This is a genomic window from Aquimarina macrocephali JAMB N27 (assembly GCF_000520995.1).
Taxonomy (GTDB): domain Bacteria; phylum Bacteroidota; class Bacteroidia; order Flavobacteriales; family Flavobacteriaceae; genus Aquimarina; species Aquimarina macrocephali.
The window spans coordinates 1-57,671 of record NZ_JACA01000035.1; the positions used below are offsets into that span (position 1 = coordinate 1).

50 protein-coding genes and 1 pseudogene (1 of these 51 running past the window's edge) are annotated in these 57,671 nt (G+C 33.2%); 33 read left to right on the plus strand and 18 right to left on the minus strand.

Annotation, left to right across the window (positions count from 1 at the left end; translation table 11 throughout):
- From Z054_RS28830 to Z054_RS0118570, 3 genes are all read left to right on the plus strand, one after another.
- The coding region (locus Z054_RS28830; protein WP_035092638.1) for a T9SS type A sorting domain-containing protein at window positions 1-341 on the plus strand (341 nt) is incomplete at its 5' end.
- 252 nt (window positions 342-593) lie between these two features.
- Complete coding sequence (locus Z054_RS0118565) at window positions 594-2,789, plus strand: T9SS-dependent choice-of-anchor J family protein (RefSeq protein WP_024771543.1); 2,196 nt, start codon at window positions 594-596, stop codon at window positions 2,787-2,789.
- A gap of 136 nt (window positions 2,790-2,925) precedes the next feature.
- Complete coding sequence (locus Z054_RS0118570) at window positions 2,926-4,254, plus strand: dipeptidase (RefSeq protein ID WP_024771544.1); 1,329 nt, start codon at window positions 2,926-2,928, stop codon at window positions 4,252-4,254.
- A 2-nt stretch (window positions 4,255-4,256) separates the two neighbouring features.
- Here Z054_RS0118570 and folK read toward each other — a convergent pair whose 3' ends face one another.
- A complete protein-coding gene (folK, locus tag Z054_RS0118575) occupies window positions 4,257-5,384 on the minus strand; it encodes a 2-amino-4-hydroxy-6-hydroxymethyldihydropteridine diphosphokinase (protein WP_024771545.1) in 1,128 nt (375 codons plus the stop codon).
- 111 nt (window positions 5,385-5,495) lie between these two features.
- Between folK and Z054_RS0118580 the strand changes: the two genes are divergently transcribed.
- Both Z054_RS0118580 and Z054_RS0118585 read left to right on the plus strand, forming a co-directional pair.
- On the plus strand, window positions 5,496-6,203 hold the full coding sequence (locus Z054_RS0118580) for a queuosine precursor transporter (RefSeq protein ID WP_024771546.1): 708 nt from the start codon (window positions 5,496-5,498) through the stop codon (window positions 6,201-6,203).
- 79 nt (window positions 6,204-6,282) lie between these two features.
- On the plus strand, window positions 6,283-8,916 hold the full coding sequence (locus Z054_RS0118585; RefSeq protein ID WP_024771547.1) for an AsmA family protein: 2,634 nt from the start codon (window positions 6,283-6,285) through the stop codon (window positions 8,914-8,916).
- A 98-nt stretch (window positions 8,917-9,014) separates the two neighbouring features.
- Here Z054_RS0118585 and Z054_RS32745 read toward each other — a convergent pair.
- Window positions 9,015-9,080: pseudogene (locus tag Z054_RS32745) on the minus strand (class I lanthipeptide); the annotation flags it as partial.
- A 279-nt stretch (window positions 9,081-9,359) separates the two neighbouring features.
- Complete coding sequence (locus Z054_RS28835; RefSeq protein WP_024771548.1) at window positions 9,360-10,205, minus strand: M12 family metallopeptidase; 846 nt, start codon at window positions 10,203-10,205, stop codon at window positions 9,360-9,362.
- A 733-nt stretch (window positions 10,206-10,938) separates the two neighbouring features.
- Here Z054_RS28835 and Z054_RS28840 point away from each other — a divergent pair.
- The 6 genes from Z054_RS28840 to Z054_RS0118620 all read left to right on the plus strand — a co-directional run bounded on the left by Z054_RS28840 (window position 10,939) and on the right by Z054_RS0118620 (window position 17,262).
- Window positions 10,939-12,207, plus strand: a complete 1,269-nt coding sequence (locus tag Z054_RS28840; RefSeq protein WP_024771549.1) for a hypothetical protein — start codon at window positions 10,939-10,941, stop codon at window positions 12,205-12,207.
- A gap of 33 nt (window positions 12,208-12,240) precedes the next feature.
- Complete coding sequence (locus Z054_RS28845; RefSeq protein WP_024771550.1) at window positions 12,241-12,678, plus strand: hypothetical protein; 438 nt, start codon at window positions 12,241-12,243, stop codon at window positions 12,676-12,678.
- 494 nt (window positions 12,679-13,172) lie between these two features.
- Complete coding sequence (locus Z054_RS30435) at window positions 13,173-14,432, plus strand: hypothetical protein (RefSeq protein WP_024771551.1); 1,260 nt, start codon at window positions 13,173-13,175, stop codon at window positions 14,430-14,432.
- A 66-nt stretch (window positions 14,433-14,498) separates the two neighbouring features.
- Window positions 14,499-14,939 (plus strand): hypothetical protein, encoded by a 441-nt coding sequence (locus Z054_RS0118610; RefSeq protein WP_152538606.1) that lies wholly within the window; start codon window positions 14,499-14,501, stop codon window positions 14,937-14,939.
- A 116-nt stretch (window positions 14,940-15,055) separates the two neighbouring features.
- The gene (locus tag Z054_RS0118615; RefSeq protein ID WP_024771553.1) at window positions 15,056-15,694 is read left to right on the plus strand and encodes a LysE family transporter; all 639 of its coding nucleotides are present in this window, start codon (window positions 15,056-15,058) and stop codon (window positions 15,692-15,694) included.
- Between the two features lie 137 nt (window positions 15,695-15,831).
- On the plus strand, window positions 15,832-17,262 hold the full coding sequence (locus Z054_RS0118620; RefSeq protein ID WP_035092644.1) for a pyridoxal phosphate-dependent decarboxylase family protein: 1,431 nt from the start codon (window positions 15,832-15,834) through the stop codon (window positions 17,260-17,262).
- Here the strand turns inward: Z054_RS0118620 and Z054_RS0118625 are convergent.
- Window positions 17,259-18,053, minus strand: a complete 795-nt coding sequence (locus Z054_RS0118625; protein ID WP_024771555.1) for a DUF2797 domain-containing protein — start codon at window positions 18,051-18,053, stop codon at window positions 17,259-17,261. The genes Z054_RS0118620 and Z054_RS0118625 overlap by 4 nt on opposite strands.
- Window positions 18,054-18,197: 144 nt before the next feature.
- On the opposite strand from Z054_RS0118625, the gene Z054_RS0118630 reads away from it, so the two are divergent.
- On the plus strand, window positions 18,198-19,730 hold the full coding sequence (locus Z054_RS0118630; protein WP_024771556.1) for a GH3 auxin-responsive promoter family protein: 1,533 nt from the start codon (window positions 18,198-18,200) through the stop codon (window positions 19,728-19,730).
- 244 nt (window positions 19,731-19,974) lie between these two features.
- Window positions 19,975-20,313 carry a hypothetical protein gene (locus tag Z054_RS0118635; RefSeq protein ID WP_024771557.1) on the plus strand — a complete coding sequence of 113 codons (339 nt, stop codon included), beginning with the start codon at window positions 19,975-19,977 and terminating at the stop codon, window positions 20,311-20,313.
- A gap of 95 nt (window positions 20,314-20,408) precedes the next feature.
- Here Z054_RS0118635 and clpX read toward each other — a convergent pair whose 3' ends face one another.
- From clpX to Z054_RS0118675, 8 genes are all read right to left on the minus strand, one after another.
- Complete coding sequence (gene clpX / locus Z054_RS0118640; protein ID WP_024771558.1) at window positions 20,409-21,641, minus strand: ATP-dependent Clp protease ATP-binding subunit ClpX; 1,233 nt, start codon at window positions 21,639-21,641, stop codon at window positions 20,409-20,411.
- 95 nt (window positions 21,642-21,736) lie between these two features.
- Window positions 21,737-22,411 (minus strand): ATP-dependent Clp endopeptidase proteolytic subunit ClpP, encoded by a 675-nt coding sequence (gene clpP / locus Z054_RS0118645; protein WP_024771559.1) that lies wholly within the window; start codon window positions 22,409-22,411, stop codon window positions 21,737-21,739.
- A 101-nt stretch (window positions 22,412-22,512) separates the two neighbouring features.
- Entirely contained in the window at window positions 22,513-23,835 is a 1,323-nt protein-coding gene (gene tig, locus Z054_RS0118650) for a trigger factor (RefSeq protein ID WP_024771560.1), read from the minus strand.
- 96 nt (window positions 23,836-23,931) lie between these two features.
- On the minus strand, window positions 23,932-24,279 hold the full coding sequence (locus tag Z054_RS0118655) for a phage holin family protein (protein WP_024771561.1): 348 nt from the start codon (window positions 24,277-24,279) through the stop codon (window positions 23,932-23,934).
- A gap of 89 nt (window positions 24,280-24,368) precedes the next feature.
- The gene (locus Z054_RS0118660) at window positions 24,369-25,961 is read right to left on the minus strand and encodes a G-D-S-L family lipolytic protein (RefSeq protein WP_316929935.1); all 1,593 of its coding nucleotides are present in this window, start codon (window positions 25,959-25,961) and stop codon (window positions 24,369-24,371) included.
- 5 nt (window positions 25,962-25,966) lie between these two features.
- Complete coding sequence (locus tag Z054_RS0118665; protein WP_024771563.1) at window positions 25,967-27,214, minus strand: OmpP1/FadL family transporter; 1,248 nt, start codon at window positions 27,212-27,214, stop codon at window positions 25,967-25,969.
- Window positions 27,215-27,495: 281 nt separating this feature from the next.
- The gene (locus Z054_RS0118670) at window positions 27,496-28,263 is read right to left on the minus strand and encodes an alpha/beta fold hydrolase (RefSeq protein ID WP_024771564.1); all 768 of its coding nucleotides are present in this window, start codon (window positions 28,261-28,263) and stop codon (window positions 27,496-27,498) included.
- A gap of 9 nt (window positions 28,264-28,272) precedes the next feature.
- Window positions 28,273-28,986 carry a pyridoxine 5'-phosphate synthase gene (locus Z054_RS0118675; RefSeq protein ID WP_024771565.1) on the minus strand — a complete coding sequence of 238 codons (714 nt, stop codon included), beginning with the start codon at window positions 28,984-28,986 and terminating at the stop codon, window positions 28,273-28,275.
- A 100-nt stretch (window positions 28,987-29,086) separates the two neighbouring features.
- Between Z054_RS0118675 and Z054_RS0118680 the strand changes: the two genes are divergently transcribed.
- From Z054_RS0118680 to murI, 8 genes are all read left to right on the plus strand, one after another.
- Window positions 29,087-29,743, plus strand: a complete 657-nt coding sequence (locus Z054_RS0118680) for a CBS domain-containing protein (RefSeq protein ID WP_024771566.1) — start codon at window positions 29,087-29,089, stop codon at window positions 29,741-29,743.
- A 41-nt stretch (window positions 29,744-29,784) separates the two neighbouring features.
- A complete protein-coding gene (locus Z054_RS0118685) occupies window positions 29,785-30,669 on the plus strand; it encodes an NAD kinase (protein ID WP_024771567.1) in 885 nt (294 codons plus the stop codon).
- A gap of 99 nt (window positions 30,670-30,768) precedes the next feature.
- Entirely contained in the window at window positions 30,769-31,446 is a 678-nt protein-coding gene (gene porG / locus Z054_RS0118690) for a type IX secretion system protein PorG (RefSeq protein ID WP_024771568.1), read from the plus strand.
- Between the two features lie 2 nt (window positions 31,447-31,448).
- A complete protein-coding gene (locus tag Z054_RS31075; RefSeq protein ID WP_024771569.1) occupies window positions 31,449-32,186 on the plus strand; it encodes an isoprenyl transferase in 738 nt (245 codons plus the stop codon).
- A gap of 4 nt (window positions 32,187-32,190) precedes the next feature.
- Window positions 32,191-34,821 carry a BamA/OMP85 family outer membrane protein gene (locus tag Z054_RS0118700; RefSeq protein WP_084050467.1) on the plus strand — a complete coding sequence of 877 codons (2,631 nt, stop codon included), beginning with the start codon at window positions 32,191-32,193 and terminating at the stop codon, window positions 34,819-34,821.
- A gap of 35 nt (window positions 34,822-34,856) precedes the next feature.
- Entirely contained in the window at window positions 34,857-35,702 is an 846-nt protein-coding gene (locus Z054_RS0118705; RefSeq protein WP_024771571.1) for an OmpH family outer membrane protein, read from the plus strand.
- 47 nt (window positions 35,703-35,749) lie between these two features.
- Window positions 35,750-36,259 (plus strand): OmpH family outer membrane protein, encoded by a 510-nt coding sequence (locus Z054_RS0118710; protein WP_024771572.1) that lies wholly within the window; start codon window positions 35,750-35,752, stop codon window positions 36,257-36,259.
- 90 nt (window positions 36,260-36,349) lie between these two features.
- Window positions 36,350-37,141: a glutamate racemase gene (gene murI, locus Z054_RS0118715; RefSeq protein ID WP_024771573.1), complete on the plus strand. Its 792-nt coding sequence runs from the start codon at window positions 36,350-36,352 to the stop codon at window positions 37,139-37,141.
- 145 nt (window positions 37,142-37,286) lie between these two features.
- Here murI and Z054_RS0118720 read toward each other — a convergent pair whose 3' ends face one another.
- The 3 genes from Z054_RS0118720 to Z054_RS0118730 form a co-directional block, all read right to left on the minus strand.
- Complete coding sequence (locus Z054_RS0118720) at window positions 37,287-37,505, minus strand: hypothetical protein (protein ID WP_024771574.1); 219 nt, start codon at window positions 37,503-37,505, stop codon at window positions 37,287-37,289.
- 115 nt (window positions 37,506-37,620) lie between these two features.
- The gene (locus Z054_RS0118725; RefSeq protein ID WP_024771575.1) at window positions 37,621-38,352 is read right to left on the minus strand and encodes a LytR/AlgR family response regulator transcription factor; all 732 of its coding nucleotides are present in this window, start codon (window positions 38,350-38,352) and stop codon (window positions 37,621-37,623) included.
- Window positions 38,353-40,560 (minus strand): histidine kinase, encoded by a 2,208-nt coding sequence (locus tag Z054_RS0118730; RefSeq protein WP_024771576.1) that lies wholly within the window; start codon window positions 40,558-40,560, stop codon window positions 38,353-38,355.
- 218 nt (window positions 40,561-40,778) lie between these two features.
- Between Z054_RS0118730 and Z054_RS0118735 the strand changes: the two genes are divergently transcribed.
- Both Z054_RS0118735 and Z054_RS0118740 read left to right on the plus strand, forming a co-directional pair.
- Window positions 40,779-41,951 carry a vWA domain-containing protein gene (locus Z054_RS0118735; protein WP_024771577.1) on the plus strand — a complete coding sequence of 391 codons (1,173 nt, stop codon included), beginning with the start codon at window positions 40,779-40,781 and terminating at the stop codon, window positions 41,949-41,951.
- Window positions 41,952-41,994: 43 nt separating this feature from the next.
- Entirely contained in the window at window positions 41,995-42,507 is a 513-nt protein-coding gene (locus Z054_RS0118740) for a rhodanese-like domain-containing protein (RefSeq protein WP_035092652.1), read from the plus strand.
- Between the two features lie 62 nt (window positions 42,508-42,569).
- Here the strand turns inward: Z054_RS0118740 and Z054_RS0118750 are convergent, their stop codons facing one another.
- Complete coding sequence (locus tag Z054_RS0118750; protein WP_024771579.1) at window positions 42,570-43,592, minus strand: PorP/SprF family type IX secretion system membrane protein; 1,023 nt, start codon at window positions 43,590-43,592, stop codon at window positions 42,570-42,572.
- A gap of 503 nt (window positions 43,593-44,095) precedes the next feature.
- Here Z054_RS0118750 and Z054_RS0118755 point away from each other — a divergent pair.
- From Z054_RS0118755 to Z054_RS0118800, 10 genes are all read left to right on the plus strand, one after another.
- On the plus strand, window positions 44,096-45,007 hold the full coding sequence (locus Z054_RS0118755) for a NifU family protein (protein WP_024771580.1): 912 nt from the start codon (window positions 44,096-44,098) through the stop codon (window positions 45,005-45,007).
- A gap of 266 nt (window positions 45,008-45,273) precedes the next feature.
- Window positions 45,274-46,107, plus strand: coding sequence for an AraC family transcriptional regulator (locus Z054_RS0118760; protein ID WP_024771581.1), 834 nt, complete (start codon window positions 45,274-45,276; stop codon window positions 46,105-46,107).
- 200 nt (window positions 46,108-46,307) lie between these two features.
- Entirely contained in the window at window positions 46,308-47,606 is a 1,299-nt protein-coding gene (locus Z054_RS0118765) for a serine hydroxymethyltransferase (RefSeq protein WP_167549789.1), read from the plus strand.
- 25 nt (window positions 47,607-47,631) lie between these two features.
- Window positions 47,632-50,535 carry an aminomethyl-transferring glycine dehydrogenase gene (gene gcvP, locus Z054_RS0118770; protein WP_024771583.1) on the plus strand — a complete coding sequence of 968 codons (2,904 nt, stop codon included), beginning with the start codon at window positions 47,632-47,634 and terminating at the stop codon, window positions 50,533-50,535.
- 1 nt (window position 50,536) lies between these two features.
- Entirely contained in the window at window positions 50,537-51,631 is a 1,095-nt protein-coding gene (gcvT, locus tag Z054_RS0118775; RefSeq protein ID WP_024771584.1) for a glycine cleavage system aminomethyltransferase GcvT, read from the plus strand.
- Between the two features lie 4 nt (window positions 51,632-51,635).
- Window positions 51,636-52,019 (plus strand): glycine cleavage system protein GcvH, encoded by a 384-nt coding sequence (gene gcvH, locus Z054_RS0118780; RefSeq protein ID WP_024771585.1) that lies wholly within the window; start codon window positions 51,636-51,638, stop codon window positions 52,017-52,019.
- A 159-nt stretch (window positions 52,020-52,178) separates the two neighbouring features.
- Window positions 52,179-52,379, plus strand: coding sequence for a dodecin family protein (locus tag Z054_RS0118785; RefSeq protein ID WP_024771586.1), 201 nt, complete (start codon window positions 52,179-52,181; stop codon window positions 52,377-52,379).
- Window positions 52,380-52,532: 153 nt separating this feature from the next.
- A complete protein-coding gene (locus Z054_RS0118790) occupies window positions 52,533-54,569 on the plus strand; it encodes a thioredoxin domain-containing protein (protein ID WP_024771587.1) in 2,037 nt (678 codons plus the stop codon).
- A 129-nt stretch (window positions 54,570-54,698) separates the two neighbouring features.
- Window positions 54,699-55,406, plus strand: coding sequence for a hypothetical protein (locus Z054_RS0118795; protein ID WP_024771588.1), 708 nt, complete (start codon window positions 54,699-54,701; stop codon window positions 55,404-55,406).
- A gap of 330 nt (window positions 55,407-55,736) precedes the next feature.
- A complete protein-coding gene (locus Z054_RS0118800) occupies window positions 55,737-56,444 on the plus strand; it encodes a hypothetical protein (protein ID WP_024771589.1) in 708 nt (235 codons plus the stop codon).
- Here Z054_RS0118800 and tsaB read toward each other — a convergent pair.
- Entirely contained in the window at window positions 56,398-57,060 is a 663-nt protein-coding gene (gene tsaB / locus Z054_RS0118805; RefSeq protein ID WP_024771590.1) for a tRNA (adenosine(37)-N6)-threonylcarbamoyltransferase complex dimerization subunit type 1 TsaB, read from the minus strand. The two genes, Z054_RS0118800 and tsaB, sit on opposite strands and share 47 nt — an antisense overlap.
- Before the next feature lie 134 nt (window positions 57,061-57,194).
- On the minus strand, window positions 57,195-57,671 hold the 3' portion of the coding sequence (locus Z054_RS0118810; RefSeq protein ID WP_024771591.1) for an efflux RND transporter periplasmic adaptor subunit. Its footprint extends 801 nt past the window's final position; the window shows 477 of its 1,278 coding nt (coding positions 802-1,278); its start codon lies beyond the right edge, outside the window; its stop codon occupies window positions 57,195-57,197.

The following is a 57,671-nucleotide window of genomic DNA, read 5'->3' on the forward strand; positions in this document are numbered from 1 at the left end:
CAGGAGGTAGTCTTGTGACTATTGATAACCCACATACTATCGCAGCTGTTGCACAAAGAAATGATACTTCATTGGCAGACGAGAACAGTGTTGTAGAGAAAGAACTGGAAATTCATCCAAATCCGATAGAATCTGGTGTATTACACATCAAATATCCTAATTATACTAAGGCCAATAGGTCTGAAGCTATCATTAGAGATATGTTCGGAAGGGTGGTTGATAAAGTATACTTTAAATCAGAAACAACAACCTATGCTATTGATAAATTAAATGCAGGGGTATATTTCATTGTTATTAAAACAAGAGAAGGAGAGGAAAGTAAGAAGTTTATTAAGAAATAGAACATCTTTCTTACTAGTAGTAAACTGCCTGAACATATGTTCAGGCAGTTTTTTTATGAAGTATAATGATGAATCATAAACCTAATAGTTAAGTGTTTTTTCTCAAACAATAGCTCTTTTTAGACACCTATCTCAAATTGTTTTATTATCATTTTTTTAACACAAAAAAATAACTCTATAAGGGTAATCTGGTTTTTTTACGTCTATATTAATAAGAACTATTAAAAAACACTAACAAACAAACTCAAATTTATGAAATCAAGAAAACAAGTAGTTGTTCTTCTTACACTTATGATGTTAACAACTATACAATTTGGATTCGCTCAAGAACCAGAATGTGGTGCAACTCCTCCAAAAAACTACAAAACTTTTATGCTTAAGCGGCTTAAGTCTATTACCGAAAATGGCAATAAAGCTTTAGCAGCTCCTGTATCACTACCAATACAACATCATGTTTCGCGTAACTCGAGCGGAGGTTCCCCTGCAGTATCCAGTGCGCAAATTCAAAATGTAATGGATGAACTAAATGCAACTTATGCTCCAATGAATATTTCATTTCACGAATATGCTCCTACAAAATTTATAGATAACAGCAGTTGGAATCCTTCCTTCAACAAAAGTAATGATAGCCAACTAGCGCAATATGAAGTCGCAGAAGCTATTAATATTTTTTACTTTTCTAAAGTAACTTCAGGGAGTTCTTCTATCTGCGGATTTGCCAAATTTCCTGGTACTGGAAATCGAGCAATATTAGCTACTTCTTGTTCACAAAATGGCTCTACTTCTTCTCACGAATTGGGGCATTATTTTTCTGTCTTACATACACATTCTACATCTGGTGGAAGAGAGCTTGTAAAACGAACAAATTGTTCTTCTGCCGGAGATTTTTTCTGTGATACCCCAGCAGATCCAAGACTTAGTAGTCTTGTTAATTCTAGTTGTAATTATACAGGAACAGCAACAGACGCTAATGGAGATCAATATCAACCTGATGTAAACAATGTAATGTCTTACACCCGTAAAAGCTGTCGTACCGGAGGTTTCTCTAGTCAACAACAAGATGCTATTGTGGCATCATTAGAATCAGACAGAGCCTATCTAATCGGTCCAACAACCCCACCTGTATGTACTACCATTAGTAATTTTCCGTATAGTGAAAGTTTTGAATCAGGATTAGGAGATTGGACCAATGCTACAGGAGATGATATTGAATGGACAAGAGATTCTAATGGAACTCCTTCAACGGGAACCGGGCCTTCTACAGCACAAAATGGTTCTTTCTACCTTTATACAGAGGCATCTACAAATGTAACTCCTGCGGGGAGTCCTAACAAAACAGCAATATTAAACAGCCCATGTATAGATCTAAACCAAGCTAACAATATGTCTCTAGAATTTGGATATCATATGCTAGGTAGTGACATAGGAACTATAGAAGTTTTGGTAAGCACCAATGATGGAACATCTTATACTTCTATATGGTCTCAAAATGGAGCTAAAGGAGATACCTGGAATCAGGCAATTGTTAATCTTTCGGGATACTCTGGCTCTGTAATTAGATTACAGTTTAAAGGAACTACGGGAGCTAGCTGGAGAAGTGATTTGGCAATTGATAATATCAAAATCAAAGCAACCACAACCAATCCTCCTTCTTGTAATGGGATTACCAGTTTTCCTTATAATGAAAGTTTTGAATCCGGAGTTGGCGAATGGACACAAGAAACCAGTGATAATATAAACTGGACAGTTGATAGCAATGGTACGCCATCATCTAGCACAGGACCATCTTCTGCCACTAACGGTAGTAATTATATCTTTACTGAAGCTTCTGGTAACGGAAATGGGTTTCCTAATAAAGTAGCTTTATTAACAAGCCCTTGTATAGATTTAACCAATGAATCAAATGCACAACTTAGCTTTGACTATCATATGTATGGATCAAATATGGGTACTTTAGAAGTACGTGTATCGACCAATGATGGTGCAAACTGGACTACTGCCTGGAGCAAAAATGGAAATCAGGGAAATAGTTGGAATTCTCAAACCGTAAGCTTATCTACTTATAGTGGGTCTACCATAAAATTGCAGCTTAAAGGAACTACAGGATCCAGTTACAGAAGTGATATGGCTATCGATAACTTGAAAATCACCTCTGGTTCTGCAGATAGTGATGTCGCTGATAATGACACTCATTCGATAAACCAAAAGATAAGTATCTATCCTAATCCTATCACATCAGGTTCTTTATCGATCAAATACCCAGGATTTTCTAAAAGTGAAGGGAAAACACAAATCACCATCACAGACTTTCTAGGAAAAGCAATTGATGTGGTCGATTCTAATAACGAAACCACTTCTTACGATGTTAGCAATCTAAGTAACGGTGTTTATTTTATAATCATTAAGAATATAGAAGGACAAGTAACTCGAAAATTTATCAAAAGATAAGATTTGTTTAGTTTTTTTTTGAATGTACCCCAGCTGCCCGAGAACTTGTTTTCGGGCAGTTCTTTTTACACAAAACATCATATGGAATTTGTTTTGTAAGTTTAAGGCTCTATAAAACACATAATCATATTTAATTATGAAAAACTTTTCAATTTTTGCTGCTATTGCTCTCCTACTTATTTCATGCAAACAAGAAAATATGAAAAAAGATACTTCTACAGAAGATCAATCAACCACTACAGAGGATCAACTTATTGCTAAAGCAAAAGAGATTCATAATAAAGTCATTACTCTCGACACCCACTGTGATATCAATATAAAAAACTTTACCGATTCTATTAACTACACTCAGGATCTTAGTTCACAAATCACTTTACCTAAAATGAAAAAGGGTGGATTAGATGTTGCCTGGTTTATTGTTTATACCGGGCAAGATTCACTAACAACCAAAGGGTATGAAAAAGCCTATGAAATTGCAATGTCAAAATTTAAAGCTATCCATAAACTAGCAGAAGAAATTGCACCGGATCAAATTGAATTGGCCTTAACATCGGATGATGTTCGTCGTATCCATAAAAAAGGAAAGAAAGTAGCTATGATTGGTATCGAAAATGGATACCCTGTAGGAACCGACATCAATAACATAAAGAAATTTCATGATCTTGGTGCCAGATATATGTCACTTTCTCATAATGGGCATAGCCAGCTTTGTGATTCTAATACTGGTGAAGCAGATGACATTTGGTTACACAATGGATTAAGTGATCTGGGAAAAGAAGTGATTGCAGAAATGAATAAAACAGGGATCATGATAGATGTTTCCCATCCTTCTAAAGAATCTATGCGACAAATGATCAAACTTACCAAAGCTCCGATCATTGCTTCTCACTCTTCTGCAAGAGCATTATGTGATCATAGTAGAAATCTGGATGACGAGCAATTGCAATGGTTAAAAGAAAATGGTGGTGTGGTTCAAACCGTAGCTTTTACTTCTTACCTGAATACAGAGAAATTTGAAAAACGAAATAAGAAAGAAGTAGAAATAGCCAAGCAAATCGCTGATTCTATGGGAGTAACTTGGATAGAACGAAAAGAAATAGCTAAACTAGGTGCCGAAGAAAAAGAAAAGTACTATGATTTTTATATGAAAATGCTAACGATTCGAAGAAAAAAAGTAAAGGAAATGGATGATCTTCCTCCTGCTGTCGATGTCGTGGATTTTGTAAATCATATTGATTATATGGTTAATAAAATTGGCATTGATCATGTAGGGATTAGTTCTGATTTTGACGGAGGCGGTGGAATTGAAGGATGGAGTGATGCTTCTGAAACTTTTAATGTAACTCTGGAATTGGTAAAACGCGGATATACAGAAGAACAAATCGGAAAGCTCTGGAGTGGAAACCTGTTACGTGTTCTTGATGAAGTACAAAAGGTAGCTAAAGAGTTAGGTCATGCTGGATAGCATTATTTTGAAATCTCTTCGATAATTGAAATGTAATCTGATCGGTTTGCTATAAAATCCCGTTCAGATACATCGATTATCTTTATATTAAATTGCGGTTGTGATTTCATGAATTGCAAATACCCCTTATTGATCTTATCCAGATATTCTGCAGGGATTTTTTGCTCATAGTCTCTACCTCTTTTTTTGATATTTTCTAAAAGACGTTCTGTATTTTGATATAAATAAACGTATAGCCCGGGTTTAGCCAAATTTCTATACATCAGGTCAAATACTTTTTTATACAGCATAAACTCTTCTGATTGTAAGGTGACCTTAGCAAAAATCAATGATTTAAACACATCATAATCACTCACTACAAAATCTTTAAACAAATCAAATTGTGCAATATCATCTTGTAAACGTTGATAACGATCCGCCAGAAAAGACATCTCGAGAGGAAAAGCATAACGCTCCATATCCTCATAAAACTTTGGCAAAAAAGGATTATCGGCAAACCGTTCCAGAATGAGTTTTGCATTAAACTCTTTAGCAATCAATTGTGCCAAACTTGTTTTACCAGCCCCAATATTTCCCTCAACAGTAAGGTATTGAAACCGTGACAAAGTATATTTCTCTTTTGGGTTTATTATTTTTTCACCAAGTAGAGTCACTTTCGAATCATCAGAAGTACTCTCTAACAATTGTTTTACGGTTAACTTCAATATTGGATGTACAATATCTCCTGCAATCTCTGCTAGTGGTTCTAGCACAAATTTTCGATCCTGCATTGCAGGATGAGGAACTATCAATTCTTTGGTTTCTATATTTCCTTCCGAAGAAAAAATAATATCCAGATCAATTGTTCTTGCCTCATACCCTTTACCATCTGTTCTATTTCTACCCAGAGAATTTTCGATTCCTAACAAGATCGTCAATACTTCAGTTTCAGAAAGAAAAGTACGTACTGTAATACAAGCATTATAAAAATCATCACTATTAAATCCCCAGGCCGGAGTTTGATATACGCCAGAAATTGAGACTAGGTCTCCTACCGTTTCATATATCTCATTAACAGCGTTCTGTAGAAAATCCATGCGATTTCCTATATTACTTCCTAATGAAATATGTAACAAACGGGATGTTTTCAATATTGGATTTTTTATATTCTGATCAGAACTCCTTATTTTTAGGACAAATTAAACAAAACAAAATCACTTCGCCTTATTTTTGAGCGAACTATTATTAACTATTATTTTATTTTGAGCGAAACTCTTCTAAACTTAAAAAATAAACGTACTGCTTATAGAATATACCTGATACTTGGTGCGCTTTTTATTTCATCTTTGGTTGTATCTAACCTTATTTTTCAAAAATTCTTTTATTGGGATTTTTTCGGAGTATACACTTTTGAAATTTCTGTGGGTATCCTACCGTACCCTATTACTTTTTTGATCACAGATATTATTAGTGAAGTATATGGTAAGAGAAAAGCTAATCAAATTGTTACTGCTGGTATTTTTGCATCTTTTTTCTCATTACTCATTGTATATGCTTCATCTTCGGTTCCTGCTACGTCATGGTCCCCTATAGATGATAAAATATTTAATCAGGTTTTTGGTGCCACAGTAATTGCCGTATTTGCATCAATGATGGCCTATCTTTTTGCACAATATATCGACATCCAGATTTTTCATTTTTGGAAACGCATTACCAAAGGAAAACACCTTTGGTTGCGAAATAACTTCTCTACTTTTTCTTCCCAGTTTATAGATACGCTAACAGTTCTTTTATTACTATGCTCTGCTGGGATTATCGATTGGGATCGTTTTGGGATATTATTACTTAATGGTTTTTTGTTTAAAATATTGGTTGCTGCGCTAGATACTCCCATTTTGTACCTATGTGTATATGTCATAAGAAAACGATTTAAGCTAAAACAAGGCGGTGAATTAGCTCTGGAAATTTAAAATCTAACAAATAGTTAACTTAAAAAAAGTAACATCGTATCTTTGTAAATCGTTACTTTATCTCAAAGCTATTTTTATCATGAAAAAAGTCCTCAAAATTCTTGGTATTTTTTTACTACTACTTATCATAGGTGTCATCTCAATTCCTTTTTTATTTAAGGGAACTATCCAGGATAAAGTACGTTACCTGGTGAATGAGCATGTACATGCAAAAGTAGATTTTGCAAATTTGGACATCAGTCTTATCAGGAGCTTTCCTCAAGCATCTGTGGTTATCGATGAACTTTCGATCATTAATTATGCGCCTTTTGAAGGAGATACCCTTGCATATTCTAAAAAAATTGCATTGGATATGTCTATTAAAGAGTTGTTTAAAAATGCTTCAGAACCTATTAGTGTTCAAAAAATAGTAATCGATGAAGCCAATATTGCAATCAAAACTGATTCATTAGGGAACTCTAATGTTGATATCGTTAAAAAACAGGAAGATGTTGCAGAAACTCAACCGGAAGAAGAAAGTGGTGCTTTTACCTTTGCTTTAGATCATTATGAAATAAACGATAGTAAAATTCTATTTAAAGATGATATAAGCAAAACCATATTGGCGATGACAGATCTTAATCATAGCGGTGATGGGTCGATCTCTGGTGAGAAAATAATTTTGGATACCAAAACAAATACTGAAGCCTCATTAAATCTCGATGGCACTAAGTATCTAAATAAAAACAAATTACAACTTGATGCTCAAATAGAATTAGATCTAGAGAATCAACGTTATTCTTTTAAAGAAAACAAGGCCCAGATCAACAGATTACCTCTTGAATTTGCTGGTTATGTTCAGTTATTCGAAAAATATACTGATGTAGATCTTAGTTTTAAAACCCCTTCGTCTGATTTTAAGAATTTCCTGGCTGTTATCCCCGAAACTTATGTCAAAAACCTGGATGGAATACAAACTAGTGGAGACTTTTCTATTAATGGAGTTATTAAAGGAAAATCTGACGACACTTATATTCCAAAAATGGATATCAAGATCGCTTCAAGTAATGCTTCTTTTAAATACCCTGACTTGCCTAAAGGCGTTAAAAGCATAAATATTGATACTCAGATCAAGAATGAAACCGGGTTGGTGGACGATACGTACATAAATATTGACAATCTAACTTTCAAAATAGATCAGGATTCTTTTGCTGCCAAAGGTAGTCTGCGAAATCTAACTAAAAACATGATCGTAGATATGATGCTGAAAGGCACATTAAACCTGGCTAATCTAAATCAGGCATATCCGTTACAATTGGAAGAAAAAATAAATGGAATTGTTAATGCAGATGTCAAAACTAATTTTGACATGCAATCTTTAGAAAAGGAACAATATCAGAATGTAAAAAGCTCAGGTACTGCCAGTATCTCTCAATTTACATATGCTTCTTCTGATACGCCTAATGAAATAAAAATTGAAAACGCCAATGTAAGTTTTACACCAGAAACCATTTCATTAGATAAGATGCAGGCTACCACCGGAAGATCAGATCTTGCAGCTACAGGTACTATACAAAATCTTATGGGCTTTTTATTTGCTAAGCAAGACCTAAAAGGAAATTTTGATGTAAACTCTAATGTGTTTGCTGTAGATGATTTTATGGTGAGTGAACAAGAGGCCGAAGCCGAAGAAGAGGTCGCAAGCACAACAGAAGATGAGACCATGAGAATTCCCTCTTTTCTGGATGCTACACTAAATTTTGATACCAAAAAAGTTTTCTACGATAACTTAGAATTACAAAATACAAAAGGAACAGTAAAGATAAAAGATGAAACTGCCTATCTAGAAAACGTAACTTCTAATATTTTTGATGGAGGAATGGCTCTTAATGGTAACGTATCTACTAAATCTAAAGTTCCTACTTTTGATATGGCTCTCGATTTAAGTAAAATCGATATCGTAAAATCTTTTAATAATTTAGAATTAATAAAAGGTCTAGCTCCCATAGCAAAAGCACTTACTGGTAACCTTACAACAAAAATCAACCTTAATGGTAATCTCAATGAAAATCTTATTCCTGTTTTAACCTCATTAAAAGGTAAAGCACTTGCCGAAATCCTTAATGCCCAAGTCTCTACAACTAAGACTCCATTTTTATCTACCTTAGATAACCAGCTTAATTTTGTAGAAATTGATCAATTAAATCTAAAAGACATTAAAACTAACCTGAGTTTTGATGATGGAAAAATTAATGTAAAACCATTTGAGTTTGATGTCCAGGGAATAAAAGTTACTGCTGGTGGAAATCATAGTTTTGAACAAAACATGAATTATAATATCAAACTAGATGTACCTGCCAAATATCTAGGTAGTGAGGTTGGAAATTTGATCTCGCAACTTGATCAAAAAGAAGCTAATAATATGACTGTTGGGCTACCAATTGGGCTCTCTGGTAATTTTAAAAACCCAAAGATTAACTTAAATACAGACCTAGCTATAAAACAACTCACACAACAAATTGTAGATAAACAGAAAGAAAAAGTGAAAGGAGAACTTATCGGTAAGGGCGGGAAAGTATTAACAGATCTATTAGGAAATTCTAAAAAACAAACTGATTCTTCTAAAACGAATTCAAATAATACTGAAGAAACATTAAAAAATACTGCAAAAAATATTTTAGGAGGTTTTTTAGGCAAGAAAAAGAAAAAAGACTCTACAAAAACAAAGAATTGATAAATATAATAGAGAAGAGTGTAGGTGTACAACAAGTTTTTTTCTTCCCACATTTATCACCAAATGAAGTGAAGTCTCCCTCTATTGCATCCCCCTACTCAGATATTAAGCAGCTGCTTGTCATTTAGTGCAGAAATTGTATTCTTGTCTAAAACTAGCTTTTTTTCATGATTTAAAAATTTTGAATTAAGAGTATTCTTAAAGTAGTGATAATTGGATAACTATTCTGAATGCTACTAGATACTCATGTGAAGATTACAAACATTAGGACTAGTAACTATTACGATAACTGGTACAATAGAAATCACTATATAAAAAGAGAATACCTGATTTCTCAAGCACCCTCTTGTACTCAAAAATAATTTTTTATTGGACACGATGATTCAATTGGTTTTTACATCACAGATTTATATATGTATAGGAGACTCCATCAAAATTTAAAATTACCTCTTAGGATATGCTGCATTAGTACCTATAATGTCTAACGGAGATATAGTTTCCTGAGCTCCTGTATAGCCTTCACCATTAAGTAACGTAATTGTTGGTTTACCATTTTTAGAAAAAGCATATTGATGATACATCATTATACTATTGATGTCAAATGCCCTAGTTAATCTTCTTGAATTCTTAAACTCAAATTGATCTTCTTTACCACTCTTGATATTTTCCCATTTTATAACAATATAGTTGTCTCTTTCTTGTCTTGCTTGTTCATGAAGAAAACCAAGCGTATGACCTATTTCATGAGTAACAAGGTTGGCACCGACATTATGACCTAATTTTACAACTCCTCCACCTAAATTGAACCCAATAGATGCCGCACCGCAAGTTGAACATACATCCGAAGATTGTGTGAAAGTTACATAACCGAACAACTCATTGGTTCTTTTTTTAAACTTTATATTAGTTTTCCTACTCCATCTTTTCATCGCCGATAGTATATTAATACGTAACTTAAGACTTAAGTTACTACTTAGGGCAAAAACAACAGTGTTGTTTGGCCATTTTCTAACAGGATCTAGTAATGTTAATTTTTGATCCACAATTTGAGGAGTGTCTGATACGTGTTCTTCAGAAAGAATGATATCATCATGGTAAAGGTATTCTCCGTTACCCATGTCTTTGACAGTAACTAAATCTCCATCAAAATACTTTTCAATCAATTTTCTATTAGATGTTGTTACGTCTTCGGTTACACTTTCTTCTACGCTCTCTTTTTGACAAGAAGCGAAAAGTAAAACTGTGCTCAGTGCGAGAGTTTTAAATGACCTGATTTTTTTTGTGTTCATGATTGTGTGAAATTAAGTTTGTTTTAAAAAATTATTTAAACCCGGATTATTCAATAGGATTCAATTCATTAATGTAATTCATTGATTTTTAAATAGTTTTCTATTACATGAAACAGGTTGAAATACCATAAATACTGATGTTTTTTTAATTTCTGTATAGCATCATTATGGTAAAATTGAAAAGTATAGGGAAACGGTAGTATTCGCGATATTTCAAAGATGTAATAGATTTTTATTATAAAGCAACAGATACTAGAGTGAATAAAAAACCTCCCCCCCCTACTACCTTATTTACCCAACAGACCCGAAGGAAAACTTATCTTCCTCCCTTTCTGGCATTTTTGTAAAACTATAATACTATTGACACTATATTGTCCTGATTCTTTGAATAATCAAAAAATTAGGACAACCTTGTAACGGGTTCACGACAAGTTTCCCTTTAACCCGAATTATACATTAGAACTTCGTTATGAGATTTGAAAGTACCATAAAATATGACACATTTTCTTAGTCTTAGCATAGCATCCCTACGGTTACACTGAAAAATGTAGTGCAATGGTATATTTTGAATACATTGCTACGAAACTTTTCAAAATAGAGTTTCACTGATAAAAACATAATCTTGGATGCAATACGCCTGTTAAAGATACGTTAACAATTTAGTAATCTTATACCTACAATATAAGTATACATATAGTTATAATTTTACTGTAAAACTAAATCCCCCATAGTTATGAAATTGAAGAGTATCCCCATAATTCTTTTTTGTTCCCTTTCCTTTTTATCATTCTCGCAAGCAGAAATTAATGACAATCAAATGCAATGGATTAAAGGATGGACAAATTTTGAGCCTAATCAAAGAGAGTACCCAGAACCAGATGAAATACTTCCTAATATTATTGATAGTAACTCTTATTTAAAAAATGATGTAACTTACCTAATGTCGGGAAATGTCTATGTAATTAATAATGCCACTTTAACGATACAAGAAGGAACCATAATCAGATGCGATGTCGAAAATGCTGCTAGCTTAGTAATAACCAAAGGTTCTAAATTAATTGCAAGAGGTTCAAAAGGGTTTCCAATTGTATTTACATCAAATAAAGCCCAAAAATCCAGAAAAGCCGGAGATTGGGGTGGTATTATAATTGCCGGATCCGGCACAATTAATTCTCCTGCTATATCCAAAATGATAGAAGGAAATTTTCTACCTCAATATTCTTCATATGGAGGAACACAGGAAAATGAATTAACAACTATGATGTCTTATGTTCGAATTGAATATGCAGGAAAAAAAATTAATCAATCCAAGGAACTAAATGGATTATCACTTTATGCTTTAGGAAATGGTTCCATCATAAACAACGTCATGATTAGTTACTCGGCTGATGATTCTTTCGAATGTTTTGGAGGTAATGTGAACATGTCTAACCTAATCTCTTATAAAGCAAAAGATGATGATTATGATTTTACCTTAGGTTATACTGGTGAATTAAACAATATCCTTGCAATTAGACATCCCTATATTAGTGATATTAGTGGTTCTTATGTTATCGAAGCAGATGGATATGATAAAAAAGAAGGTTTCATCGACCTAGAAGCATTATCAAACATACATATCAAAAATGCAACTCTGGTAAACTTAGCTAACCAAAACAATTATCAGCATACTACAGCTGCAATTTCGTCTAAGAATTTAGCTAAACTGAACCTTACCGACATGCGTATATCTGGTTTTGCTAATGTTGTAAAATTTGATAAAACATACAAATCCTATTCAGATCTTCAAAAGTATTTCTCATTAGAAAATAGCATTTTTAATGTACATAGTAAATCAGTTCTCACACAATATGACTCTGCTATAAATACTGATCAATTGCTAAAATATAACATGTATACAAATCATTTTAAAAGTGCTGCTGATCTATTTACTGATCCTTTTGATGAAAAAAAACCAATATTTACATTAAAGGATTCAGAAAATTATACTGTAATGCAGTAAATTTGAATATATGCACTTAAAATCATCACAATAATGAAATTATTTAGTACCGCTTTCTTTGTATTTTTTATCATGAACCTTAATTATGCTCAAACAAGAAAGAATGTTTTTTTTGAGCAAAAGGCACTAACCAAAAAATTCCACACTATAGATGAATTAGAAGACCTAAAAAAAGGTGAACTTGTTAAATTGTATACAGATCGTATTAATGAGATAATAACCGTTCTCCCCTATTTAGCCCTTACTAATGAGGCTGGTACTAAATTGTCTGATATTGGTATTAAAGAAAGTTCAGACCACTTAAAGTCACTTAATAAGCACCATACAATGACTACAGACATGATCGAAAGTAACCAAGGCTTAATTTCAGAATTTATCCCCTATGCAGATACAGAAAAGATTATTTGGGGTATTTTATATTTTGAAGAAGTAATTAAAAAAGTTAGAATAGGTGCTAATGGAAATTTTTAACCAAGTATATTAGTACATACCCCTATCCATATAATTAAATCAGCTTATTAGTTAATAATAAGCTGATTTTTTTACAAATAAGTAGGTTTTCAAAATGCTTTTTTACTTACAAATCATACTTATTACATGTAATATGTCGTCATTTTCCGTTCTTAAATATCACATTCTAGGGAAAAACAACTTACAAATAGTTCCCTAAAATGGGGGGAAATGCCCCTTTTTTAACAAAAAATGAATTTACCAAACAAAATTGTTTAATATTTACAAAAATCCAATAAACATTAGTTATTTTTTTGACTATCAACACGATAGAAAAATCATTATGTAGGAATTTTACTCATAATATTTTCCTAATTTAAGTTAAAATAACGACTAACGTACAAAATCTACGGTAAACACGTAACCAATTTTGTTAAAACTCTTCTATCTTAGTAGTCCCAAAATCGGGAGAAAGAAATTTCTTCCAAAAAAGTTTAACCCCAAAATAAACTATTATGAAAAAAAGATGTTTTCTATTAACAGCTTTTATCCTACTATTAACTTCTAATCTAGCTATTGCACAAGATTTTAATGAAAATAATGACAGATGGACCAAAGGATGGACAAATTTTACACCAAATAAAACTGACTATCCAGAAGCTGAAGAGAAACTACCTAATATTATAATGGATCACACTTATTTAAGAAATGATATTGTTTATTCGATGTCTGGTGATGTATATGTAACGAATGGTGCATCTTTAACTATTCAAGAAGGAACAATTATACGGTGTGATCATGAAAACCCTGCAAACCTTATTATTTCTAAAGGGTCAAAATTGGTTGCAGCAGGATCCAAAGCTTATCCTATTGTTTTTACATCTAGCAAAGCTGCTAAATCCCGAAATAGCGGTGATTGGGGAGGTATAATTATTGCTGGATCAGGAAAAGTGAATACTGTTTCGGGTAACGGTATACTTGAAGGAGATTTCAACCCTCAGTATTCTGTTTATGGCGGAAATAACATAAATGAAGAAACAACAATACTAAGGTATGTAAGAATCGAATTTTCTGGAAACAAAGGATCTAATGGATTGTCTCTATATGGACTAGGAACTTCTTCTATAGTAAAAGATATTATGGTGAGTTATTCTGGTCAGGATTCTTATAATATCCACGGAGGAAAAAATAATATTCAAAATCTGGTTTCTCTTAAGGCGCAAGACGATGATTATCAAATTTCTGAAGGTTTTAGAGGAACAATTAAGAATGTTCTTGCTATAAGACACCCGTACATTAACAGTCCACAAGGGTCATATGCTATCGAAATAGATGGATACAATAAAGAACTTGGATACATTAAACCAGACGCTATAACAGATGTTACTATTGCAAATGCAACTCTTGTTAATCTGTCTGACAAAACCAATTACCAGCATACAACTGCAGCTATTTCTACATCTAATTCGGCAATAACATATATACATAATTCTAAAATATCTGGTTTCTCTGATGTTGTTAAGTTTGATAAATCATATACATCTTTAGCTGTTATACAAAAAGCATTTATGATGGATAATAGTTTTTTCAACATTCATGGTAAAGGTATAACCACTGGCAATGCAACAATTAACGGAGCCTTAGATATTCTAAAATACAATAGATTTACCGAAAGCTTTGTTGGTGTAAATGATTTATTTAGTGATCCAAAAAGCTCTATTGTGCCTAAATTTCAATTAAAAAAATCATTAAACAATTATATGGTGATGCAATAATAAAATAGCTTGCGCTTGATTTTACTATACAAGATCAATCCAAATCAAATGTATATCACAAACACTATGTCAAAAATATTAACAAGCTTAATCTTCTTTCTTGCAGCAAGTACAATTCTTGCACAACAAGCAAATGAAGCTATATTCTTTACACAAAGGAGTCAGACTAATAAATTTCACACTATTAGTGATCTGCAAGCTCTAAAGAAAGGTCAACTCGTAAAGTTATATCAAGATCGAGTCGAGGAAATCATAACCATACTCCCATTTCTATCACTTACCAATGAACCTGGTGTAAGACTAAGTGATATTGGCATTAAGGAAGATTCTCGACATCTCAAAATCCTCAGAAATAATAACGAGTCTACACGAAAAAACTTAGAAGTCACCAAAGAAACGATAGAAGAGTTGGTTCCGTATGCTGATACAGAAAAAATTATCTGGACAATCCTTTACTATGAAGAAGTCATAAAAAAAATGAGAATAGGAGTTAACGGAAATTTTTAAAAATTAAATTAGTAATGTGTTTAAATTATCATATTTACTTAGGGTTAGAAGCGACAATTGTCGCTTCTATTTTTTTATTTAATTGTAAGATTAACGGATTTATAACTACTAAGATTATGACATTATCTGTACTATATCTCTTATTAGGAACCGTTACAGCAGTAATAGGTGCACTTCCTCTTGGAGCTGTTAATCTGGCAGTTATTCATACCTCTGTAAAAGAGAATATTAAAAACGCATCCTACATAGCACTAGCTGCAGGGATTGGAGAAGTTTTACTAGCCCTTTTTGCGCTGCACTGCAGTATGGAATTATCCATTTTTTTTCAAGAAAATCAATGGATTCAAATCGTGTTCATTATACTCTTCTTCTCTATTGGAATGTATTTCTTACTTTTCAAGAAGAAAATAAATCCCAAACATAAATCTAACAAGCTAAAGCTATCCAATTCTAAATTCCTTACCGGTTTTTCTTTGGCAATATTAAATCCTCCAGTAATTATTTACTGGGTTTTAGCTATTTCACTGGTGAACAAATATATTTTCAAACTCACAGTTCAAAACCCACTCACCTCTCTTTTTCTTTTCTTTCTGGGAATCTACTTAGGGAAAATAGGAACATTATATTTTTATGGTCGATGGGGAAATAAAATTGCACAACAACCAGGAGATTCAAAAGCTAAGCTTTCTAGGATTATAGGCATAGTCTTGGTGGTTATTTCTATTTTCCAGGGCATCAATTTTTTGGCCGAATAAAGAAGTAACCTCCTATAGCAAAATACCATTTTTTAATCCATTTGTACAAGTAATTATCCATTAAGTGTTTTTATATTTGTCGGCAATTCTGATAAAATTATATTGCTGTGAATAAAGACGATTTCAACTCTAAATTAATGTTGCCAAAAGAAGAAATGCAACGTTATGGGTATAAGATTATAGATCATATTGTAGACCATTTTGAGACTCAAAACTCAAAAAAACCTGTAACCATTGCTTCAAGAGAAGAAATGGATTCGTTATTAACAGAAGATTTACCTGATCACCCCACTCCTGCAAATGAAGTTCTGGATTTTGTAATGGATCAAGTCATTCCAAACAGTAGTATTGTATCTCACCCAAAATCATACTCTTTTGTACCTGGACCAAGTAACTACATAAGTGCAATGGCTGATACTATTGCGACTGGTTTCAACATATTCTCTGGTGGTTGGGCAGCATCTCCGGCAGCAGCAGAATTAGAAATAGTAGTTATGAACTGGTTGCTTAAGATTTTTGGATTTCCAACAAAAAAGGGAGGGGGGATATTTACAAGTGGCGGTTCGATGGCAAATCTTACTGCATTGGTAACAGCCAGAAGGATAAAATGTGGTCAAGATTTTTCCAAAGCTATAATCTACTTATCAGATCAAGCTCACTCTTCAAATATAAAAGCGATTAAGGTAATTGGCTTTAAAAAGGAGCAGATCAGACTTATCCCTACTGATCTAGAATTTAAAGTTTCTTTAAACAAATTAAAAAATGTAATTGCCAAAGATCGTCTTGAAGGATATCAACCGTTTTGCATAATTGCTTCTGCAGGAACTACCAACACAGGAACTGTAGATCCTATGGATGAAATTGCAAATATCTGTGAGGAAGAAAATTTATGGATGCATGTCGATGGAGCTTATGGAGGTGCGGCAATTTTAGCTGATAAAGGAAAAAAACTTTTAAAAGGTATCGAAAGAGCAGACTCATTAACTGTAGATCCACATAAGTGGTTTTTTCAACCTTATGAGATGGGTTGTTTATTGGTTAAAGATCATAACTGGTTAAGCGGCACATTTAGTGAGAAACCAGAATACTTAAGAGATATAGAAGGTAATGAATCTGAAATTAATTTTTATGATCACGGTATTCAATTAACTCGACGTTTTCGTGCATTAAAATTTTATATGTCATTGAAGACATTTGGCCTAGAATCTTTTAGAAAAGCTATACAATACAACATAGACCTTGCAGAACAGACCGAGGATATCTTACGAAAAAGCACATATTGGGAAATTACATCACCAGCGACATTAGCCATAATTAACTTTAGATATCATCCTATTGGTCATCAGCTTTCTGAAGAAGAATTAGATCGTATCAATCAGAATATTTCTAAAAAAATAGTCGATTCCAGAGAGGCAATACTGGTAACTACAGTTTTACAAGGTCAGATCGTACTTAGAATGTGCCTTATAAATCCAAGAACAACTATTAATGATATTAAAAGTACGTTACAACAGTGTGAAATCTACGGAAAAGAAGAATTGGCTATAATTGCAAAAGAAACATGCTAGGCTATTGTTAAACTAACCACATACCCTTCGTTATTTCTCACATTAAAGACTGTATTATCTTCAAAAATAAGATATTGCCCTTTAATTCCTTTTAGCACACCAGAATATTCTGGTGTTTTCGTCAGGTTAAGGCTTTTTAATGCATTGGGATATTGAAGCACAGGAAAATGAAGTTGAGTTTCTTTTCCATTTTCAATAAAATACTCTTTTACTTCATCAGGGATAAAATCCTTTAGCTTGTCTTTAAAAGAGATCAAGTCTTCATCTGTTATTTCATTCTTAAGCATGGTACGCCAATTTGTTTTATCAGCAACCTTTTCTTTTAAAGCTACCTCGGTAATACCAGCCAAATACCGATTAGGAACCTCTACAATTTCTATAGCCTCATGCGCTCCCTGATCTATCCACCTTGTAGGTACCTGGGATTTTCTGGTTACTCCCACCTTAACATTACTAGAATTAGCCAGATACACAATATGTGGCTGAAGCTGTGCCTTTTTCTCAAATTCTAAATCTCTATCTTCAATATCTAAATGTGCAGTACTTAATTCTGGGCGCATTACCCAATCTCCGACTTGAGGTTGGTTATAAAAGTCATCATAACAATATCCTTGTCTAAATATTTTTTTATTTTCACCACAGGCAAGACATTGATATCTTACAAATTCTATTCGTATTTTTTTATCCAATAACTGATTCATATGGATAAAATCGGATTCGAAAACCAGATAATATTGAATAGGGTCATTAATTTCTGTTTGCATTTTTGTTAGTACTCCCTGATATTGCATAAAATTTCGTTATATAATAATCTAATAAGAAGAATGTGATTATTTTTATTATTTTAGTTTCTAATTGACAACAACAAAAATAATGTATTCCAATTTTATATCAGAATTGATGTACTTTATTTTTACCTAAATATACATTAAAAAATGCCAATCCCATTAGTTAATTCTATAGCCAGCTGGTTCTTAAAAAAGCGCTTTCATCAAATGGAGCTTTTTCTTAAGTACCCCAATGAGGTTCAGCTTGAGTTACTGCATGTGCTATTAGAAACAGCTAAGAATACAGAATTTGGGAAAAGCTATGATTTTGCAACCATAAGCAATTATGAAACTTTTAAAGAACGTGTACCTATACGATCTTATGAGGATTATGAATCAGTAATCGAAAGAAGTCGTTTGGGAGAACACAATATTTTTTGGCCTACTCCTATCAAGTGGTTTGCAAAATCTAGCGGTACTACCAGTTCAAAAAGTAAATTTATCCCTGTTAGTGAGGAATCACTAGAAGATTGTCATTTTGCAGCTGGTAAAGATCTCTTATGTATGTATCTTAATAATAATGAGGAATCAAAACTTTTTACCGGTAAAAGCCTTAGGTTAGGAGGTAGCAAAGAATTGTATAAAGAAAACGGAACTTCTTTTGGAGATTTATCCGCAATAATCATTGATAACATGCCCTTTTGGGCAGAGTTTAGCTCTACTCCTAGTAACGAAGTGTCATTAATGAGTGATTGGGAGTATAAAATGAAAGCTATTGTTAATGAGACTATTCAGGAAAATGTAACTAGCTTAGCAGGTGTTCCTTCGTGGATGTTGGTTTTACTTAATCAAGTGCTGGAAATTACAGGAAATGAGAATATCTTCGAAATCTGGAATAATCTCGAAGTGTATTTTCATGGTGGGGTAAGCTTTGAGCCATACAAAGATCAATACAGTAAAATTTTACCTAGAAACTCTTTTAAATATTATGAAATATATAATGCTTCTGAAGGCTTCTTTGCTATACAGGATCATAATAATTCTTCTGAGTTATTATTAATGTTAGATTATGGGATATTTTATGAATTCATACCTATGAATACATATGGTACCAAAACTGAAAAGGTGATCCCATTAAGCGAAGTAGAAGTTGGAAAAAATTATGCTATTATCATTACGACTAATGCTGGATTATGGCGTTATAAAATTGGAGATACTATTCGCTTTACCTCTATAGATCCATATAGAATTAAGGTATCAGGAAGAACCAAGCATCACATTAATGTCTTTGGAGAAGAGCTTATTATCGAAAATGCAGAAGAAGCTCTTAGAAAGACAACCAAAACCACTAATAGTGAGATTGTAGATTACACCGTGGCTCCAATTTTTATGAAAGGACGAGAAAAAGGCGCACATGAGTGGATCATTGAATTTAAAAAGCATCCCGAAGACATTAAAGAATTTATTCATATTCTAGATCAAAACCTGCAACAGGTAAACAGTGATTATGAAGCCAAGAGATACAACAATACAACTCTTAATATTCTTCATGTACGTATTGCAAGACAAAACCTATTCTATGATTGGCTGAAAAAGAATGACAAACTGGGAGGGCAACATAAAATCCCAAGGTTATCCAATGAGCGAATCTATATTGAAGAATTAATTGCTTTAAATAGTGTAGGTTCTTATTCTCCCTGATTAAGAAACAGTTAAACCTATCAAAATCAGTCTTTTTTCTATAAAAACCTCAAATAAAAACGCAAATAATTACGGTTAAACCGTAAAATAACTATGTAAGAATTGTCGTTTTTAACAAAATTATCAGTATTTCATCGTCCAAAAAAAGCGTTTGATCTAAAAAATATCAAATCATTTTTTAGGCTCTTATTTTCATATTAAATTTGTCCTCAGATAGTTATTAAATATATCAAAGCCCCAAAATATGAAAACTACGATATCTTGCATTACTTTATTATTTCTGGCCATAGGAATTAACGCACAAGAAATCAAAACCAAAAATCATATTACTACAGCCAATGAAACGGCTGCTGTAACTTCAAAGGAGACTACTACAGATATTTCTTCTTCAACTAGGGCTTTAAAAACAGAAAACACATTAGAAGAAGACACATGTTACAGTGAAATTTCTAAAGCAACATTTTACGAAGCTTTAATTCGTCAAAATGGTTTAGAAATATATCTTAACAACAGTGATCTTGTATTAAAAAACACAGAAGATATTATTACTAATAATAAGGAACGAATATCATATTCAGAATAATTATATCATCAACTAATCAACCAACAAAAAACACCTTTATAAATTTATAAAGGTGTTTTTTATATATAAAAAGTTTTTCTATATTTTTCTTCTACTTAAGAGACTGCTTTAAGCTTTTTAATTGTAGATTTATTTAGCTTCTTTTCGGCATAATCTTTAGTTACTCTAAACTCTGTTTCTTCGCTTTCTGGCAGTTCGAACATTGCATCTGTTAAAATTGCTTCACAAAGTGATCTAAGACCTCTTGCTCCTAATCTGTATTCCAGAGCCTTTTCTACAATATACTCTAATGCACCATCAGTAATTGAAAAACCAATATTATCCATTTCAAACAACTTCTTATATTGCTTTATAATAGCATTTTTAGGAACTGTTAAAATAGACCTAAGGGTTTCTTCATCCAGAGGATTCATATAAGAAAGTACAGGAAGCCTACCAATAATCTCAGGAATCAATCCAAAATCTTTTAAATCTCTTGGAATAATATACTGTAACAGATTATCTTTCTCAATAGCGTCTTCACTTTTAGAAGCACTATATCCAACCGCTTGCATATTTAATCGTTTCTGGATCATTTTTTCGATCCCATCAAAGGCACCACCTGCAATAAAAAGAATATTTTCGGTATCTACTTCTATAAATTTTTGATCCGGATGTTTACGCCCACCTTTTGGCGGAACATTTACTACAGTACCTTCTAGCAACTTAAGTAAAGCTTGTTGAACTCCTTCTCCAGAAACATCTCTGGTAATACTAGGATTATCACTTTTACGAGCTATTTTATCAATCTCATCAATGAATACGATACCTCGCTGTGCTTTTTCAAGATTATAATCTGCAGCCTGAAGTAATCGTGTAAGAATACTTTCTACATCTTCACCCACATAACCTGCTTCGGTAAGTACAGTTGCATCTACAATAGCCAATGGAACGTTAAGCATTTTAGCAATGGTTTTAGCCATTAATGTTTTACCCGTACCCGTTTGACCCACCATAATGATATTACTCTTTTGAATCTCAATATCATCTTCTGTTTGTGGTTGCAATAAGCGCTTATAATGATTATATACTGCAACAGACATTACTTTTTTTGTAAACTCCTGTCCTATTACATATTCATCCAAAAACTTCTTGATAGCCATAGGCTTTCGTAACATTAATTCGTTACTAAGCTCACCTGTTTCTTCATCTTTAGCTTCTTCTACTACAATTCCATGTGCCTGAACAATACACCTATCGCAAATATGGGCATCTAACCCTGCAATAAGCAAATTGGTTTCGGGCTTCTTTCTTCCGCAAAAAGAGCATTCTAAGTCTTCCTTAGCCATAGTTATTTAATTTCATTTTCATAAAAACTTCTCTTGTTTTCGTATATGCATACAAGTATAAGGGAAAAATCCCCTTATTAACAAGAAAAATCACATCATTCTCTAGTCAAAATCTCATCAATCATTCCATACTCCAGAGCTTTATCTGCTTTCATCCAATAATCTCTATCGCTATCCTCATACACTTTATCGTAGGTTTGTCCGGAGTGTTTGGCAATAATTTTATATAATTCTTCTTTTAATATCAAAATCTCACGTGCAGTGATTTCTATATCACTTGCTTGTCCTTGGGCACCACCTAATGGCTGATGAATCATTACGCGACTATGAGGTAATCCAGAACGTTTTCCTTTTTGCCCTGCACATAATAACACAGCTCCCATAGATGCAGCCATACCTGTACATATAGTAGCTACGTCTGGCTTGATAAATTGCATTGTATCATAAATACCAAGGCCTGCATAGACACTTCCTCCTGGAGAGTTAATATAAATCTGAATATCTTTAGAAGAATCTACACTTTCGAGAAATAACAATTGAGCCTGAACAATATTAGCCACCTGATCATTAATCCCGGTTCCTAAAAATATAATACGATCCATCATTAACCTCGAAAAAACATCAAAAATAGCAATATTCATTTGACGTTCTTCTATGATATTAGGAGTCATCCCGTTTGGATACATACTACTAACGATCTGGCCATAATAGTTACTATTAATACCATGATGCTTTGTAGCGTATTTTTCGAATTCTTTTCCGTAATCCATATTTCTTTTTCTGAAATTTTTATTGATAAAAAGGGCGTTAACCTAAAGATAGTTTAACGCCCTAAATATAAGTATAATTCCTTAGTAAATTACAACATTAATTATTTGTAAACTTCTTTTATGAATTCATCAAAGCTAACCTCTTTTATCTTTAGCTTTGCATTTTCTTTATAATAATTAAGCAACTTTTTACTCATCAATTGCTCAGAGATTCTCTTAACCTCTTCTTGATTTGATAATATTCTTGCTGCAATATCCTCTAGCTCTTTATCTTCTGGAGAATTTTGCCCAAATTGAGCCATCTGACCTTTAATCAAATCTTTTGCAAAATCTTTTAATTCTTCAAAAGTTACCTGAAGGTTATTATCATTAATTATTTTACCTTCTATTAATTGATAACGTAATCCTTTTTCACTTTTTTCAAACTCATCCTTTGCTTCATCTTCTGTTAAAGGCTGCTCACCAGTTGCTCTAATCCATTTCTGTAAAAACGTATTAGGAAGGTCAAATGTAGTATTCTCTAAAACGTTTTCAGTAATAGCATTAAGCAGTTGTTGTTCTGATTGTTGCTCGAACTGGCGCTCGGCATCTTCTTTTATTTTTTCTCTCAGATCAGTAACCGATTTTATAACACCAGCGCCATATAGCTTATCAAACAACTCTTGGTCTAAATCTGCAAGCTCCTGAGTATTTATTTCTGAAACTGTAAAGGTTACTTCTATATTAAGATCATGTGCTTCATCATGATTTATTTTTAAAGCACTTATCAAATCATGATCATCGGCAAATAATCCTTTTGTTTTTAACTTGATAACATCACCTATCTTTGCTCCCATAAATTTATCAAGGTTCTTTTTACCTTTAATTTTATCTAGGGAAACAGTAAATGGATTATCTATTTCTTTTTCTTCATTAGCAAAAGAACCAGCTACCAAATCATCTTTCTCTACAGCATCCTTAGGTGTAAGTTTACCATATTGCTTTTGGATAGTTTTGATCTGATTATCGATCATCTCATCGTTTGCTACAATTTTGTAGTGAGTGATAGCTTTTTTGCCATTAAGGTTCACTTCGAATTTTGGAGCTAATCCAAGTTCGAATTCGAAAGAGTAATTATCAGTATCCCAGTCAAAATTTTCCTGTTCTTTAGGCAAAGGATTTCCTAATACATCAAGTTTTTCCTCTGTAAGATATTTATTTAATGCATCTTGTAACAGTTTATTTACCTCATCTACCAAAACTGCTTTTCCATATTGTTTTTTAACAAGCCCCATAGGAACGTGACCTTTTCTAAAACCAGGAATGTTAGCATTTTTACGATAATCACTAAGGATTTTTTCAACCTTATCACTATAATCTTCTTTAGCGATATCTACGGTTACCACTGCATTTAATTCGTCTAATTGCTCTTTTGAAATATTCATTATCTCTACGTTTACTACTAAAAATTGGCTTGCAAAAGTAATACTTTTTTACATCACAACAAACTTTTAACTCCTTGAAAAACAGTAAGCGTTACATTAATTCTTATCTTTCTTCAAAATAGAATGTAGTATTGATTGAAACACAGATAACAAGACACTAAAGATCAGTGCCCACAACCATCCATTTACACTAAAACCAGCTATAAAATAATCTGCCAATAAAATAATTGCTGCATTAATAACTAAAAGAAACAATCCCAAAGTAAGTATTGTGGCTGGTAGCGTTAAAATAACCAGTAAAGGCTTTACAATTGTATTTAAAATTGCCAAAACAACTGCAACTATTAATGCACTAACATAGTTATCGACTCCTACTCCCGGGAGGATTTTAGCTAAAACAAGTACCGCTAAAGCACTTAAAATAAGTTTAAGTAAAAAATTCATACCTCAAATATAAACTTTATCTTATTCAATAAAAAAAACCTGCTGAAAAAACAGCAGGCTTTTATCTAAACATTGTTTAGTATATTTTCTTAGTTAACATCATTGTTTAAGGTAACAGTACCATAATCCGCAGGATTAACCCTTGGCAAAGTAGAACCATAAGTAGCTTTAATAGCATCCAATGTCCCATTTGTTATCAAAGCATGAGCTCTTGGCGTTGGGTGCACCCCATCTAATGAGAACCCTCCTCCACTAACAAATTCTGATGTAATCACTCCTCCATCAATAGAAATACCTCCATTTGCAGCTTGCGCCAAATCGGCTGCTGCATCATAGAACGCCAACCCTTTTGCTGTTGCAAGACCTGCAATAGTAGCATTAAATCCAGTACGAGCATTTTCTATAGCTGTCTGTTCTGCTGGGATTAACACGTATTTATCTTCCAAAGGAAAACTAACACCATTAACCGATAATTGTCCTGCATCTTCTTGGGACAAACCTAAACCTACCAATTCTGCAAATCTGGCTTCATTAAGTTTCCCTATAATACTTGAACTGGTAAGCACTAACAAATCATCTGCAGTAGCTTGTCTTGCCTGACCGTACTGTGCTCCAAAAAGAGCTGCTTTTAACGCTCCAAATGTAGGAGTTAAAGCTGCAGTCAATTGTGCCGTTTTATCCTCGAGCGATTCATCTTTAATTACCACAGCACTTGCTCCGGTAGTAGAAAATTCTATTGCTCTTTCTGGAACACCAATACCTGCAAATGCAAGGTTTAATCCTGCATAGGTTGCATTAAGAGTAGGTATTTGTGGTCCGAAATCAGGATTCAAAGGACTTAATGGCGCATAAGGAACAGTTGTGAAAAATGGTATAGAAGTTACACTTGGTAAATTCAACAACACTCCTTTTGCTCCTTTTGCAGTAAGTGCATCAATTAATTGACTATATACACCTGCAAATACAGTAGTATTTGTAATATCATTTGAACCATATGAAGTTGGATCAAGATTAGGCACTTCATTATTATCTGCTCCTACACCACCAGAAGTAGCATAGCTAAGTATATCATTATTTCCGATCCATAAACTAAAAAACGTAGGATTCTGTGCTACAGCATCTCCTATTACTGTTGCTGTTGCCGAAGAAGCAAATCTTGCATAATAAGGATTTGCCAAACCACCTGCTACCCCAGCTACATTACCATATCCTGGTGCAGCCAAATGAAAACTTTTTGCTCCGGGAACTCCCATATTATTAAAAGAACCGTTTAAACTACTAGATATCTCGGTAGTAGGTGCGGCTCCTATATACACAGAAGGACCAACAGGCTTACCATCTGCATCAAAAACCAGCACAAATCTATTGTCTAAAATCTGAGTTCCTCCTAGTAATGCTCCTCCTGTATTATCCGACATTAATGGTTGTGTAAAATCACCACCACCTGCAAATGCAAATTGCTTGGATAATATATTAGGATATGAATTTTCTTGTCCTGTTATATATAATGCTCCGTCGGCAAAACCAGCCGTAAGTGAATTTCCTAATGCCACATAAGTACTAAAATCAGCTTCTCCACTTTTATACGTTCCTGCTTCATCAATCGGATTATCAAATTCTGGCTCACATGCTATTATTCCTAATGCAAGAATTGCTAAGTATTTTATATTTTTCCTCATCATCTTTATTACATTTTATAAGTTAAACCAAGTCCAGGAGCAAATGCGCTGGATTTATATGTTCCTCCAAAAGATTCTCTACCACCAGTCGAGTTTGTACCAAAATCATAAGAAGCATCCACCTCTTCAAATCTTAAATAAAAGAATGAAGCATCAATAGCTAGCTTAGGTGTTACAGCAAAACTCAAACCACCAGTGAATCCATCAGAGTCATTACGAGGCGTTTCTGGAGCAAAATAACCTGGTTGCACTGGAGTTTCATCACGATAATACCCTGCTCTTAAGGTAATTTTATTAGTCGCCTGATACTGCAATCCAAGTCGGTATACTGAAGAATTTTTATAATTACGTGGGTTTACTGAATTAGAGCCATTACCAAAAGTAAGATCTAATGATTCATATACATCCCAGAATTGTCTGTTATAATCAAATGCAAATACCCATTTCTCATATTCGTATGAAAGTCCTACAGTAAGCTCTGCTGGTAATGGTAGCTCTGCATTAAAAGTTGTAGTTCCATTAGCCGGTGCTGCAGGAGAATTTGGGAAATTCGAAAAAGTAGCTTCTCCTCCTTCAACTTCCATAATAATCTCACTACGATAGTTAAACCCTATATGAAAATCTTCGGTAGGATTAAACATTGCTCCTATACTCCATCCCCAATTAGTAACTCCAGAATCATCAACCGTAATATTGGAACGATTACCTTCTAAATCGGTTGTTGTTCTACTGGCATTACGATTAAAATTCACAGAACCCGTAACATAAATAGGTCCACCACCAATACTAAAATAATCAGAAATCTTAAACGATACTACTGGCTGTATATAGATTGCCGCTAATTCAATATTATTAACCAAATGAGAACCTGCCCAATCAGTCGGCCATTCTACTTCACTACCAAAAGGAGTATATACTCCCAAACCAATAGACATCCAATCATTTACCTTATAAGAACCATATAAATTAAGAGGAGTACCCACAGAACTATCAGTTTCTGAAGAAGTACCTAATCCTTGGTTTTGATATATTACATCTGTAAAAATCCCACTTACACCAACACTTACGTTTAATTTATTTTCTAAGTACACAAGACCCGCAGGATTAAAGAATACCAACTCAGCACTACTTACCACAGCTACACCAGTATGCCCCATGGCAATCGCTCTTTGTCCTTGCACACTAACTCTATATCCGCCTGCATACGTAACCAAAGTTACCGAGACGAACAGAATAAATAATAAAAGTTTTCTCATAATTAATTAGTATTGTTTGTTATGTTAGAATGAACTTGTCTACTTTTTTGTTTGTGAGTAAAAAATTTTGGCAGTTAATCTAGAACAAAAGGTTTTTTAAGGGCTTCACCAAGACATATTATGGTAAAGACACAAAAATTTAGAGGCCAAAATGTAAAATTCGTAGGTAAACAAAAAGTTTAGATAAGTTCTACATTAAAATTTGATTTTCCAAATTTAATAGAAAATACCAATTATCCAACGAAATCATCAAAATATTATGCATACATAGCATTTTTTCTCTATTTTTTAATGAATTCTAACACTTCTTCCAAAAAATTCGTCGGGTTTTCGGCATGTAACCAGTGACCTGCGTTTGAAATTTCCCCGATTACCGAATTAGGGAATTGTTTTTTTATTCTGGCTTCATCTTCTTCCAAAATATAATTAGATCTTTCTCCTCTAAGAAAAAGAGCACGTCCAGAATAACTATATTGTTCTGGAAGTTCTACTCCTATTTCATAAGCATTTTCAATCAATGCTTTTAAATTTATTCGCAATCCGAGCGCCCCTTTATCTATCCAGTACAAATTTTTAAGAAGGAACATTCTTACTCCTGCATCAGGCACATATGCACTTAACTCCTGATCCACTTCTCCTCTGGATTTTAAAACTTCAAAATCTAAAGCACTTAATCCATCCAAAACATCCTGATGATGCAATGGATAATATTTTGGTCCTATATCGGCTATAATTAGATGATCAATCAAATTAGGATATTTTGATGCAAAAAGCATTACCGTCTTCCCTCCCATGGAGTGTCCCAAAACATTACAGTTTTGCAAATGATGTTCTTCACAATACGTTGCTAAATCATCTGCAAGTATATCATAACTAAACTCATTACTATGAGGACTTCTTCCATGGTTTCGTTGATCTACCAAATGAACCTGAAATCCTTGTTCAGAGATTTTCTTTCCGAGTGTTTTCCAATTATCTCCCATCCCTAAAAATCCATGAAGGATTATAAAAGGTTGCCCTTCGCCAAAAACATTTGCATGTAACTTCATATCTACAATTTATTTTAATCGATGCAAATACATATTAACTACATTTTCTAATCCCAGATATATAGATTCACTTATTAAAGCATGCCCAATAGAAACTTCAAGAAGTCCAGGGATATTTTCTTTAAAAAATTTGATGTTATCTAAAGAGAGGTCATGACCTGCATTTACTCCAACCCCAAGGTCTATTGCTTGTTGAGCACAAACCGAGTAAGGCTGTATCGCTTTCAAGTTTCCTTTAGCATATTCTGAAGCAAATTCTTCAGTATACAATTCAATTCTATCTGCTCCCGTAATTGCAGCACCTTCTATTATCTCAGAAACAGGGTCTACAAATATTGAGGTTCTAATATCATTACGTTTAAACTCAGATATTACTTCTTTTAAAAAACCTTCATGTTTTTTTGTATCCCAGCCCGCATTACTTGTTATAGCATCCACTGCATCAGGCACCAAAGTAACCTGTGTTGGTTTAACAGCCAATACTAACTCTATAAACTTAGGGATTGGGTTTCCTTCTATATTATACTCTGTACTTACAATTGGCTTCAGATCATATGCGTCCTGATATCGTATATGTCTCTCATCTGGTCTTGGATGTATTGTAATTCCTTCTCCCCCAAAATTCTGGATATCGGTAGCTACTTGTATTAAATTCGGAGTATTTCCTCCTCTTGAATTACGTAAAGTTGCAATTTTATTAACGTTAACACTTAACTTTGTCATGGTTTTTGATGTCTTTTACTAAAAAAGCAAAAATACAAAGTTGAGAACGCCTTGATTGTATATTTTTTGATTATTTTGCATAATATAGCCCCCAAAAGTTATGAAAACGAATTTATACATAGTTAATGAAATAGAACCTCTTGATGTATCTGTCAAAGTAACAGAGGCACAATTGCTATTCAATGAACTTACTTATACCCATTTTCCAGTTATAAAACAGAATATATATCTAGGATGTATCTCTGAAGCAGATATCCGATGTTTTGAAACCGACAAAACTTTGGATGCGTATCAATACGCCCTTGAAGGATTTTATGTAAGAAAAGATGATAACTGGTTGGATATTCTAGAATCTTTTGCACAGAATAATTCTAATATTATGCCAGTACTTGATGACAACAATAGTTATATAGGCTTTTTTGAACTTGGTGATATTATAAACCTTTTTAATGAAACCCCGTTTCTTAGTGAGCCTGGTAATATTTTAATAGTAGAAAAAGGTGTTCTGGATTATTCTTTTAGTGAAATTTCACAAATTGTAGAATCTAATAATGCCAAAGTGTTGGGGTTATTTATATCTAATATGGAAAATGATGTTGCACAGATAACATTAAAAATTAGTGATAGTGACATTAACAATATCGTACAAACATTTAGAAGATATAGCTATAATATTGTTTCAAAACATCAAGATGATACATTTTTGACAAACCTTAAAGAAAGATCCCAATATTTAGCAAAATACCTTAATATTTAGAACAGTTTACCTAATCCAATACTAACACAAATCAAATTATAATGAAGATCGGTATATACGGCCAGTTCTATCATAAAAATTCGGGAATCTACATCCAACAGTTATTAGAAACTCTTGACAAAAATGGTGTAGAAGTTGTAATTGAGAAAAATTTTCTCGAATTGATAAATCTTCATGATGAAATAGATAAAACATATTCTCATTTTAGCACTTTTGAGGAACTAGATACATCTTATGATCTTTTTTTTAGTATCGGAGGGGATGGTACTATTCTCAAAACGATCACCTATGTTCGAGATTTAGGAATCCCTATTGCGGGTATCAATACTGGAAGACTAGGTTTTTTGGCAACCATTCAAAAAGAAGAAATTAAAGATACTATAGCACTCATCCTTGACAAAAAATTTTATATTTCTTCAAGAAGTCTCGTAACGATAGAAACTTTACCAGCAACTGAAGAATTCGGAGTATTAAATTTTGCTATGAATGAGATCGCAGTAAGTCGAAGAAATACAACCTCTATGATTACTGTGCATACAAGTCTTAACAATGAATTCCTTACTTCATATTGGGCAGATGGCTTAATTGTTTCTACCCCTACCGGCTCTACAGGATATTCATTAAGTTGCGGTGGCCCAGTAATGATGCCTGATGCAGAAAGCATGGTACTCACTCCTATTGCTCCGCATAATCTTAATGCAAGACCTCTTGTTATACCAGATAGTCAAGAAATCAAATTACAAGTTTCGGGAAGAGAAGACACCTATTTGATTTCTTTAGACTCAAGAATACATACACTACCAAATGAAGCTACAGTAGTTATTAAAAAAGCTCCTTTCAAAATCAACATGGTAGTTCTTCAAGATGATAGTTTTCTAAAAACGTTGCGTAAAAAGATGCTTTGGGGGGAAGATAAACGCAATTGAACAATAAAATGTGCTAAAAAGTGTTTTTTATTCATACTATTTTACTCAAATTCTTGTGTACTAAAGTTAATTGTTATATTTGCAAACTTTTGAAAATCTATGAGATACTTAGCATCACTTATAATTGTTGTATTTTTTATACAACCAATCGCATCACAAACTTACGAGGTAGGTTTGATGGCCGGAGGAGCTAACTATATAGGAGATGTAGGATCTACATACTATATTTCGCCTAATAATGTTGCTTTTGGAGCTATCGGAAAATGGAATCGAAGTAAACGACATGCTTTTAGAGCTTCATTTTTATATGCCAAACTCAATGCTAATGATGATAAAGGAGGTGACAGAAGAAAACAAAGAGGATTAAGTTTTAGTAATTCTGTAAAAGAAATATCGCTAGGAATGGAATTTAATTTCTGGGATTGGTATCTTTACGACGGAGAATCCCAATTTACCCCTTATCTATATACAGGAATCACCACATTTAATTATGGTGCATTAGCTGTTGATGCGAATAATCAAATCGACGCGTATGCCGATAAATGGAGTTTCGCAATCCCTATGGTTTTAGGGATTAAAAAAACATTAGGTGAAAATTTTGTATTTGGCGCAGAAATAGGTGCTCGATACACGTTTACTGATAACCTTGATGGCAGTAATCCTGATGATAGATTTGGAACAGGATTTGGTAATTTAAATAACAATGACTGGTATGTATTTACAGGTATAACACTATCGTATACCTGGGGTAGAATACCGTGTTTTTGTGCTTTCTAAAAATGATTGATAAAAAACAATTAAACACTAATATCCCACAGCACGTTGCCATTATTATGGATGGTAATGGGCGATGGGCCAAAAAGAAAGGTCTATTTAGAGCCGTTGGTCACGAAAACGGAACTAAAGCTGTTAAAGAAGCTGTAGAAAGCAGTGCCGAAATAGGCATTAAGTATCTTACACTTTATGCTTTTTCTACAGAAAACTGGAATAGACCAAAACTTGAAGTAGATACCTTAATGAAACTTTTGGTAAGTTCCTTAAAAAAGGAAATCAAAACACTTCAGGACAATAATATTAAACTTAATGCTATTGGAAATTTGCAGTCGCTTCCCAAAAAAGCGAGAGTAGAACTTTTAGAAGTTATCGAAAAGACCAAATCCAATACACATATGACGCTTACTCTGGCTCTGAGTTATGGAAGCAGAGAAGAGCTTATAAAAACTATCCAAGAAATAAGTATTAAAGTTAAAAATGGTGTAATTTCGCCACATCTTATAAATGAATCAGTCATTAATGAGCATTTGTACACAAAAGACCTGCCTGATGTGGACTTATTGATACGTACCAGTGGGGAACAACGTATCAGTAATTTTTTACTATGGCAAATTGCGTATGCAGAATTATATTTTACAGAAATTTTATGGCCAGACTTTAAAAAAGCCGATTTATTCGAGGCCATATTCAATTATCAAAAAAGAGAAAGAAGATTTGGAAAAACTAGTGAGCAGCTCAGTTAAAGAAATGACAAAAAAACTACCTATTACGTATTTTACGTTACTCGCCTTATTAATATCAACATCACTTTCTGCACAAAATTTACCTGGTGCTAACGGGAAAGAATACATTATTGGAGATATTAAAGTTACCGGGATTACCAGTTACAATGAAAACACAGTAATTACTTTTACTGGCCTTAGAAAAGGAGAGCGTGTTTTTCTTCCGGGAGATCGGATAAGTAAAGTCATTAAGAAATTGTGGGATCTCGAATTATTTAGCGATATTAACTTTTACATTAGTAATGTAGAAGGAGACGTTGCTGATCTCGAAATTAACATACAAGAAGTACCTGAGTTAAACGAAGCCCGTATTCAAGGAATTAAAAAGCGTAAATCCGAAGAGTTAATTAAAGACAATGGATTAACCAAAGGTGCAAAGGTTACAGAAAACCTCATAACTACAACTCGTAATTTTATTACTAATAAGTATAAAAAAGACGGATTCCTAAACACTAAAGTTGTTGTTAACACCATTCCTATTAAAGACACAGTTGCAAGCAACAAGGTAAATATGGTTGTTCTGATCGACAAAGGAGATCGGGTTAAGGTTGATAAAATCAATATAGAAGGAAACGAGCAACTTTCTGATGCTAAGGTGCGTAGAGCAATGAAAAACACCAAGCGTAAGAAATTTTTAAGATTCTGGAAACGATCAAAATATATCCGAGCAGATTACGAGGAGGATAAAGATAATATCATTACTAAATATAAAGAAAAAGGATATCGAGATGCTCGTATCACCTCTGATAGTTTGATTATAGAAGATGATAATAGTGTATCGCTTAATCTTAATCTTGAAGAAGGTAATAAGTATTATTTTGGTAATATTACATTTCTAGGTAATAGCGTATATACCGACAGAGAATTAGCTCGACAGCTCGTTATTAAAAAGGGAGATGTGTATAATGGCGTTCTTCTAGAAAAACAAATTGCAGATAATAGTAAGCCAGATGCAAATGATCTTACCAATTTATATCAAAATAATGGGTATTTATTTTCTTCTATTGATGCAGTAGAAACAAAAGTATACAATGACACTCTTGATTTTGAAATCAGAGTACGTGAAGGAAAATTAACCTATTTTGATCATATTACCGTTACCGGAAACGATAAAACAAATGATCATGTAATTTATAGAACACTTAGAACCAGACCAGGTCAACGTTACAGTAAGGATCTTGTAGTACGAACCGTTCGTGAATTGGGGCAATTAGGATTTTTTGATCCAGAACAACTAGAACCTCAATTTCAAAATGCAAATCCTCAAGCTGGAACTATAGATATTAATTATCCTGTAGTAGAAAAAGGATCCAGTCAAATTGAGCTTCAAGGTGGTTTTGGAGGAGGTGGTTTTGTAGGAACTCTGGGACTAGCTTTTAGTAACTTCTCAATACGTAATATTTTTAACAAAGAATCTTACAGTCCTCTACCAATGGGAGATGGTCAAACTCTTAGAATCAGAGCTCAGGCCAGTAGATTTTTTCAAACCTATAGCCTTTCTTTTGTAGAACCATGGCTGGGAGGAAAAAGACCATATCAGCTCTCTACATCATTCTCTCACACCATTCAGTTCTTGCTTAACAATAGAACGCGTAAAGTAGATAGAGACAGTAAATTCCTTATTACCGGTGGATCAATAGGAATAGCCAAAAGGTTAAATTGGCCCGATAATTACTTTACATTATCTCAAGCCATCAGTGTAAGACATTATAATCTTAAAAACTATAACACCCGATTATTTACTTTTGGTAATGGATCTTCTAATGATTTATCCTATACCATTGGTATCAATAGAAATAATACAACTGTAAACCCAATTTTTCCAACGGGTGGATCAGAATTTAATCTTGTTGCCAAACTTTCTGTACCCTACTCTCTTTTTGATGGGGTAGATTACGGTGAATTAGCAGATCGTAGAGATTCTTTAGAAGAAGAAAGAAGTAATCTCGATAACACAAATTCGAGAGATCTTGTAAGAAGTGCAGAAATAGGCACTGAGATTGGAGAAATCGATCAGGAGCGTTTTAAATGGCTAGAATACTATAAACTTAAATTTGATGGTACCTGGTATACAAGTTTAGTTAATATAGGGAAAAAACCTCTAGTTTTAAAGACAAAAGCAGAATATGGTTTTTTAGGTGCATATAATAATAATAGAGGTAATATTCCTTTTGAACGTTTTTTCCTGGGAGGAGATGGATTAGGGGCTACAAGTCTTGATGGGCGTGAAGTTGTTTCATTAAGAGGATACCCAAATCAATCTATTACACCTCAAAGTAGAACTAATAATCAAGATTTTGATGCCGATGGGGCAACAATTTATAACAAATATTCGTTAGAGCTTCGTTATCCTATAACACTAAAACCCGCAGCATCAATATATGTGCTAGGATTTTTGGAAGGTGGAGCTTCCTATGATAGCTTTAAAAGTTTCAACCCTTTCCAATTAAGTCGTTCTGCTGGAGCAGGTTTACGTATCTTTATGCCAGCATTTGGGTTATTAGGTATAGATTTTGGGTATGGTTTTGATCCTATTCCGGGAACAAATCAGGCTAATGGATGGGAAACCCATTTTATTATAGGACAACAATTTTAGTTTTGGCACGATTATTTCTATATACACACAAAGTTATGAAAACAAAGGGTCTTTTACTAGTTGCAGCAGTCAGTTGGCTATTTTTCACAAACGCAGTACATGCACAGAAAGGTATTAGGATTGGCTATATTGATATGGGCTATATTCTGGAAAACGTTCCAGAATACAACGAAGCTTCTTCTGAACTCGAAACCAAAGTACAAAAATGGAAAGTTGAAATAGAAGCTGAACTCAAAGAAGTTGAAGAAATGCGTAAAGATCTTAATAATGAAAGAGTCTTGCTTACCAAAGAACTAATTGAAGAAAGAGAGGAAGATATCTTTTTTAAAGAAAAAGAGATATTAGAATATCAACAAAAACGATTTGGTCCAAATGGAGATCTTTTTATTCAGAAAAAAAGATTAGTTCAACCAGTACAGGATCAAGTTTTTGTAGCTGTCCAGGAGATTGCAAAAAACAAAAAGTATGATTTTGTTTTTGATAAATCAGCAGATCTTGTGATGCTCTATTCTGCAGATCGATTCGATATAAGTGATCAGGTATTGCTAAGAATAAACAGAGCTTCAAAAAGAAAACAGCTCAATAGCAAAAAAGACAAGAAAGCTCTGGAAAGAGCCGAAAAAAGAAATGTAGAACAAGAAACAGAAATATCAGATAGAGACAGAGCAGCTCAAAAAAGATTATCAGAAAGAGAGCTACTTCTTAAAGAACGTAAAATCCAAAGAGATTCTATAAGAGCTGCAAAAAAGAAAGAGTTTGAAGCAAGAAGAGCAAGATTATTAGAACTACAAAAAAGAAAAAAAGATTCTATTAATGCTTTAAAAACTCAAAAAGAAAATCTGAAAAATAATGATTCATCGTCTGGTTCTGACAATGATTAAAAAATTAATTTTTATAAATTTATAACACCTTTTAATATTACTTACAAATGAAACAATTTAGAACATTACTAGTAGCTATTGCACTTATCATAGGAACCTCAAGTTTTATGAATGCTCAATCTAAAGTAGCGCATATCGCGTCGCAAGAGCTAGTAGAAGCAATGCCTGCTTTTAAAGCTGCAAAAAGTGAGATCGAAAAATTGAACAAGACCTATGATGCAGAAATTAGAAATATGGTGTTAGAATTACAAAACACTATCAAAAAATATTCTCAGGAAGCTGAAACTAAAACTGACGAGGAGAACTTAAAAAGACAGCAAGAAGTACAGGCTACAGAGAAAAGTATTAACGATTATAGAACAAATGCGCTTCAGGATCTTCAGAAAAAAGAAATCGAACTAATGAAGCCTATCTATGAACAAGCACGTACATCTATCCAAAAGGTAGCAAGAGCACAAGGTTTTCAATATGTATTAGATTCTACTACAGGAACCGGAGTAATTATGGCTGATGGTAAAAACCTAATGGCAGATGTAAAAAAAGACTTAGGTATCTAACAGTTTTACTTTAAACTTTAAATAAAAATAAAAAAAACAGTGAGATGACATCTCACTGTTTTTTTTATTTTTGGGATAAACTATTATGTAATTATGCAAGATCAACCTATTGGCATATTTGACTCAGGTGTTGGTGGAACAACAATCTGGAAAGAAATCGCCTCTCTATTGCCTAATGAGGACACTATCTTTCTGGCTGATAGTAAATATGCTCCTTATGGTAAACGTAGTAAAGAAGAGATTACCGCATTAAGCATTAAAAACACCGAAAAACTCCTTGATTTAAATTGTAAGATCATTGTGGTTGCATGTAATACTGCGACTACAAATGCCATAAAAACGCTACGATCCACTTACAACATACCAATTATTGGCATTGAGCCAGCTATAAAACCGGCAGCTATTAATACCAAAACAAAAAAAGTAGGTGTACTTGCTACAAAAGGTACTTTATCTAGTGAGTTATTTGTCAAAACATCAGATCTGTACACTCAAAATATTGAAGTCATTGAAGTCATTGGCACTGGACTGGTGGAGCTTATTGAAAAGGGCAAGATAGATACGGATGAAATGTATTCATTGCTTCATTCTTATATTACCCCTATGCTTAACAAAAATATAGATCATTTAGTCCTTGGATGTACACATTACCCCTACTTAATCCCACTTCTAAAAAAAATGCTTTCCGACGAGATTATAATTATTGATTCGGGAGAAGCGGTTGCACGACAAACTAAAGCTGTGTTGATTGCAAATAATCTTTTAAATCCAAACCCCAAAATAGGCAAACATACTTTATATACTAATGGTAATGTAGACATACTAAAGAATATATTGCATGAAAATACGATTACGTATACTGCTAAAACTTTAGACTTTTAATTTTTATAAGACATAAACTTAAAAAAGATTGTCTAAAAAATAATGTTCTTCATTTTTATAAGACATAAAGCAACAAATTAGTTCTCAAAAAGACAATAAATAGATTACTTCTAGACAATCTCCATTTCTTTAACTTAAAAGAGGATTAGCAGTAAATAGGTCCGCTAATTCCACCACCACCAGTACCGCCACCGCCAGTGCCTCCACAATTATTAGTGTAACACGTTTGCCCCGGTTGATTACCTTGTCCAGCACAACTGTGTAATGATGGATTACCTGTTCCTCCAATAATAGCTTTAGAGGCTAGGTTAGAAATTTTAATTTTTTCTAGAGACAGTTTTTTTAACGATTCTCTTTTTTTCATTATCTTAAGTTTTTGTAGTTAATAATACCGGATATTACAAATTACAACAACTAACGCTTGTTTTCTTAGCGTCTTTTAACAAAAAAAATTAGAATTTCATAATTATGGACTATGATTATTTAAAATAATTCAATAATGTTCCTTTTTTAGAAGAAGACACAGCCAATTCTTTGCCCGAAGCAAGTACAACGCTCCCTCCTTTCCCCTTCCGATATCGCGTTATTTTACTCACATTCACCAAATAGCTTTTATGAGTTCTTACAAATCCGTGAGTATTTAGGGATTCTTCAAAATATTTCAGCGTTTTGCTTACTAGTTTTTGACCTTTATCCAAGTAAATTTTGGTATAGTTATCGTCAGCTTCGCAATATAGAATATCACAAATCTGTAGAACTTCAAAACCATCTTGCTGTGGGATCGTGATTTTACCTTCTACCGTAGTCACTTTAGGAACTAAAACAGTGTCCAAAAGAGCGGCTTCCCGTTGCTTGATATAACTTACATGATCAACGGCTTTGATAAGGTTATCAATTGCAATAGGTTTTAACAGGTAATAGGTTGCCTGAGCATTTAAGGCATCTACCGCATAATGATCATAGGCAGTTACAAAAACAATTTCGAATGCGCGATCAGGCACTTGCTCCAATAAATCAAATGCATTACCGTAAGGCATTTCTACATCCAAAAACAACATATCAGGAGTATAAGATTCTAGCAGGACTAATGTTTCTTTTACACTGGCAGCTTCTCCCAAAATAGTAACCGAAGGGCAATATTTCCCTAAATAATTTCTAAGTATGGCTCGGCTATTAGCTTCATCATCTACTATGATTGCAGTTAAGTTCATTTACTTGTCTTTCTTAAGAATTAATTTTACCTGGGTTCCTTCTGTATTATCTAGGTCTGATATAAAAACATCTACCTTATCTTTATACATTTTATTAAGGATTGCAATTCTCTTTTTGATATTGCCCATCCCTCTGGATTTTTGAAGTTTTTGATTTTGCGTTTTCAATTCTTTAGACTTTTTACGCCCTATTCCATCATCAGTAATTATAATTTCAATACTCTCTGATGTTTCTTTTTGAAAACGTATGGATAACAAGCCCTTTTCTGTTTTATATCGTAGCCCATGCCATACAGCATTTTCTACATATGGTTGCAATAACATAGGAGGAATCATATATTCATTAATGTCGATTTCTGGATCAACCTCAACCGTATATTCAAATTTATCCTGAAACCTAAAATGCTCTAACTGCACATATAACCTTAAAAGTTCTATTTCTTTTTCTAGAGGAATAAAATCCTCTTCACTATTCTCTAAAACAGCTCTCATCAATAACGAAAAATCAGTAAGGTATCGATTTGCGGTTCTTTCATCACTCGTAGCTATAAATGTATTTACAGAATTTAAAGCATTAAAAATAAAATGAGGATTCATTTGGGAGCGTAGTGATTTTAATGCTAAAAGGTTATTTGCATACCGTTGTTGCTTCATATTACGATACATTAAATACGCAGCAAGAAGTAATAAAACTGTTAACCCTATTAAAAAATAAATTACAGTTTGTTGTCGTATACTTTGTTGATTTGCTATTTCTTGAGAAGCAAATGCCAATTCGTATTTTGCCTCATTTAGCTCTCTGTCTTTCTCTAGCGTGGTAATCCTATTTGCTCTCTGCGCTAACTCTCTACTAAAACGAGCTGCTTGTGATATCTCCTGATCTTTTTGTATATATAACTTATCGATGATGACTTCATATTCTTCAAAGGCATCTGAAGCTTTTTTTAATTCTCCTTTTTCCCGATAGACTTCTCCCAGTTTTCGGGTGGCATCTTTTTGAACAATTAGATCATTTTTTGATTCTGCTTCCTTAATACTTTCTTTCAGATATGGAATAGCTTCATCATATTCTTCTTGCGCAGCAAAGGCACTAGCAATTTTATAATTCTGTACCTGAGTAGTTAAAGAATTATCTTCTGCCGTTGGACCTTCATTTTCATTAGTTTCCTCGATCTCTTCGATATCCTCGAGTGCTTCTTTTCTTAATTGTATTTCTTTACCGTAGCTATTACTCTTATTATAAAAATCTGCTGCAGCCGATCTTTGCCGTGCCGATGTCTTTTTATCCTTTTGTTGTGCTAACTGTACCGAATTATCCAAATACTCCTCAGCATCTCTAATGTTTCCTTCCTCCTGTAACACTTCGGCTAGCTTAGAATTTAATAAGATCACTCTATCATCCAGTTTTTTTCTCTGGCTTATAGAAAGAGCTTTATTATAATTGGTAATAGCATCAGGGTAATTTTGTAGTCCTTTATAACTATCTCCTAAACCTTCATAGACAATAGCTCTTTGAGTATTATTTAATCTAGATTGCTGTAACTGGTCAAAAGTATTTAAAGCCGCCTGATAATTTTTACCTTCTAATCGTGCATTAGCCAATTTAATTTTTACATCAGTGCTATATTTATTTTTAAGACTCATGAGATAATTACTTTCAGCAAGATCGGGTTGTTTCCAATACTTATAAATATCTGCTAATGACTCAAACAATTCGGCTTTTTTATCATCTGACGAAGGATCATCATCTCGTATAGTCTCTAAAGCATTAGTGATATATTCTATACTTGTAGCAGCATCCTTTTTTAAAGTACTTTTTGCTGCTTTTAGATTTTTCTTATACCGAGACTCGCTTTTTTGTTTTGAAACCGATGGTGATTTAGCCTCCCGAGGATTATCATGTACTTCAATATCAATTTTTTGATCATCTTTGATCGTATATCGAATTGTATTAAAACTATCATGAGTAATTACAAGTTCGTCTCCAACACGGGCTTCTATTTTAAAATTACCAAAAATATCAGTTGTTACCGTTCCTTTCCCTAGTACAGTTACGTCCACATCTCTAACTGCTTTTCGAGTACTCTTTTCTTTCACAGAACCTTTGATACTCATTGATTCTGATCGCGCCCTTCTAGCACCATCTTGTCCCAAAACCAATACAGGCAGGAACCAAAGAAATACTATTATCAAACCAATCTTCTTCATTATATACTATTAAAACAAGGTAAACTTAATCCATTTAAGTGGGATAATAAAATTCGGATCTTTTGATTATACTGTTTTACAGCAGCTTTTTAGCAGAAAAAAGAAACTTCCCTAATTAAAAGGGTAAGTTCCCTCATTCACTTTCTCTAATCCCTCATTTTAGATTTTTAGTCAAAAAAGTTAGCTATAGTTTTATCCAAAATTAAAAAAGGGAAACTATGAAGACATTTTTTACATGGAGTATATTATGTTTACTTGTTACTATTTCTTGTAACGCAAATAATAAATCGAACTCCGATCTCGCATTTCAAAAAGAAAAAAACCACCTGATACAGACTACTAAAACTGATCCGAATACGCGTAACATACAAGTAGCTTTACTATTAGACACCAGTAATAGTATGGACGGTCTTATTGACCAGGCTAAGGCTCAATTATGGGAAATCGTAAACGAACTTTCGTATGCTAAATGCGGACATAACAAAATAAAGTTGGAAATAGCGTTATATGAATATGGTAATGATGGATTACCATCTCAAGAAGGTTTTATTAGACAGGTATTACCGTTTTCTGATGATTTGGATGAGATATCAAAAGAACTTTTTGCACTTACTACCAATGGAGGAAACGAATATTGTGGTAAGGTGATCAATACTTCAATTAACCAATTAGGTTGGAAAAAAAATAATGATCACTTAAAATTAATTTTCATAGCGGGTAATGAACCGTTTACTCAAGGTCCTGTGGATTATAAAGATGCAGCTACAGATGCATTAGAAAAAGACATTACAATTAACACTATTTTTTGTGGTAATTACCGACAAGGTATCGAGACGAGGTGGAAACACGGAGCAGATATCACAACCGGAGAATATAGCGCCATAGATCATAATCGTGAAACCATACATATTGCAACACCATATGATGATATTATTCTCGAGCTCAATCATAAACTAAATAGCACGTATATCTATTATGGCCATCAAGGAGCTCAAAAAAGACAATTGCAAGCCGAACAAGATAGTAACGCAAGATCTTATAGCTCTGCTAATGCTGTAAGCCGAACCGTTAGTAAGAGCTCTGGTTTCTATAAAAACAAAAGCTGGGATTTAATTGATGCTGCAGAAGACGAGGCTTTTGAAGTAGAAAAAGTAGCTAAGGACGAATTACCAAAAGAGCTTAAAGGAAAATCTAAAGCCGAGTTAAAGCAATATATCGCAGAAAAAAGTACAGCACGTAAAGAGATACAACAAAAGATTAAAGAGTTAAATAAAAAGCGTGTATTATATATTAAAGACAACAGTAAAAAAGATGATACAAATCTCGAAGCTGCTTTACTAAATGCAATCAAAAAGCAGGGAAGAAAAAAATCTTTCTCCTGGGAAGAATAAATTCTAAAATAATAATGCATTCAAAGAAAAATAAATATTCAAGATGAAAACAGTTATTAAAATAATCATACTAATTCTAATACCCATATCCATGCAGGCGCAGCAACAAAAGAAGTTATCAAAATCGAATGTTGATTATGAATCTTTTCTGGAAATATCTGAAGAAATTTTAGAATACAGGAAAGAACGATTAATCCCTCTGGAAACTTTTCTAAAGTATATGACAGATGAGAACACTATTTTATTAGATACTCGCTCTGAAAGTGCTTACAAACAAAAACATCTTAGAGGTGCTACCCACATCAATTTTTCTGATTTTACAGAAGGCAAACTGGCAAAGAAAATACCTTCTAAAGAAACTCGAATTTTGATTTACTGCAATAACAATATTGATGGAGATTCTATTAATTTTGCTTCTAAAAAGGCTCCTTTGGCATTAAACATCCCAACATTCATAAACCTCTATGGATATGGTTATAAAAATGTATACGAATTATCCTCTTTGGTTCCTATAAAAGATCAAAGACTACAATTCGATGGTACTTTTACCAAATAAAAATAGAAATGCCTGCAGATTTGCAGGCATTTCTATTTTAAGTAATATTTTTTATGCTTTGATTAGTTTTTTGAATTAACGGCAGGACAATTACAGTTCCATCTTTCTTTACGTTTTCCAAAATCGTATCCAAGAGTAATTTGGTGAAAACCTCCATTACTAACGACTACCGAGTTTAATTGATAACTATAGGTATACCCAGCCATCCATTTTTTATAATTAATTCCTAAAAATGGGGTTATGTATTGCAGTTGCTGGCTCTCTATCGAAGTACCATCCTGAGAAAACTCTGCTCCATCCAGACTACGTCTGTAAGATATCCCTCCCCATAAAGTACTGGAGCTAAAATCCCGGTACACTTTTAAATTAGCATCAATAGTACTTTCTTGAGTTTCATCTGTAGCTTGATACATGATAGATGGCTCTAAACTCCAAGGAGTAGCGCCAATGCCAAATAAATATCCTAAAGAAAAGATATATCTACGTTGATTATTAGATTCTCGTATTGGTGTATCATTATCAAAAATATCACGAACAGTTGGTAATATATTTTTAACAGTAATATGAGCATACCACTCTAAAAAGTTATAGGATAATCCTACATCTACATTATAATATACATCTTTTTGTACTCTATCCAGAATTACAGGATCAGGATCAAAAGGATCATCAAGACCTCTTAAATCTACATTAGATTGTATTAAGCCGGCACTAAGACCAAAAGATAACATGTTTAAATCTGTTCTATCTCTAGAAAACAAAAGATGGTAAGCATATGTTAAATACAGTCCTGTTTGAGAAAACCTTCCATTTTCATCCCTATATACAATTCCTCCTAAACCAGATTTCTCACCAGTTCTAAAATTAATATTTAAAGTCTGTAAATTAGGAGCATTATTCACATCAAACCATTGCTTTCTAGCGGTAAGTCTAATTTTATTAGCGTTTGATGCACCAGCCATTGCAGGATGTATCAAGTACAAATTATCAGAAAGATAATCAGAGTATACAGGAATACCTTCTTGCGAAAAGACAAATGGAGATACTAGTACAAATACTACTACATAGAATGTTTTTAAGTTCATTTGAGCACTATCATTTTAGGGGCTAAAATAGAATTTGTGAATTCAATCTAAACTATTAAAAACAGTTTATATTGTGAGGCTTCACCTTAATTTTTAAAATAAATCATTGTATTTCAATTGTTCCAAAGATATAAATTTTTGTCAGAATACAAGATTTATACTTTTTGATACCAAAAAAAAAAAAGAATTCACAATCTCTCGCACGTTGTTATTTTTAACTCATTGATAGACATTAGAAAAAATCTTTGACCATAATATTTTACACAAACACAATTACATTCATACAATATAACAATGTCTAACTTAGATTTTGTGATGAATTATTTTAGCAGGTAATTTTATCATTCTTTATATTTCTACAAGTATTACTAATGCAATAAAAAGAACCAAAATCATACACTTTCTTTATTTACATTTATTCAAGATTAGTTAAAAATTGTTAGCATTACAAATACACTACTAATATCGTGTTGCTTTTTAGTAAATTTGCAAAAAAATAGCGCATGGAAAAGAATTTTGAAATAAAAATAGAAACCACTTCAAATCCAGGTATTGTTAAGTTTGAAGCCAATTACTTTCTAACACAGCATACCAGTTATGAGTTTGAGAATATAGATCAAGCCAAAAATGCTCCTCTTGCACAACAGTTGTTTTATTTACCTTTTGTAAAAAGAGTTTTTATTGCACAAAATTTTGTTGCTATAGATAAGTATGATATTGTAGAATGGTCCGATGTGCAAGAAGAAGTTGCCCAACAGATCAAAGATTATCTCAATAGCGGTCAGCCTATTGTTATTGAAACCGAAGATGAAACCACAAAAAAAGTCCCTATTACTATCTATGCAGAGAGCACACCTAATCCTGCTGTGTTAAAATTTGTAGCTAATAAAAAATTAGTTACTTCGGGACATGAATTTAAAAATATCGATGATGCCGGTGAAGCCCCTTTGGCACAAGAATTATTTCATTTTCCATTTGTTAAAGAAGTATACATTGATGAGAATTATATTTCTATAGGTAAATATGATATGGCAGACTGGAATGATATCACTACAGAGGTCAGAGATTTTATACGTAATTATCTGGAGCAAGGGAAAGAAGTTTTAACTGCCAATGCGGCTGCTACAAAAGGAGAAGTAGAAAAACAATCTGATTTAGATTTTGAAAACCTCGATGATGTTTCAAAAGATATTGTAAATATTATTGAAGAATACATAAAACCAGCTGTAGCCAGTGATGGAGGTAATATATTATTTGATTCTTATGATCCAAAGAGCAAAGGTGTAAAAGTTGTTTTACAAGGTGCTTGTAGTGGGTGCCCTTCTTCTACTTTTACATTAAAAAACGGAATCGAAAACATGTTGAAAGAAATGCTAAAAGATAAAGTAGAGTATGTAGAGGCTATAAATGGTTAATACTGTTCATAAAAAACCTTAAAAATAGTCTTTTATCTATTCTCTATCATATTAAATTATCCATATACTAATACCAAAACACCTAATCATACACTTTTTAATACATTTCAAACTATTGATTATAGATAATTTATAAAACCGACATATATTAGCTACTTAAAAGAAGTACAAACTATTTTTATTAGTGTAAGTTAAGAATCATCCCACGAAAATATTTTTTGGGTTTTGAATGATGAAAAAATCACTCAAAGTCAATTATTGATATAATGTATGACAAAAACAAACATAATAATGTCCAGCATTTTATAAATAACGCTCTCGATAATTTAGAGTTATTTAAAGGATCATTTACATCTCATCAATTTAAACCTCATTTTCATGAAAGTTATACTATAATTTTTATGGATTACGGTATTGGTGATTATTCTAACGATTCTTCTAATTTCATTTTATCCACTGGCTCAATCCTTGTTTTCAATCCCTATGAAGTACACACAGGGAAACCCGTGAATAATTCTCCATGGAACTTTCTTACTATGTATGTTCCAATTGGAATCATGAAAAAGGCTATGGACACTCTAAATCTGCCTATAGAGTTACCTGTTTTCAAAGAAAACATTATAAACAATAAGGTATTATTCAAAAAAGGAAAAGCCGTATTTCCGAATTTGATTTACAATCAACATAATCCAAAGTCCGAATGTTTACTCATGGACTTTCTTAAAGAGCTTATCCAAAGGTATGCGTATACTGAAATAAATAATGAACCAATTTCAGAAAAACTTATTGTTGCACGGCAAATCAAAGAATATTTACACGACCATTATCTAGAAGAAGTTTCGACACATGATCTTTCTAACTTAACAGGCATTTCAGAATACGGATTGATCAAATCTTTTAAAAAACAATATCAGCTACCTCCGCATCAATATTTAGTAAATCTTAGAATAGAAAAAGCTAAAAAACTACTAACAGAAAGATTATCCGCAACAGAAGTTGCCTACCAATCTGGTTTTTTTGACCAAAGCCATTTTACCAGGCATTTTAAAAAAATAATAGGTATTACCCCTAAACAATTTGCCAATAAGGTTATTACTTAAAACATTCCCTTACAGACTACAAAGCACCATTCTATCTCTGTTTTCACTTTATAAAATCGATACAAATATTCGGTTGCAATTTTGTACTATTTTTTCAATTTTATTCTTCACAATTTGCATCCGTAAATTTTTGATTCATAAAATCTTATACGTCAAAAAAATACAGTAACCAAAATCCGATGCTCAATATTGGATGTAATATGCTAAAAAAAGAAAATATGGTACAAGATATTCAGGACAATGAGATAAAAAACCTTATCGCAGAAGAAACAGAACGTCAAGAACATGGAATAGAACTAATTGCCTCAGAAAACTTTACATCTAAGCAGGTTATGGCGGCCATGGGTTCTTCTCTAACCAATAAATATGCAGAAGGGCTTCCTGGAAAAAGATATTATGGCGGTTGTGAAGTAGTCGATAAGGTAGAGACACTTGCCATAGATAGAGCTGCAAAACTCTTTGGAGCAGAATGGGTAAATGTACAACCGCATTCTGGAGCACAAGCAAACGCAGCTGTAATGCTAGGCTGTCTTAATCCTGGTGATAAAATACTAGGTTTTGATCTATCACATGGAGGTCATCTTACTCATGGATCACCGGTTAACTTTTCTGGTAAACTTTATCAACCAAGTTTCTATGGAGTAGAACAAGAAACAGGTCTTATCAACTGGGATACCGTTGCAGAAACAGCAGAAAGAGAAAAGCCTAAATTAATTGTTTGTGGAGCATCTGCCTATAGTCGTGATTGGGATTATGAAAGATTAAGAGCTATTGCAGATCAGACAGGAGCTTTATTATTGGCCGACATCTCTCATCCGGCAGGATTAATTGCTAAAGGTTTACTAAATGACCCTATAAAACATTGTCATATTGTAACAACCACAACACACAAAACATTGAGAGGCCCAAGAGGAGGAATGATCATGATGGGGCAAGATTTTGAAAATCCATGGGGTCACGCTACCAAAAAAGGAGTAATCAAAATGATGTCTAATGTTTTAGATATGGCTGTTTTCCCTGGAACTCAAGGAGGACCATTAGAACACGTAATCGCAGCAAAGGCAGTTGCATTTGGCGAAGCGCTTACAGATGACTACAAAGTATATGTAGAACAAGTAGCAAAAAATGCCAAAGCAATGTGTGCCGCTTTAATAGAAAGAGGGTATGATATTATCTCTAACGGAACCGATAACCATATGGCTCTTATTGATCTGCGATCAAAAGACATCACAGGAAAGTTAGCAGAAAACACTTTAATAAAAGCAGATATTACAATTAATAAAAACATGGTGCCTTTTGATGATAAATCACCATTTGTAACATCTGGTATGCGATTAGGAACATCAGCTATTACTACCAGAGGAATGAAAGAAAATGATATGTATACCATGGTTGGTTTTATAGATGAAGTATTATCAAACCATGATAATGATGCTAAGATTTCATCTATCAAAACAGAAGTAAATAACTGGATGAAAAAATTTCCATTGTATAAATAAAAACAATCTAGCGGATAGTTATATTATGAAAGATCTAAGTACACTTAAACAAGAATTCCTGCCAAGACATATAGGTCCGGGTAAAAAGGAAATTGATCAAATGCTAAACGTGATTGGTGTTTCATCATTAACACAGTTAATTGATGAAACGGTTCCAAAAAACATTCGTTCTACAAAACCATTAGCATTACCAACAGCTCAAACAGAATTGGAGTTCCTTACCAACTTCAAATCTATGATGGAAAACAATAAAGTATTCCGTTCATTTATAGGAATGGGATATCACGACTGTATTGTACCACCAGTTATTCAGCGAAATATTCTTGAGAATCCAGCTTGGTATACTGCGTACACACCGTATCAGGCAGAGATAGCACAAGGTAGATTAGAAGCCTTGATCAATTATCAAACCATGATTACAGATCTTACAGGAATGGAACTAGCCAATGCTTCTCTTTTGGATGAAGCTACGGCTGCAGCAGAAGCCATGACACTTCTATATCGTGTAAAAAGCAGAGCAAAAAAACAAGCCAGTACATTTTTTATTGATAAAAAAACATTTCCGCATACCATAGAGCTTATTATAGGTCGTGCAGAACCTATTGGTATTAATGTAATTGTTGGAGATATCGCTGAACTTGACATCTCAAATCCAGATCTTTTTGGACTTCTTATCCAATATCCAGATAGTGATGGCGCAATTACAGATCCAACGTCTTACATTACTGAAGCACAAAAGCATGAAGTAAAAATTGCTGTAGCATCAGATCTAATGGCATTAACACATATTACTGCACCAGGCGAAATGGGAGTAGATGTAGTTGTAGGTACTTCACAAAGATTTGGAGTACCCTTAGGATATGGAGGGCCACATGCTGCTTATTTTGCTACAAAAGAGGCATATAAACGTCATATTCCTGGTAGGATTATTGGAGTAACAGAAGATAGCCATGGTCGTCCTGCATATCGAATGGCACTACAAACCAGAGAGCAACACATTAAACGAGAAAAAGCTACCTCAAATATCTGTACCGCACAGGTATTACTTGCTGTAATGGCTGGTATGTATGCTGTGTATCACGGGAAAGATGGTCTATCTCAGATCGCCAATAAAATCCATTTATCAACGGCTAAACTTAATCAGGAATTAGAAAAACTTGGATATACGCAAACTAACACTCATTTTTTTGACACTTTAAAGATTAAAGTTGAGGACAAAGAAAGTATTAAAAAATTAGCACTGGATAAAGAAATTAATTTCAGATATTTTGATGATAATCATATTGGGATATCACTACATGAGAAGACTACATTAGCAGATCTACAGGACATCATCGAAATCTTTGCTGCTGCAAAGAGTAAAGCTGTGAAAATAACAGATTGGAAAATTGATACAACTGTAATCCCTGCTTCTTTACAAAGAAAATCTTCTTATTTAGAACACCCTGTATTTAATTCTTACCAGGCAGAGCATGAAATGCTTAGATATCTAAAAAGGTTAGAAAATAAAGATCTCTCATTAGTACATTCTATGATTGCCTTAGGTTCATGTACCATGAAACTTAATGCAACTACAGAGATGATGCCTTTATCTTGGGGTGAATTAGCTAACATTCATCCTTTTGTACCTACAAATCAAGCAAAAGGGTATCATCAAATGTTTGAACATTTGGCCTCATGGTTGGCAGAAATCACTGGTTTATACACCACCTCTCTACAACCAAATAGTGGAGCCCAGGGAGAACTTGCTGGTTTAATGGTTATAAAAGCATATTATGCAGATAAAAACCAAACCCATAGAAATATAACTCTTATCCCATCCTCTGCACATGGTACCAATCCAGCAACAGCAACTATGGCGGGTCAACAAGTAGTTATTGTATCCTGTAGAGAAAATGGGGATATAGATATTGATGACTTGCGTGCTAAAGCCGAAAAGCATAAGGATAATTTAATGGCATTAATGGTTACCTACCCTTCTACTCATGGTGTTTTTGAAGAAAACATCAAAGAAGCTTGTGAGATTATTCATGATAATGGAGGAAAAGTATACCTGGATGGAGCAAATCTAAACGCTCAATTAGGATTAACAAGTCCTGGAATTATCGGTGGAGATGTATGTCACCTTAACCTTCATAAAACCTTTTGTATTCCACACGGTGGTGGTGGACCAGGAATGGGTCCAATTGCAGTAAGTAAAGAACTTGCTCCATTTATACCTGGTAACGCTGTGGTAAAAAACGCAGGAGGAGAAAAAGCTATCGCAGCTATCTCTGCAGCACCTTGGGGTAGTGCAAGTATTCTTTCTATCTCCTATGCATATATTGCATTAATGGGAGGCAAAGGATTAACCTCTGCGACAGAAATGGCAATTCTAAATGCTAACTACATAAAAGAAAAACTTGTTGATCATTACCCTATCCTATTTACCGGAGAAAACGGGCGTAATGCTCATGAGCTTATTATCGATTGTAGAGCATTTAAAGAAGAAGATATTACCGTAACTGATATTGCAAAAAGACTTATGGATTATGGGTTTCATGCACCAACAGTATCTTTTCCTGTTGCGGGAACCATTATGATAGAGCCTACAGAAAGTGAAACTGTAGAAGAGCTCGATCGTTTTATTGATGCTATGATTAGTATCAGAAGTGAAATAAAAGAAATAGCAAACGGAACTGCCTCTAGAGAGCAAAATGTATTAAAAAATGCACCTCATACAATGGAGTTTATCGCTCAGGATAATTGGGATATGCCGTACTCCCGAACCAAAGCCGCTTTTCCGCTATCTCATATAAAAAGTAATAAATTCTGGCCTAGCGTAGGTCGTGTAAATGATGCCCATGGAGACAGAAATTTAATGTGCAGTTGTCTACCTGTTTCGGCTTTTGAAGAAGATACTAAGAATACAGAAATAACTATAAACTAATATGGAAACAGAACTAATAAGCATAGCTCTCGAAGCTAAACATCAGGAATTGGGAGCAAAAATGGTCCCATTTGCAGGATATTTAATGCCACTTCAATATACCTCTGTAGTACAAGAACATAAAACCATAAGAGAAGGTGTTGGTATATTTGATGTATCGCATATGGGTGAATTTATCCTTAGGGGCCCTAAAGCGTTAGATTTAATTCAGAAAATAAGTAGTAATGACGCTACCAAACTAAATATTGGAAGTGCGCAGTATTCTTGTATGCCTAATGATAAAGGCGGTGTTGTAGATGATCTTATTATCTATAAACTAGACGATCAAGAATATTTATTGGTAGTTAATGCCTCTAACATTGATAAGGATTGGAACTGGATAAAAAGTCATAATACAGATAATGTAGAAATGATTGATCGTTCTAATGAGATGTCGCTTTTTGCTGTACAAGGCCCACTTGCAAGTCAGGTATTACAAAAACTTACCAAAGTAACTCTTGCTGATATCCCATACTACACTTTTGTTATGGGTGAAATTGCAGGAATACAAGATGTAATTATTTCTGCTACAGGATATACAGGTGCAGGAGGTTTTGAGCTTTATGTGCCTAATTCTGGAGCAGAACAACTTTGGGATGCAATTCTTGAAACCGGTAAAGAAGATAACATTCAACCTATCGGACTTGGAGCAAGAGATACATTACGATTAGAAATGGGATTCTGTTTGTACGGAAACGATATTGATGACACTACCTCTCCATTAGAAGCAGGGTTAGGTTGGATTACAAAATTCACTAAACCTTTTATCAATTCTGAAGCCTTACAAAAACAAAAAGCAGAAGGGATTACCAAAAGATTAGTTGGTTTTGAAATGATAGAAAAAGGTATCCCTAGAGCTGGATATACAATATATAATGAAAATGATGAACTCATCGGAAAAGTAACTTCCGGAAGTCAATCACCTATATTAGAAAAAGGAATAGGGCTTGGCTATGTAACGGTTCCCCATGCCAAAGCAGACAGCACTATTTTTATCGAAATTCGAAATAAGCGTATCAAAGCAGTAGTTAAAAAAACACCCTTCATAAAAAAATAAAACTATGAATATTCCAGAAGAATTAAAGTATAGTAAAGATCACGAATGGATCAGAATAGAGAACAATATTGCACATATAGGTATTACCGATTTTGCACAAGGTGAGTTAGGAGATATCGTATATGTAGAGCTCGAATCTTTGGATGAAGAACTTAATGAAGGAGAAGTAATGGGATCTATTGAAGCGGTTAAGACTGTTTCTGATATTTTTATGCCCATTTCAGGTACTGTTATCGAAGTTAATGAAGAACTGGAGTCAAATCCAGAAATGGTAAATTCTGATCCTTATACCAATGGTTGGCTTGCCAAAATAGAAATCTCTAATCCAGACGAAATTGATGCCTTACTAAATGCTGATGGATATAAAAAATTGATAGGCGCAGAATAATAGTTTTCTATCAAAAATTTAACTGGCATGCTTTTAAACGATAAATTGATAATTATATCGAAAAATCATATAAAAGAATACATGCTATTTTTTCCGAAAAGCAACTGTTTATTGTATCTTAGAGACTCTTTAAAAAAATTAATTTAAAAACTCATAAAAATGGCAATTATTAAAGTTATTGAAGTTCTAGCGAATTCTGAAAAAAGCTGGGAAGATGCAACCAAAAATGCAGTGAAACAAGCTAGCAAATCGGTAAAAAATATTAAATCGGCATATATAGTTGACCAAAGCGTAGTGGTCAAAAATGATGACGTATCCGAATTTAGAGTGAACTTAAAAATCTCTTTTGAAGTAAAATAATAATTTTATTTCTTCTTTATAAAAAGCATCCTGAATTATTCAGGATGCTTTTTATATTTTTATACATTACTAAAATCGACTCTGGTGAAATATTCATATCTCATTATATTATCATTATTGCTCACAACGTGCACAAGTCAAAACAAATCTCCTATGGAACAACATACCTATACTAATGATCTTATTCATGAAACCAGTCCATACCTCTTGCAACATGCACACAATCCCGTGAATTGGAAACCTTGGGGAGAAGAAGCTCTACAACAAGCTAAAAAAGAAAACAAGCTTATCATTGTAAGCATAGGATACGCAGCTTGTCATTGGTGTCATGTTATGGAACATGAAAGTTTTGAAGACCCAAAAGTAGCAGAAATCATGAATGCTAACTATCTAAATATTAAAGTAGACCGTGAAGAACGACCAGACATAGATCAGGTATATATGAGTGCTGTGCAATTAATGACCGGTAACGGTGGTTGGCCTCTTAACATGGTTATATTACCCGACGGAAGACCTGTTTGGGGAGGTACTTATTTTCCTAAAGGGAATTGGGTTGATGCATTAAAACAAATTTCAAACTTATATAAAAAACAACCCGATAAGTTAATAGAATATGCCGAAAAACTGGAACAAGGAATTAAAGCTGTAGACCTCATCGAGGTAAATACTAATGCTATTAATTTTGACAAAGAATTTATAGCATCTTCTGTAAAAGAATGGAGTTCTCATTTTGACCATCAAAAAGGAGGTACAAAACGAGTTCCAAAATTTATGATGCCAAATAATTATCATTTTCTTCTTCGATATGCCTATCAAACCAAAGACGAAACACTATTAGATTTTGTAAAAAACACTTTGATAAAAATATCATATGGCGGGGTATATGATCATCTTGGGGGAGGATTTGCGCGATACTCTATTGATGGGAAATGGCATGTTCCTCATTTTGAGAAAATGTTATATGATAATGCGCAATTGGTAAGTCTGTATTCTGATGCTTTTTTGATCACCAATGATCCCTGGTTTAAGGATGTGGTATATGAAACTCTGGATTTTATATCAAGAGAACTCACTAATAAAGAAGGTGCCTTTTATTCATCTCTGGATGCAGATAGTAAAACTCTGGACGGAGAATTAGAAGAAGGAGCTTTTTATGTATGGACCAAAGAAGAACTAAAAAAAATAGTGCCAGATGATGACTATCCCCTCTTTGCTGATTATTACAATATAAATTCATATGGTTTCTGGGAAAAAGAAAACTATGTTTTAATTAGAAAGGATACTCATCAAAAGTTTTGTGATAAAAATAATATCGACAGCGAAGTCTTGATAAAAAAAATCTCTCAATGGAAACAAGTTTTACTTCATGAACGTGAAAAACGGTCTCGGCCACGATTAGATGATAAAACTTTAACCTCCTGGAATGCTTTAATGTTAAAAGGTTACCTGGATGCTTATAGAGTTTTTGGAGAGAAAAAATTTTTGGATGCGGCCATAAAAAATGCAAAATTTATCAAAACTACTCAGCTAAAAAAAGATACCTCTTTATTTCATAACTACAAAAATGGTAAAAGCACCATTAATGGGTATTTAGAAGATTATGCACTAGTTATCGAAGCCTTTATAGCCTTATACCAAAATACATTTGATCCAGAATGGCTAGAAATATCAGAGCAACTTACACAATATACTTTAAATCACTTTTTTAATGAGAATAAAAACATATTCTATTTCACTTCTGATCAAGATCCAAAACTCATTACACGTACTATAGAATATAGTGATAATGTAATCCCGGCATCCAATTCGATTATGGCTAAGAACTTATTTCTCCTATCTCATTATTATGATCGTTCTAACTACAAAGAAATAAGTGAACAAATGTTACATAATATTAAACCGCAAATCAAGTCTTATGCATCAGGATACTCTAATTGGTTAGACCTTATGCTTAATTTTTCTTTTGACTTTTATGAGTTGGTTATTATAGGTAAAGAAGCAAAAATCAAATTAAAAGAAGTCAGTCAAATTTATATTCCAAATAAACTAATGGCGGGGGGTACATCAGATTCTGATACAGCATTATTAAAAAACAGATTTGTTAAAGACAAAACTTTGTTTTATTTATGCGTAAACAATTCATGTAAATATCCGGTTGAAGAATTTAAAAACATTTTACCTTTAGAGTAAATACCTTTGAGGAAAATTCACAAGGTATTCGACTGAAACCAATACTGAATTTCAAAATTAAACTGGCGTGGTTTTTGAGCCAAATTTGTATAACATAATATTTAAACACTAATCCAAAATTCACATATTATGAAAAAAATGATCTTATTTTTTATAGTTTCCATGTTTGCATTTGTCGTTAATGCTCAAATAGGAACTGCTCATGCAGATTTTTTAACCCCTTTATTTCAAACACACAATAGTGTAAAAGACTTTAAAAAATCAAATGATATTCATAGTAAAACAAAAGGATCTCCATATGAAAACGAAAAGTTTGAATTGGGAGAAATTGTACATACGAATTCTAAACAAAAAATTCAAAAATTATTTTTACGATATAATGTATTTGACGATCAAATAGAAGTAAGTAAAACCTCAGAAGTTACTGAATTACACGGCCTTCTTAAAAGTGAACATATATATGCTCGTATTAATAATAAAGAATATCATTATAAGAAGTACAAAGATTTAAACGACCAAACAAAGAAAGGGTATTTAGTCAAACTAAGAGGTAATGCCAAAATTAGTTTATACAAATTACTTGTAAAAAAATATACCAAAGCCAAAATTGCAAATACTTCATACCATAAAAATACTCCCGCAAAGTTTACAGATCAACAGACCTATTATATAGAAATAAACGAAAAACTATTCCCTGTTAGTTCAAGTAAAAAGAAAACGGTAAGTATCTTTCCTGAAAATCAAAAAGAAGTAAAAGATTTTATTGGTAAAGAAAAATTAAGTTTAAAGAAAGAAAAGGATTTGGCTAAATTAATAAATTTCTATAGCACATTATAAAACCTTTTTTCAATAATGTATCCATAAAATGCTCAATCATTTTTTCATTTTGAGTCACTCAATAAATGTTAAAAAAAGTGTATTTCAAAGGTTTTTTAAACACATTAAACCATAGACAAACAACAAGTTAGTAGTCTAAATCCTACAATTTTTACGGTTTTACCGTAAAAATTGTATGTGAATTATCTGTTAAAATTGCAATTTTATTCCTAATAATTTAACGCTTCATGTATTTGAATTATGAAATTCGTAAAAATTTGATCAAAAAAGCATAATATTTGTATTTAAAGTGTTATTTCTTTAAGTTTATCATACCTAAATCGAAAAACTATGAGAAGAATATTACTTTTTTTATGCTTAACAGCATCGTCGGCATTATTTGCTCAATTACCCCGAAATTTACTTACACCTACTACCAGAGTTTCTTTATATGATGAATATGATGGTAGTATTTATATGAAGAGTCGTTATAAAGAATCTAGTGTTATTGATGAAAAATCAGGAACTTTTGATGCTAAACTTAAATATAACATCTATTCTGATGCTCTTGAATATAATTCGCAATCCAAATTATACGAAGTGGTTAAAAGCCCAACTATTCATGCTCGAATTGATGGTGATTATTTTTATTACTGTGAATTCAAAAATCAACGAGGAAGCAATAGAGATGGCTACTATGTATTAGTAGAATTAACCGATAAATATCGTATTTATAAAAAATTTACACTCAAGGTAAAAGATCCCGAAAAAACAGGTCCGATAATCAGTGGTCCTTCTGATCCAGGTACACTTAGAATGCTTACCTCCTATTATCTAGAAGAATCGGGTGTTATCATGGAATTACCTATGAACAAAAAAGAAATGCTTGCAGCATTTAATGATAAAGAAAACGAATTAAAAACTTATTTAAAAAAGGAAAGAATTCGTTTGAGAAAAGAAGAAGATTTAATTCGACTTGTTGCTAGATATAATGCTCTAAAAAGCTCTGATTCTAGCCCGTCACAAAGTCTTTTAAGTAATACGGGTCGAGGTAACTAACATCTTCAAAATCTTTTTTCAAAAATTTAGGATAACTTAACATTGCCATCTCATTTGCAGATGGCAATTTGTTTTGTATAAATACAGCATTAGCATCGCTACAAATAGCTGAAAATTTTTCTACACCGTTTCCTATGAAATATACTTTTTTCTCCTGCAAATATGCTTCAAAAGAAGTATCAATAAGAATTTCTGCCTCTGTCTTTCTTATTTCTTCATAAGTATTAGTAAATACAGCAGAATACACTTCCATTCTTCGAGCATCAAGCATAGGGACAATATAGCTATCATTTTCCTGTGATACCTGTAATGCTAGTGAGTGAAGAGTAGGAACAGATAGTAATGGTATATCTAATGCATAACATAAACCTTTTGCTGCAGATACTCCTATTCTTAACCCTGTATATGACCCAGGACCCTTGCTAACCGAAACCGCAGAGAGATCCTTTGGGGTCAACCCAGCTTCTTTGATAACTTTATCTATAAAATTATGCAACCGTTCTGCATGAGAATATGTACTATCATAATCCTCTATTAATCCAATCACCTCTTCGCCATTAGCTAAAGCTACAGAACAATTGGTTGTTGAAGTTTCTATGCAAAGAATATAGGCCATTTATCAAAAATTTAGGCAAAGATAATCTAATTAGACAAAATTGTTTATCTAATTAGATGTGTCCTTTACTAAATATTATACTGAAGTTTTAACTGATAGATATTTTGATTAGTACCTAACTTTTGATCGTATTTTTATTTGGTAGATTTTTTCTCTTTCTCGGTAGTTACCTTATCTCCTGTTTTAAGTATTTTGGTTACTACATTATAGGGCCCTGTTATAACCTCATCTCCTTCTTTCAATCCGCTAGTTATCTCAATATTACTATCATCCTGGATACCCGTTTTTATCACTCTCAATTTTGCTGTTTCGCCATTCTTAACGAACACACATTCGAATTTTTTATTGGTATCTGATGAGATTTTATCCTTAGATGAGATTTCTTTTATAGCTGAAGTATCATTTTTAATTACTATTGAGCTTATAGGAACTCCTATTACATCCTTTCTTTTATCAGTAATAACATCGACTGTAGCTGTCATACCCGGTCTAAACGGAGAATAGTTTTCGGGTTTACCTTCTGTTAAATCGGTATATGATTCTTCCAGAATTCGAACTTTCACTCTAAAATTAGTTACCTGATCTGCACTTACAGCATTTTCTGCAGAGTT

What these genes read in the sequence shown, in the direction of transcription:
- Z054_RS0118615 (WP_024771553.1), top strand. Translation starts at nt 15,056, where the DNA reads ATGACATTATCTGTACTATATCTCTTATTAGGAACCGTTACAGCAGTA.
- Z054_RS0118725 (WP_024771575.1), bottom strand. Translation starts at nt 38,352, where the DNA reads ATGAACTTAACTGCAATCATAGTAGATGATGAAGCTAATAGCCGAGCC.
- Z054_RS0118570 (WP_024771544.1), top strand. Translation starts at nt 2,926, where the DNA reads ATGAAAAACTTTTCAATTTTTGCTGCTATTGCTCTCCTACTTATTTCA.
- Z054_RS0118675 (WP_024771565.1), bottom strand. Translation starts at nt 28,986, where the DNA reads ATGACAAAGTTAAGTGTTAACGTTAATAAAATTGCAACTTTACGTAAT.
- Z054_RS0118625 (WP_024771555.1), bottom strand. Translation starts at nt 18,053, where the DNA reads ATGCAATATCAGGGAGTACTAACAAAAATGCAAACAGAAATTAATGAC.
- clpX (WP_024771558.1), bottom strand. Translation starts at nt 21,641, where the DNA reads ATGGCTAAGGAAGACTTAGAATGCTCTTTTTGCGGAAGAAAGAAGCCC.
- Z054_RS0118735 (WP_024771577.1), top strand. Translation starts at nt 40,779, where the DNA reads ATGAAGACATTTTTTACATGGAGTATATTATGTTTACTTGTTACTATT.
- Z054_RS0118565 (WP_024771543.1), top strand. Translation starts at nt 594, where the DNA reads ATGAAATCAAGAAAACAAGTAGTTGTTCTTCTTACACTTATGATGTTA.
- gcvH (WP_024771585.1), top strand. Translation starts at nt 51,636, where the DNA reads ATGAATATTCCAGAAGAATTAAAGTATAGTAAAGATCACGAATGGATC.
- Z054_RS0118655 (WP_024771561.1), bottom strand. Translation starts at nt 24,279, where the DNA reads ATGAATTTTTTACTTAAACTTATTTTAAGTGCTTTAGCGGTACTTGTT.
- Z054_RS31075 (WP_024771569.1), top strand. Translation starts at nt 31,449, where the DNA reads ATGATTGATAAAAAACAATTAAACACTAATATCCCACAGCACGTTGCC.
- gcvT (WP_024771584.1), top strand. Translation starts at nt 50,537, where the DNA reads ATGGAAACAGAACTAATAAGCATAGCTCTCGAAGCTAAACATCAGGAA.
- Z054_RS0118720 (WP_024771574.1), bottom strand. Translation starts at nt 37,505, where the DNA reads ATGAAAAAAAGAGAATCGTTAAAAAAACTGTCTCTAGAAAAAATTAAA.
- Z054_RS28835 (WP_024771548.1), bottom strand. Translation starts at nt 10,205, where the DNA reads ATGAACACAAAAAAAATCAGGTCATTTAAAACTCTCGCACTGAGCACA.
- Z054_RS0118760 (WP_024771581.1), top strand. Translation starts at nt 45,274, where the DNA reads ATGTATGACAAAAACAAACATAATAATGTCCAGCATTTTATAAATAAC.
- Z054_RS0118610 (WP_152538606.1), top strand. Translation starts at nt 14,499, where the DNA reads ATGTCAAAAATATTAACAAGCTTAATCTTCTTTCTTGCAGCAAGTACA.
- Z054_RS0118730 (WP_024771576.1), bottom strand. Translation starts at nt 40,560, where the DNA reads ATGAAGAAGATTGGTTTGATAATAGTATTTCTTTGGTTCCTGCCTGTA.
- Z054_RS0118665 (WP_024771563.1), bottom strand. Translation starts at nt 27,214, where the DNA reads ATGAGAAAACTTTTATTATTTATTCTGTTCGTCTCGGTAACTTTGGTT.
- tsaB (WP_024771590.1), bottom strand. Translation starts at nt 57,060, where the DNA reads ATGGCCTATATTCTTTGCATAGAAACTTCAACAACCAATTGTTCTGTA.
- Z054_RS0118685 (WP_024771567.1), top strand. Translation starts at nt 29,785, where the DNA reads ATGAAGATCGGTATATACGGCCAGTTCTATCATAAAAATTCGGGAATC.
- Z054_RS0118710 (WP_024771572.1), top strand. Translation starts at nt 35,750, where the DNA reads ATGAAACAATTTAGAACATTACTAGTAGCTATTGCACTTATCATAGGA.
- Z054_RS0118585 (WP_024771547.1), top strand. Translation starts at nt 6,283, where the DNA reads ATGAAAAAAGTCCTCAAAATTCTTGGTATTTTTTTACTACTACTTATC.
- Z054_RS0118680 (WP_024771566.1), top strand. Translation starts at nt 29,087, where the DNA reads ATGAAAACGAATTTATACATAGTTAATGAAATAGAACCTCTTGATGTA.
- Z054_RS0118785 (WP_024771586.1), top strand. Translation starts at nt 52,179, where the DNA reads ATGGCAATTATTAAAGTTATTGAAGTTCTAGCGAATTCTGAAAAAAGC.
- Z054_RS0118630 (WP_024771556.1), top strand. Translation starts at nt 18,198, where the DNA reads ATGCCAATCCCATTAGTTAATTCTATAGCCAGCTGGTTCTTAAAAAAG.
- Z054_RS0118670 (WP_024771564.1), bottom strand. Translation starts at nt 28,263, where the DNA reads ATGAAGTTACATGCAAATGTTTTTGGCGAAGGGCAACCTTTTATAATC.
- Z054_RS0118790 (WP_024771587.1), top strand. Translation starts at nt 52,533, where the DNA reads ATGGAACAACATACCTATACTAATGATCTTATTCATGAAACCAGTCCA.
- Z054_RS0118765 (WP_167549789.1), top strand. Translation starts at nt 46,308, where the DNA reads ATGCTAAAAAAAGAAAATATGGTACAAGATATTCAGGACAATGAGATA.
- Z054_RS0118750 (WP_024771579.1), bottom strand. Translation starts at nt 43,592, where the DNA reads ATGAACTTAAAAACATTCTATGTAGTAGTATTTGTACTAGTATCTCCA.
- tig (WP_024771560.1), bottom strand. Translation starts at nt 23,835, where the DNA reads ATGAATATTTCAAAAGAGCAATTAGACGAATTAAATGCAGTGGTAACC.
- Z054_RS28840 (WP_024771549.1), top strand. Translation starts at nt 10,939, where the DNA reads ATGAAATTGAAGAGTATCCCCATAATTCTTTTTTGTTCCCTTTCCTTT.
- Z054_RS0118620 (WP_035092644.1), top strand. Translation starts at nt 15,832, where the DNA reads ATGTTGCCAAAAGAAGAAATGCAACGTTATGGGTATAAGATTATAGAT.
- porG (WP_024771568.1), top strand. Translation starts at nt 30,769, where the DNA reads ATGAGATACTTAGCATCACTTATAATTGTTGTATTTTTTATACAACCA.
- Z054_RS0118740 (WP_035092652.1), top strand. Translation starts at nt 41,995, where the DNA reads ATGAAAACAGTTATTAAAATAATCATACTAATTCTAATACCCATATCC.
- Z054_RS30435 (WP_024771551.1), top strand. Translation starts at nt 13,173, where the DNA reads ATGAAAAAAAGATGTTTTCTATTAACAGCTTTTATCCTACTATTAACT.
- Z054_RS28845 (WP_024771550.1), top strand. Translation starts at nt 12,241, where the DNA reads ATGAAATTATTTAGTACCGCTTTCTTTGTATTTTTTATCATGAACCTT.
- Z054_RS0118660 (WP_316929935.1), bottom strand. Translation starts at nt 25,961, where the DNA reads ATGATGAGGAAAAATATAAAATACTTAGCAATTCTTGCATTAGGAATA.
- Z054_RS0118700 (WP_084050467.1), top strand. Translation starts at nt 32,191, where the DNA reads ATGACAAAAAAACTACCTATTACGTATTTTACGTTACTCGCCTTATTA.
- Z054_RS0118800 (WP_024771589.1), top strand. Translation starts at nt 55,737, where the DNA reads ATGAGAAGAATATTACTTTTTTTATGCTTAACAGCATCGTCGGCATTA.
- Z054_RS0118705 (WP_024771571.1), top strand. Translation starts at nt 34,857, where the DNA reads ATGAAAACAAAGGGTCTTTTACTAGTTGCAGCAGTCAGTTGGCTATTT.
- gcvP (WP_024771583.1), top strand. Translation starts at nt 47,632, where the DNA reads ATGAAAGATCTAAGTACACTTAAACAAGAATTCCTGCCAAGACATATA.
- Z054_RS0118635 (WP_024771557.1), top strand. Translation starts at nt 19,975, where the DNA reads ATGAAAACTACGATATCTTGCATTACTTTATTATTTCTGGCCATAGGA.
- Z054_RS0118755 (WP_024771580.1), top strand. Translation starts at nt 44,096, where the DNA reads ATGGAAAAGAATTTTGAAATAAAAATAGAAACCACTTCAAATCCAGGT.
- clpP (WP_024771559.1), bottom strand. Translation starts at nt 22,411, where the DNA reads ATGGATTACGGAAAAGAATTCGAAAAATACGCTACAAAGCATCATGGT.
- Z054_RS0118795 (WP_024771588.1), top strand. Translation starts at nt 54,699, where the DNA reads ATGAAAAAAATGATCTTATTTTTTATAGTTTCCATGTTTGCATTTGTC.